45 protein-coding genes and 1 pseudogene (1 of these 46 running past the window's edge) are annotated in these 57,671 nt (G+C 63.6%); 21 read left to right on the forward strand and 25 right to left on the reverse strand.

Features of this window, described 5'->3' with window-relative positions:
* The first annotated feature begins 18 nt into the window (after positions 1-18).
* Positions 19-4,365, forward strand: a complete 4,347-nt coding sequence (locus tag P3W85_RS33605; RefSeq protein WP_276267925.1) for an autotransporter outer membrane beta-barrel domain-containing protein — start codon at positions 19-21, stop codon at positions 4,363-4,365.
* Here P3W85_RS33605 and P3W85_RS33610 read toward each other — a convergent pair.
* From P3W85_RS33610 to P3W85_RS33645, 6 genes are all read right to left on the reverse strand, one after another.
* Positions 4,329-4,760 (reverse strand): transposase, encoded by a 432-nt coding sequence (locus P3W85_RS33610; protein ID WP_276267926.1) that lies wholly within the window; start codon positions 4,758-4,760, stop codon positions 4,329-4,331. The genes P3W85_RS33605 and P3W85_RS33610 overlap by 37 nt on opposite strands.
* Before the next feature lie 312 nt (positions 4,761-5,072).
* Positions 5,073-6,980: a serine hydrolase domain-containing protein gene (locus P3W85_RS33615; RefSeq protein ID WP_276267927.1), complete on the reverse strand. Its 1,908-nt coding sequence runs from the start codon at positions 6,978-6,980 to the stop codon at positions 5,073-5,075.
* 165 nt (positions 6,981-7,145) lie between these two features.
* Positions 7,146-7,403 carry a hypothetical protein gene (locus P3W85_RS33620; RefSeq protein ID WP_276267928.1) on the reverse strand — a complete coding sequence of 86 codons (258 nt, stop codon included), beginning with the start codon at positions 7,401-7,403 and terminating at the stop codon, positions 7,146-7,148.
* Between the two features lie 346 nt (positions 7,404-7,749).
* Positions 7,750-7,986, reverse strand: coding sequence for a hypothetical protein (locus P3W85_RS33625; protein ID WP_276267969.1), 237 nt, complete (start codon positions 7,984-7,986; stop codon positions 7,750-7,752).
* Between the two features lie 370 nt (positions 7,987-8,356).
* Entirely contained in the window at positions 8,357-8,800 is a 444-nt protein-coding gene (locus tag P3W85_RS33635) for a GNAT family N-acetyltransferase (protein WP_276267929.1), read from the reverse strand.
* 773 nt (positions 8,801-9,573) lie between these two features.
* Positions 9,574-10,821 carry an efflux RND transporter periplasmic adaptor subunit gene (locus P3W85_RS33645; protein ID WP_276267930.1) on the reverse strand — a complete coding sequence of 416 codons (1,248 nt, stop codon included), beginning with the start codon at positions 10,819-10,821 and terminating at the stop codon, positions 9,574-9,576.
* A 117-nt stretch (positions 10,822-10,938) separates the two neighbouring features.
* Here P3W85_RS33645 and P3W85_RS33650 point away from each other — a divergent pair, with 117 nt between their 5' ends.
* Both P3W85_RS33650 and P3W85_RS33655 read left to right on the forward strand, forming a co-directional pair.
* On the forward strand, positions 10,939-11,622 hold the full coding sequence (locus P3W85_RS33650; RefSeq protein WP_276267931.1) for a response regulator transcription factor: 684 nt from the start codon (positions 10,939-10,941) through the stop codon (positions 11,620-11,622).
* A gap of 11 nt (positions 11,623-11,633) precedes the next feature.
* A complete protein-coding gene (locus tag P3W85_RS33655; protein WP_276267932.1) occupies positions 11,634-13,001 on the forward strand; it encodes a sensor histidine kinase in 1,368 nt (455 codons plus the stop codon).
* Positions 13,002-13,042: 41 nt separating this feature from the next.
* Here P3W85_RS33655 and P3W85_RS33660 read toward each other — a convergent pair whose 3' ends face one another.
* Positions 13,043-13,234: a hypothetical protein gene (locus P3W85_RS33660; RefSeq protein ID WP_276267933.1), complete on the reverse strand. Its 192-nt coding sequence runs from the start codon at positions 13,232-13,234 to the stop codon at positions 13,043-13,045.
* Between the two features lie 357 nt (positions 13,235-13,591).
* Between P3W85_RS33660 and P3W85_RS33665 the strand changes: the two genes are divergently transcribed.
* A complete protein-coding gene (locus P3W85_RS33665; RefSeq protein ID WP_276267934.1) occupies positions 13,592-13,993 on the forward strand; it encodes a hypothetical protein in 402 nt (133 codons plus the stop codon).
* 534 nt (positions 13,994-14,527) lie between these two features.
* Here P3W85_RS33665 and P3W85_RS33670 read toward each other — a convergent pair.
* The 4 genes from P3W85_RS33670 to P3W85_RS33685 all read right to left on the reverse strand — a co-directional run bounded on the left by P3W85_RS33670 (position 14,528) and on the right by P3W85_RS33685 (position 18,280).
* Positions 14,528-15,145 (reverse strand): nitroreductase family protein, encoded by a 618-nt coding sequence (locus tag P3W85_RS33670; protein WP_276267935.1) that lies wholly within the window; start codon positions 15,143-15,145, stop codon positions 14,528-14,530.
* A gap of 332 nt (positions 15,146-15,477) precedes the next feature.
* Positions 15,478-16,608 (reverse strand): MFS transporter, encoded by a 1,131-nt coding sequence (locus P3W85_RS33675; RefSeq protein WP_276267936.1) that lies wholly within the window; start codon positions 16,606-16,608, stop codon positions 15,478-15,480.
* A 109-nt stretch (positions 16,609-16,717) separates the two neighbouring features.
* A complete protein-coding gene (locus P3W85_RS33680) occupies positions 16,718-17,581 on the reverse strand; it encodes an NAD(P)-dependent oxidoreductase (RefSeq protein ID WP_276267937.1) in 864 nt (287 codons plus the stop codon).
* 117 nt (positions 17,582-17,698) lie between these two features.
* On the reverse strand, positions 17,699-18,280 hold the full coding sequence (locus P3W85_RS33685; protein ID WP_276267938.1) for a TetR/AcrR family transcriptional regulator: 582 nt from the start codon (positions 18,278-18,280) through the stop codon (positions 17,699-17,701).
* Positions 18,281-18,395: 115 nt separating this feature from the next.
* Here P3W85_RS33685 and P3W85_RS33690 point away from each other — a divergent pair, with 115 nt between their 5' ends.
* Positions 18,396-19,205 (forward strand): hypothetical protein, encoded by an 810-nt coding sequence (locus tag P3W85_RS33690; RefSeq protein WP_276267939.1) that lies wholly within the window; start codon positions 18,396-18,398, stop codon positions 19,203-19,205.
* Positions 19,206-19,312: 107 nt separating this feature from the next.
* On the opposite strand, the gene P3W85_RS33695 is transcribed toward P3W85_RS33690, so the two are convergent.
* A complete protein-coding gene (locus P3W85_RS33695; protein ID WP_276267940.1) occupies positions 19,313-20,266 on the reverse strand; it encodes an AraC family transcriptional regulator in 954 nt (317 codons plus the stop codon).
* A gap of 126 nt (positions 20,267-20,392) precedes the next feature.
* Positions 20,393-20,782: pseudogene (locus tag P3W85_RS33700) on the reverse strand (transposase); the annotation flags it as partial.
* A 101-nt stretch (positions 20,783-20,883) separates the two neighbouring features.
* Between P3W85_RS33700 and P3W85_RS33705 the strand changes: the two are divergent.
* From P3W85_RS33705 to P3W85_RS33725, 5 genes are all read left to right on the forward strand, one after another.
* Positions 20,884-21,597: a fumarylacetoacetate hydrolase family protein gene (locus P3W85_RS33705; protein WP_276267941.1), complete on the forward strand. Its 714-nt coding sequence runs from the start codon at positions 20,884-20,886 to the stop codon at positions 21,595-21,597.
* Positions 21,598-21,623: 26 nt separating this feature from the next.
* Positions 21,624-22,502, forward strand: a complete 879-nt coding sequence (locus P3W85_RS33710; protein ID WP_276267942.1) for a polysaccharide deacetylase family protein — start codon at positions 21,624-21,626, stop codon at positions 22,500-22,502.
* Positions 22,503-22,572: 70 nt separating this feature from the next.
* On the forward strand, positions 22,573-23,823 hold the full coding sequence (locus tag P3W85_RS33715; protein WP_276267943.1) for an MFS transporter: 1,251 nt from the start codon (positions 22,573-22,575) through the stop codon (positions 23,821-23,823).
* Between the two features lie 2 nt (positions 23,824-23,825).
* Complete coding sequence (locus P3W85_RS33720; RefSeq protein WP_276267968.1) at positions 23,826-24,575, forward strand: sulfite exporter TauE/SafE family protein; 750 nt, start codon at positions 23,826-23,828, stop codon at positions 24,573-24,575.
* 55 nt (positions 24,576-24,630) lie between these two features.
* The gene (locus tag P3W85_RS33725) at positions 24,631-26,094 is read left to right on the forward strand and encodes an amidohydrolase family protein (protein ID WP_276267944.1); all 1,464 of its coding nucleotides are present in this window, start codon (positions 24,631-24,633) and stop codon (positions 26,092-26,094) included.
* Between the two features lie 1,050 nt (positions 26,095-27,144).
* Here the strand turns inward: P3W85_RS33725 and P3W85_RS33730 are convergent.
* The 8 genes from P3W85_RS33730 to P3W85_RS33765 form a co-directional block, all read right to left on the reverse strand.
* A complete protein-coding gene (locus tag P3W85_RS33730; protein ID WP_276267945.1) occupies positions 27,145-29,481 on the reverse strand; it encodes a molybdopterin guanine dinucleotide-containing S/N-oxide reductase in 2,337 nt (778 codons plus the stop codon).
* A gap of 83 nt (positions 29,482-29,564) precedes the next feature.
* Positions 29,565-30,677 carry an NAD(P)/FAD-dependent oxidoreductase gene (locus P3W85_RS33735; RefSeq protein ID WP_276267946.1) on the reverse strand — a complete coding sequence of 371 codons (1,113 nt, stop codon included), beginning with the start codon at positions 30,675-30,677 and terminating at the stop codon, positions 29,565-29,567.
* Positions 30,678-30,684: 7 nt separating this feature from the next.
* Positions 30,685-31,689, reverse strand: a complete 1,005-nt coding sequence (locus P3W85_RS33740; protein ID WP_276267947.1) for a Bug family tripartite tricarboxylate transporter substrate binding protein — start codon at positions 31,687-31,689, stop codon at positions 30,685-30,687.
* A 153-nt stretch (positions 31,690-31,842) separates the two neighbouring features.
* Positions 31,843-32,715, reverse strand: a complete 873-nt coding sequence (locus P3W85_RS33745; RefSeq protein ID WP_430869672.1) for a sulfurtransferase — start codon at positions 32,713-32,715, stop codon at positions 31,843-31,845.
* Positions 32,716-32,724: 9 nt separating this feature from the next.
* Positions 32,725-33,066 (reverse strand): carboxymuconolactone decarboxylase family protein, encoded by a 342-nt coding sequence (locus tag P3W85_RS33750; protein ID WP_035815155.1) that lies wholly within the window; start codon positions 33,064-33,066, stop codon positions 32,725-32,727.
* A 55-nt stretch (positions 33,067-33,121) separates the two neighbouring features.
* The gene (locus tag P3W85_RS33755; protein WP_276267949.1) at positions 33,122-34,114 is read right to left on the reverse strand and encodes a Bug family tripartite tricarboxylate transporter substrate binding protein; all 993 of its coding nucleotides are present in this window, start codon (positions 34,112-34,114) and stop codon (positions 33,122-33,124) included.
* A 45-nt stretch (positions 34,115-34,159) separates the two neighbouring features.
* Positions 34,160-35,524: an adenylosuccinate lyase gene (purB, locus tag P3W85_RS33760; protein ID WP_276267950.1), complete on the reverse strand. Its 1,365-nt coding sequence runs from the start codon at positions 35,522-35,524 to the stop codon at positions 34,160-34,162.
* An 8-nt stretch (positions 35,525-35,532) separates the two neighbouring features.
* Positions 35,533-36,996: an FAD-binding oxidoreductase gene (locus P3W85_RS33765; RefSeq protein ID WP_276267951.1), complete on the reverse strand. Its 1,464-nt coding sequence runs from the start codon at positions 36,994-36,996 to the stop codon at positions 35,533-35,535.
* 243 nt (positions 36,997-37,239) lie between these two features.
* Here P3W85_RS33765 and P3W85_RS33770 point away from each other — a divergent pair, with 243 nt between their 5' ends.
* Positions 37,240-38,043: an IclR family transcriptional regulator gene (locus P3W85_RS33770; protein ID WP_276267952.1), complete on the forward strand. Its 804-nt coding sequence runs from the start codon at positions 37,240-37,242 to the stop codon at positions 38,041-38,043.
* 5 nt (positions 38,044-38,048) lie between these two features.
* On the opposite strand, the gene P3W85_RS33775 is transcribed toward P3W85_RS33770, so the two are convergent.
* Both P3W85_RS33775 and P3W85_RS33780 read right to left on the reverse strand, forming a co-directional pair.
* Positions 38,049-39,431, reverse strand: coding sequence for an MmgE/PrpD family protein (locus P3W85_RS33775; protein ID WP_276267953.1), 1,383 nt, complete (start codon positions 39,429-39,431; stop codon positions 38,049-38,051).
* Between the two features lie 251 nt (positions 39,432-39,682).
* The gene (locus P3W85_RS33780) at positions 39,683-39,811 is read right to left on the reverse strand and encodes a hypothetical protein (protein WP_276267954.1); all 129 of its coding nucleotides are present in this window, start codon (positions 39,809-39,811) and stop codon (positions 39,683-39,685) included.
* Positions 39,812-40,027: 216 nt separating this feature from the next.
* Between P3W85_RS33780 and P3W85_RS33785 the strand changes: the two genes are divergently transcribed.
* Positions 40,028-40,447 (forward strand): hypothetical protein, encoded by a 420-nt coding sequence (locus tag P3W85_RS33785; RefSeq protein ID WP_276267955.1) that lies wholly within the window; start codon positions 40,028-40,030, stop codon positions 40,445-40,447.
* A gap of 286 nt (positions 40,448-40,733) precedes the next feature.
* Here P3W85_RS33785 and acs read toward each other — a convergent pair whose 3' ends face one another.
* Positions 40,734-42,791 carry an acetate--CoA ligase gene (acs, locus tag P3W85_RS33790; protein WP_276267956.1) on the reverse strand — a complete coding sequence of 686 codons (2,058 nt, stop codon included), beginning with the start codon at positions 42,789-42,791 and terminating at the stop codon, positions 40,734-40,736.
* Between the two features lie 206 nt (positions 42,792-42,997).
* Between acs and P3W85_RS33795 the strand changes: the two genes are divergently transcribed.
* From P3W85_RS33795 to P3W85_RS33815, 5 genes are all read left to right on the forward strand, one after another.
* Positions 42,998-43,426 (forward strand): ACT domain-containing protein, encoded by a 429-nt coding sequence (locus P3W85_RS33795; RefSeq protein WP_276267957.1) that lies wholly within the window; start codon positions 42,998-43,000, stop codon positions 43,424-43,426.
* 3 nt (positions 43,427-43,429) lie between these two features.
* Positions 43,430-43,765, forward strand: coding sequence for a hypothetical protein (locus P3W85_RS33800; RefSeq protein ID WP_276267958.1), 336 nt, complete (start codon positions 43,430-43,432; stop codon positions 43,763-43,765).
* Between the two features lie 21 nt (positions 43,766-43,786).
* Positions 43,787-44,056, forward strand: coding sequence for a hypothetical protein (locus P3W85_RS33805; RefSeq protein ID WP_430869673.1), 270 nt, complete (start codon positions 43,787-43,789; stop codon positions 44,054-44,056).
* Positions 44,057-45,494: 1,438 nt separating this feature from the next.
* Positions 45,495-45,932 (forward strand): universal stress protein, encoded by a 438-nt coding sequence (locus tag P3W85_RS33810; RefSeq protein ID WP_276267960.1) that lies wholly within the window; start codon positions 45,495-45,497, stop codon positions 45,930-45,932.
* Between the two features lie 786 nt (positions 45,933-46,718).
* Positions 46,719-46,943, forward strand: a complete 225-nt coding sequence (locus P3W85_RS33815; protein WP_276267961.1) for a hypothetical protein — start codon at positions 46,719-46,721, stop codon at positions 46,941-46,943.
* Between the two features lie 353 nt (positions 46,944-47,296).
* Here the strand turns inward: P3W85_RS33815 and P3W85_RS33820 are convergent, their stop codons facing one another.
* Positions 47,297-47,728 (reverse strand): hypothetical protein, encoded by a 432-nt coding sequence (locus tag P3W85_RS33820; RefSeq protein WP_276267962.1) that lies wholly within the window; start codon positions 47,726-47,728, stop codon positions 47,297-47,299.
* Positions 47,729-48,179: 451 nt separating this feature from the next.
* Here P3W85_RS33820 and P3W85_RS45670 point away from each other — a divergent pair, with 451 nt between their 5' ends.
* From P3W85_RS45670 to P3W85_RS33835, 4 genes are all read left to right on the forward strand, one after another.
* Positions 48,180-48,803: a TonB family protein gene (locus P3W85_RS45670; protein ID WP_430869674.1), complete on the forward strand. Its 624-nt coding sequence runs from the start codon at positions 48,180-48,182 to the stop codon at positions 48,801-48,803.
* A gap of 2 nt (positions 48,804-48,805) precedes the next feature.
* Complete coding sequence (locus P3W85_RS33825) at positions 48,806-49,315, forward strand: RNA polymerase sigma factor (RefSeq protein WP_276267963.1); 510 nt, start codon at positions 48,806-48,808, stop codon at positions 49,313-49,315.
* Positions 49,316-49,413: 98 nt separating this feature from the next.
* Positions 49,414-50,415 (forward strand): FecR family protein, encoded by a 1,002-nt coding sequence (locus P3W85_RS33830; RefSeq protein WP_276267964.1) that lies wholly within the window; start codon positions 49,414-49,416, stop codon positions 50,413-50,415.
* Positions 50,416-50,791: 376 nt separating this feature from the next.
* Positions 50,792-57,671: the 5' portion of a filamentous haemagglutinin family protein gene (locus P3W85_RS33835; protein WP_276267965.1), read on the forward strand. Its footprint extends 5,345 nt past the window's final position; 6,880 of the gene's 12,225 nt are visible here — the first part of the coding sequence; its start codon is at positions 50,792-50,794; its stop codon lies beyond the right edge, outside the window.

Below are 57,671 nucleotides of genomic sequence, written 5' to 3' on the forward strand. Positions count from 1 at the left end.
GGCGACAACGCCAACGCGATGATCGCCCAGAGCATCGGCGGTGGCGGTGGCGTTGGCGGCAATGCCTTCGCTCAAGTCGGCATGATTCAGGTGATTCCGCCGCCCGAGGGTTTTCTGCCGGTTACGCTCGGCGGCAGCGTCGCGGTAGGCGGCCGAGGCGGCTTCGGCGGCATCGGCGGCGCTGTTTCGGTCGAAAGCGACGGACCATTGCTGACAACGGGAATTAGCTCGATTGGCATTCTCGCGCAGAGCATCGGCGGCGGTGGCGGCGCCGGCGGCAATGCGCAGGGTATGACGACTTCGACCGGCAATGGAACACTCAGTCTCAACATCGGCGGCCACGGCGGCAGCGGCAATCACGGCGGAACCGTTAGTGTTACGAACACCGACGATATCAAGACTCTGGGCGAACACTCCTACGCCATCCATGCGCAGAGTATCGGCGGCGGCGGTGGCAATGGCGGCAGTGCATCGCGTCTTACGGGCAACCTTTTCTCTGCAGGGCTTGGCGACACCAACGCACTGATCAGCCTGGTGAGGACTCTCCGTACATTGAATGCCGGCGACTGGACGCCAGGCAAGTTCACGCCTTCATTTCAGGCGACCGCGACCATCGGGGGCAGCGGGGGGGCGGCCGGCGACGGCAATGCCGTAACCGTCACCAACGGCGATTCGGCCACTATCGAGACAACTGGCGCCAGCGCGCACGCGATCGTCGCACAAAGTATCGGGGGCGGCGGCGGCAATGGAGGCAACGTTAGCTCCAGTTCGAACGCCAATCTGGCGACCACCATCATGGGCGCGCTGCAGACGGCAGCAGGCGCTGGCGCGAACTGGCGCCAGTTCCCCGAGACATTCGGTGGGAATTTTGCGGTTGGTGGGCAAGGCGGCAGCTCCGGCAAGGGCGGGCTTGTCACGGTGCTCAGCAAAGGCGCCATCTCGACGAACGGGCAGAACGCCGCCGGCGTCTTCGCCCAGAGCATCGGCGGCGGCGGCGGCAATGGCGGTAGCGTTGGCCGGTCAGTAGAAGAGATCGTCAAGGATTTGTTCTCTGACCCGAAAGTGGGCGGCACAATCCTTTCGATCATCGAAGGCGCCGTTCCGCTCCTCCGGCTCCAGGGTGGCGGCAGCCTCTCGTTCAATATCGGCGGCCAGGGAGGCAGCTCCGGCGAAGCCGGAGGCGTGTCCGTGACCAATGACGGAAGTATCACGACGACAGGCGCGCATTCGCCGGGCGTCTTCGCGCAGGCGGTCGGTGGCGGCGGCGGCAACGCCGGGAGTTCCAATCAGCTCTTCGGCGGGCAGACGTTCAATTTCGACATCAATATCGGTCGCGGCGGCGGCGGCGGAGGCAATGGTGGCAGTGGCGTTCGCCGGCCCAACGACTCAACAGACTATGCTGTCGTAATTGACCATCAAGGTTCGATCATCACCGGCGGCGTTGACTCCGCTGGCGTCTTCGCGCAAAGCATCGGTGGCGGCGGCGGTAAGAGCGCCGCGCATTTCGGCGGCGGATTCAGCGGCAGCTTTGAACCTTATCCACTGAGCGGCCAAACGAAGCTGGGTGCTGACGGCGCGTCGGGCCATGGCGGCAATGTCTCGGCGACCAGCGCCGGGACAATCAAGACATCGGGCGCGCTGTCGCATGCGATCATGGCGCAAAGCGTCGGCGGCGGCGGTGGAGCGGCAAGTCTGCTGTTCACCGAATTGACGTCGCCCAATCAGATCAACGTATCGAACGATATTAGGCTGGGCGCGACCGCGACCAGCAGCCCCAGCGATGGCGGCGGCGTGACAGTCGATGTCAATAATGCAATTCAGACATCGGGCACGCTCGCATTCGGCGTGCTGGCTCAAAGCGTCGGCGCTGGCGGCGGTTATGTCGCATCGGCAAGCGATACAGGCCCTCTCTCATCGCCAGTGAAGCTGACGCTCAACGCGGCCGGCACTTCCACGGGCCACGGCGCTGCCGTCGGCGTGAAGCTCGACAGCAATGGCGGCATCGCCACATCCGGGCAAAACGCTTTCGGCATTTTCGCGCAAAGCGTCGGCGCCGGGGGAGGCGTCGCGGGGCTGACGACTACAGCGGGACTGATCACGCTGGCAGATACCTCCAGTCGTGGCTACAACGGCTATGGCGACGGCGGGAAGGTGACTATCGCTGTTGACGGCCGCGTCAGGACCACGGGCGATGGCGCGGCTGGCGTCGTGGCGCAGAGCATCGGCGGCGGGGGCGGTATCGCCGGAAACATGGCTGCGGTGAGCTATGACCTGAATCTCATCAAGGATGCGGGCATAACCGGCGGCGCGGGTCAGGGCGGCCATGTCATCGTCAATGTGCTTGGCGGCGATACATACCAAGCCGATAAGCCTGGCATTGTGACGCGTGGGGCCAATGCGCCAGCGATTCTCGCGATGAGCCTTGGCAGTGGTGCGATTCTTACAGACGCAGGTCTTTTGCTGAAGCGCCCCGGGGAAACCCCGGGAAATTCTGGCGGAGCGATCGACATCACCGTCGGCAAGAACGCTTTGGTGTCCGCGCAGGGAAAGAATTCTCCAGCGATCTACGCTGTCAGCGTTGGTAATTCCGGGGCAGGCGCCGCAGGCATTCATAGGGGCGGCGATATTTCGCTCACAATTGGACAAAGCGCGCAGGTCACGGGAGGAAACGGAAGCCTTGGAGCGGCGATCGCAACCAACACAACCGGTATGACGACGATAGTGAACAATGGCGGCCGTATTTCTTCGCTGGGCGGTAATGCAATCACCACATCCGGCAGCGCCATACTGACCAATACATCCGGCAGAATCGCGGGAAATATCGTGCTCGGCGGGAATGCGAGCGCCATCAGCAACGCAGATGAACTCCACCCGGGCGCGATTGTTACGATCGGAGGCAATGGCCTACTGACTAACACCAACGTTCTTGGCCTGGGCATGCAGACTCGGTACACGACGACCTTGATGACTGGACGATTCCATCAGACCTCGGACGGGATGCTTCTGGTCAATCTCGACTATGCGAATAACAAAAGCGATCGTCTATCAGTTAGTGGTGAGTCAAATTTTGGCGGAATGGTCCTACCGGACGTAGCGAACCCGCTCAAAGGCAAGAATTTGACGATTGCCCATTTCGACACGGCGTTGGGTCCGATGGCCTTCACCGCTGGGGCATCCGACGACGGAGCCACAATTATCAGTCACGCGTTGCAATTGAGCGCAGATCGCAAGGACGTTACGATTACGCCGCGCGCCAATTTCACCAAGGCGAGCGCGGCGCTCAAATCCGATCAATCGCGCATCGCAAGCCACCTGCAGGCTCTGTGGGATTCCGGCTATGAAGGCGCCGCGTCAATCTTCACGCCCTTCACCAAGCTCCCCAGCCTGACCGCTTATCGCAATGCGCTCGGAAATCTCGCCAGCGACGTCGCGCATAGCCGCGTGGTTTCGCAGGTTCATCAATCCTATTCGTTCTTCAACGGGTTGATGAGCTGCCCCACGTTCATCGATGGCGGAACGCGCCTGCGCGAAGGGGAATGCAGCTGGGGTCGCATCACCGGTAATCTCGTCAATCGCAGCGCCTCGGGCGACGATAGCGGCTATCGGACGAAGCAGGCGACCTATCAATTCGGTCTGCAAAAGGAGATTGCCCGTGACTGGTTCCTTGGAGGCTCTCTCAGCTATTCGTCAGCAACTACGACAGCGGACCAGAACGCGGTGGACGTCTCGAGTAACACCATCAGCGCCGGCCTGGCGATCAAGCGTCAGATCGGTCCCTGGCTGTTCGCCGCGGCCGTCAGGGGCGGCTATGAAGCATCGGAAATGACGCGTGCGGTCAGCCTGCCGAGTTTCAACGCGCGGGCGAAGAGCAGCCCAGACGCCTACCATCTCGGCGGTCGGTTGCGCGCATCTTATGAGATTGGATTTCGGAACTGGTATCTGAGGCCCTATACGGATATCGACATCAACTATGCCTATCAGCCCGGCTATCGTGAAACTGGCGCTGGTGTGTTTGATCTCGCGGCGCAGCGCGCCAGCCGAGTGAGCGTCATGACGACGCCAAGCTTGGAGATCGGCGGCCGCGTTGATCTCGGGAATATGACGATTCGCCCCTATGCTACCGCCGGCGTAAGTTTCTTGAGCAACGGAGGCTGGACCGCGCAGATGCAATTTGCCAGTCTGGCGGGCAGTGGCGTTGCGCCGTTTCAGATCGAGACCGGTGCGCCTAGGACATACGGCAATTTGACCGTCGGTCTGGACCTCGTCACAAAGAAGGGCTTCGAGCTGAAAGCCGAGTATGGCCTGCGCGCTGCTAACAATTATGTCGATCAGAGCGCGAGGCTGCGCGCTGCACTTCGTTTCTGAAGATGGGCGCTTCGCCCTTGATCCATGCGCGCCATCGTCAACACCACCCGGCCCGCTGGATTGATGGCGAGGTCGCGTCCGGGGAGGAGATGGACCATGCACCCGGTGTGCCGCCTCGAATAGCCGTGTTTGCGCATCCCCCATTTGCCTTCGCCGCACAGCTTCCGGCCGGTGCTGTCCACCGGCAGGTGCATTGACGCGCCGGTGTACATGGTGGGCAACTTCACTGCGAGCTCCGGTGCGCAGCGGCTCAACATCGAGGAATTGGGTGCCGGCAGATCGGGGAATGCGAGCTTGCGCGGGCCACACACGAAGCCCTGAAGAGGCTGGGTGAGCGATCGCGGCACGCTGTGCGGGTCAGATCCTCTTGGCCACGCTCTTACCTGTTTTGCCATCAACCCATGCTCACCTGCGCGATCGATAGAAGTGGTCCGCTACGAGGTCATCCGGAACCCATACAACTACACCCCCGCCTGGGTGCACGCCATTTGAGTGAACGGAACCGTGCCGGAAGGGGGGCGATCCGGGCGGGGATGGCGTTGCTTAACCCATCGCATCGCTGTTCTGAACGTGCGAGGCCGCCGATCCAGGCGGATGGGAAGCCCATCCGCTCCCATTTACCCGCGCAGAGGCTGGCCGGCAAGCGGCGCGTGTCCCGGTCTCCGGTCAGTGAGGCGGCACTCGCGCTGCGCTACGCCGTTCCAGTATCACGCCGGCGCGTAGACCGAGCTGTCGATCGTCAGTGTTTCCATGCCATTGACCGTGGCGAAGCGGATCTCATTGAGGTCACGCCCGTGGTTGACCGGCACCTTCACCGACATGCCACCGCGGTCGTCGGCGAGCGGGACGAGCAGTTGGTAACCCACGCTGCCACCCCCGAACAGGATGTAGCCCGGCAGCTCGACCAAGCTGCCGATGGTGACCGACGGATTGTCCGATAGCTTCCACGAGACGGATTCGGGCGACTCGTTGGTCACCGTCCATCGCGATCCCATGCGAGACCGCCACGCAGCGGAAAGCAGAGGCCGGGGAGCCAGCTGCTGGGCGATCGGCAGCGTGATCCGTCCATAACCGGCGCCAGGGGTAACGCGCTCCATCAGGTACCGGTAACGGTAGGCGTTGCCGGCCTCATCGGTTCCCGACGCCTCGGCGAAGCGAAAGCTCGGAAGCGCGCCGTTGTCGCTCCACCACCAGCCGTCGCTTCGGTACCGGTACCGCGACACGCCGCTGTGAAGCGGGGCCCATGCACTGCCGCTCCATTCGTTGAGTGCCAGGCTGCCGTCCTCGCCGACAACCACCTGCAACGGCGCCTTGTAGTTGCCATAGATTCCCGCGGCATCCGTCGTGTCGGGAGGCGTTGCCAGCGGCGGCACGGTATTGACGATCGTGGCGGGTAGCGCGCCGAGGCTACCGTCCTCCTGCAGCGCACGCATCAGGATGCCTTCCGCAATCGCGAGCGCATCGCCCCCGTAGCCCGAGTTGCCGGTCAGCATCAGCGCCATTTGCGCGTCCGGCAGAACAAAGAACTCGCTGGCAAAGAAGGCGGTGCCGCCGTTCTTTTCCCACGCGGTGACATTTGCATTCGCCAGGCCCGGCTGCCGGACACTGTCCCAGCCCAGGCCCCAACGCCATTCCGGCGACGGGTTGATCTGCAGGCCCGTAGTCTGATCCGTCGCCATGGCGGAAATGCCAGCGGGAGACACGATATGCCTGCCCTGGAACATCCCGCCCGCGAGGAACATCTGTGCGAGGTTCATCATGTCGGAGGGCGTCGTACTCAGTCCACCTGTGGCGAACGCATTGACGAACTCCTGCGGATACTGCTTCTCGCGAAAGTAGGGGTAGGCGAACTCGCCGGCCGGTTGCGGGCTCCGCGGGTAGCCGGAATTCGTCATGTTCAGCGGCGCGAGAATGTTTGTCTCGACGAAGTCTGGAAAGGTCTGTCTGGTGACAGCGAGCACAATCTGTTCGAACAGTGTGAAGCCATCGTTGCAGTACACCGCGAGCTGTCCCGGGACATGCTTGAGATGAGTGTCCAACAGTTCGGTCTCGGTGTCGGCCGAGTAGCCGGGCACCGGCGCGAAGGTAAAGATGTTGCGGCCATTCGTTCCTGGCAAGCCGGAGGCGTGCGACAGCAAGTGCCTCGACGTGATGCGCGCGTACGCCGGCGACAGCATCCTGAACGCGGGAAGGTAGCGGACAATCGGGGTGTCCAGATCGATCAGCCCCCGATCCTGGAGGATCACGCCGGCGAGGCCGGCCAGCACCTTGCTGACGGAGCCGATGTTGAAGCGGGTCTGGATCGTGGCCGGCTTATTGTCGTCAACGGACGCCTTCCCGAATGCCCGCCGCCACACGATGTTGTTGCGCTTGAGAAGCGCCACCGAGATGGCGGCCGCATCCCGCTGTTCGCTCATTACCCGCGCGATCGCTCGCTCGCCCCAATCTATGGTCTGGCTGTAGGAGGGGGTGGCGCTGTCGGAACTGCCGCCGCAGCCCGGCAGGCTGGTCGCCAGTATTCCCGCTCCGGCAACTTCAAGAAACTGCCGACGGGTGACGTAGGCCGGACCGAGGTTGGGAATCGTGTGGGTCGGGGTGCGTGTGGATCGAGTCATTGCGGCTGTCCTGAAATACTTATTCTCGTATGGCTGGCGTTCGGACGAGGCAGTCGCTGCTGCCGTGGGATCCTGCGGCAGTAGCCGCAGCCCCGGTGTCCGGCATCCTTGCGCAGCAAAGGCCGCGCCGACACTGGAAATATGCGGGAATTCACTCCGTTGATGTTAGTCAGCCAATTCCAAGGTTTGGTCATTCCGTCCGGAGTGTGCTCTGGCAACAGCAATCCGTGCGCCAAGAGACGGCGCAATCGAGGTGGCCGGATGACAGCGCAGGAAGGGATGCCAGATGAGAGGCGCCGGCTTCGCGGCATCGATATAGAGATCGAATGCGCCGGCCTTCAGCCCATCGGTGAAGACATTGAACGTCTCCTTTGCGAGCGCCGGGGTTGACAAGACAGAAGACAGGATGGCGGCGGCGACCAAAGCGATACTCTAGCTCATGGTGTGCTCCTCCGGGAATGGTTGTCTGGGCGGGCGGTGCTAGCTGGGGGAGGGTGGCCCAGGCCTGCTACGGAACAAAGACGCCAAGCACCGGCTCAGCTTGGCGCTTCAAAGGGAAGCCGTAGGAGGGGGCAAAGCTTCAACGGAGCCGATTCTAGCCTTGGCATTTTTCGGTGGCAGTGATGATGGTCACTCGCATTCGTCTTGTCACCTGTCGCAGCGCGGAAAAAGCTGCCGAGAATTTCGGGAATATTCTGTTGCGTGCATTATAGTATCGCAGGCAGGTGATCACGCGGACCGCGACGGTGGATCTGTGGCGGCGCCGAAACTAGAATGGCATGGCGTCGAAGATGGGCTTAGGTGGTGCAAGCTTGATGGTCTTTGGCCAGAGCTTCAGATTCTTGATCTCTTCGAACGCGGCTAGATCGTGCTCAAGAGCGCGAATGTTTAGCCTGAGGTCCACCGCGCCGCGATACGCGACGCGCGCGACGACATGACGCGTCTGATCAACCTCTATACGTGCCGCCGGGCGCGCGGACTGTTGACCCGCTTCATGCGCGAACAAGACCCCATGAATGCAGCGGCGCCGGCATTCCCGCTGGCAACCGGCGCAGTGGATCCGTTGCGTGCGGCCTTCGAGAAGGCTGGCAGCGGATTTTCTTCCTTCTGTGGTCCAGCGAAGCAGCGGCCCTGGCGCGCGAAGCGGATGCGACGCAGTTCACGCAGCAGATCTGGTCGGCTGCACGGCAATGCGCAGCGGGTCTCGGCCCGGCCTTGGACAGCCATGCATCAAGTGAATGTGTCAATTCGCACGTCAGTGGGAGCCCTTACGGATTCTCCGATCGGCGCCCGTAGGGGATCGATGCAAAGGCCACTCATTTCAGAGAGGCCTTTTTCATCAGGCTCGTCGACCTATACGGCGCTGCGGCGAAGGCTCAAGTGAGCTCGCGCCGCATGCAGAGAGCAGATGCCAGTGCTGCACGCTGAAATGCAGCCGATGTTCTGATTCCCATGGGGACCTGATCGGCAGGGAACAGAGAGAATCCCCAACGAGCAAAGTAGGCCGGGGCCGCGGTGGACAACAGGTAGGCCTCGCGCACTTCCGTCCCGCGAGCCTGTATCAATAGCGTGTCGACCAGTTGGCTGGCGATGCCCCTGTCACGAAATGTCAGCTCGACCGCTACCGAGCGGATAAGGATCGCTTCACAGTGCCTTTCTGCTGCCGCGCAACCGATCACCCGACTATCTGCCAGAGCAATTTGGAACGAATCGATGATGTCGGAGACATCCTCCGTAGGCAGTCCGCAGCATTCAAGCAGTTCGGAGATTTGCTGGTAATCGGTTTGAGTGGCCGCGCGCAAACGAACGTTGGTCAACATTTCGACTAAGTCTCCAGGTTGCGCCGCCCCCGGCGGGGAGAGATCGGCGGCACTCGATCATCGATGACGGCATCTGCCCGCCTTTTTCGTCATGTTCCGTTGGCCTAGCCCGACTGAACGGGGGTTGCAGTGTCGTTCGCGCGCGCGACCAACATAGCCGGAACCCTACCACACTGATTGGCCCCCCCCAATCGTTGCACCTTTCCGTTTTCCCAAAACCTGATGCCTATGCGTCTCATGTCTCTTGAGATTGAGCGCACCGCAGCCATGGTGTGGGTCCGAGTACAGATGGTCAGCCACGGCCTCACCTTGACCGACCTGCAGGCAGCCGGCTGCTTTGCCGAGAAGGCGTCTCCGCCGCCGGCACCCGAGCCGAGGCGCACCTACCGCAACGCCGAAGGCCGGAAAAAAATGGGACAGGAAGGGCGAGATGCTGGCCTGGTTGCAGAGGGGCGTCAACGCGGGGCGGTCGGCAGCGCAATGTTGCCGCGATAGCGCGCGTAGCGTAGAAAAGACCGCAGCGCAGTGGTCATGAGCTTCGCCAGCTTCAAATGAAGACGTGGCACCGGTCGCCGCACAAATCTCCCAACATCGCTGGTACACAGGCGAGAGAGCGTAATGCGCCCTCTCCGAACCGTATTCAAAATTGCCGCAACCCGAGGACCCGACGATGGCCACCATCTCGCCGGCTTGGATGCGCAAAGACACATTCTTCAGTGCGGCAGCCGTCTGCTCTCCCGCGGTGATTTCACGCCAGACGGCATCAAGCTGAATCACCGGCGTGGGCATGTTTTGAGGCTACCAGGTATCGCATTGGCGGCATCCCCGATCACCACCCGTTCGCCTGCCTGAAGGCCAGAGACGACCTGAACCCGAACGCCATTGTTCAGTCCCACGTTCACCGGGCGAGCAGTCACCTTTCCCTTGTCATCGACGACTCGTACGGTTCGGCTGCCGTCGGGCTGCCTGTCACCCAAGGCGATCACTGGGATGGTCACGACATCACGGGCTTCGTCCAGCACGATGTGGACCTGTGCCGTCATCATGGGGCGCAGTTCGCCGTCTGGGTTGGGTATTTCGAACAGCCCGTTGTAATATACGGTGGTCTTGGTCGCAGCTGATTGCTGCGCCGCCCCGGCTATGCTTTGCTCGGTCCAAGAAGTGATTGAAGCCGGCGCAGGCTCTACCGACCGCAGTTTGGCGTGGTAGCGTTTCTCCGGCTCGCCGAGCACTGTGAAGTAGACCTTCTGACCTGGCTTGGCCCGCGTCACTTCTGCTTCCGATATCTTGGCCTTGACCTTCATTACGCTCAGGTCGGCGAGCACCACGATAGTCGGGGCGGACTGGTTGGCGTTGACCATGCGGCCCTCCTCGGTAACCACCGCGACGACCACACCGCTCATAGGCGCGGCGATGCGGGTGTAGCTGAGGTTGGTTCGCGCGATTTGCACGGCTGCACCCGCTTGATTGATCTGGGCATCACGCGACGCGATATCCGTCACCAGGGCGTCGCGTGCGGTCAGAATTGAGTCGTAACTGTCAAGGAACGTCGTGGCGTCAAGCCGCAGTAAATTGCGCTGGCGTGTGAGTACAAGCTCGGCCTGACGGAGATTGGCCAGAAGCGCTATGCGCTGCGCCTTCACGTTCTCCAGCGCGGCCTCGGCCTTGTTCAAGGCGTTACGTTGCGGCTGCGAGTCGATGTCCGCGATCGGCTGGCCGACCTTCACAGTATCGCCGATCTTGACGTGCAGCTTCATGACCTGGCCGGAAGCGCGAGCGCCCACGCTCACCAGCTTGATCGGCTCCAGCACGCCGCTGGCCAGTACCGTGCGTTCGATCGGCTGCACCGTGGCTTCGGCGGTGATAAACTCGGATGTCTGCTTTGCGGCACTTCCGTAAGCCGCCGCGGCGATGGCCAGGATGCCCGCAATGGCAACGCCTATGGCGCCCGACAATGGTTTTCTCATTGGCAAATCACGCAGGAGCGCCTGTAAGAACTGATTGCTATATTTGATCCGCAAGGAGAGGATCGTAGGGGCAGGAAAGCGAAAACGTTTTGTAAGGATTTCGTAAAGGCTTCCTATGCGGGGGCCCTGACATACTATTATTTCGTCGTCGCTATTTGAGGAGCTCTGGCCTTGCGCTTACTGTTGGTCGATGATGATGGAGACCTGTGCAAAATGCTCACGGCCTATCTCAGCGCTGAGGGATTCGTCACGACTGCCGTTAGCGACGGCAGGGCAGGGGTGACGGCTGCGTTGTCCGGAAATCATGATGCGGTCATCCTGGACATCATGCTGCCAACGTTGAGCGGCATCGATGCGTTGCGCGAGATCCGCCGGCGCAGTGATGTGCCCATCATCATGTTGACCGCGCGGGGCGACAAACTGGACCGGGTGGTAGGCCTGGAAATGGGGGCCGATGATTACGTACCCAAACCTTACGATCCGCGCGAGCTGGTCGCGCGCGTGCGTGCGGTTCTGCGCCGGCGGCCATTGAACAGAGCTGCGGCCCTGCCTGAAAAATTCTCGATTCTGGGCTTGGTGCTTTCGCCGAGCACGAGGACTGTCTTCTGGAGTGATCGGTCAATCGAATTGACCGTATCGGAATTCAACGTGCTGGAAGCACTGATGCGGGCCGACGGTGCAGTGAAATCAAAAGACGATCTCTCGCTGGAGGCGCTGGGGCGGCGACGCGAACCCTATGACCGCAGCCTGGACGTGCACATCAGCAATATTCGCCATAAACTGCTGACCAAAGGCGCTCGCGATATTGAGATTGAAACTGTGCGTGGAGTCGGCTATCGGATAAAGGCGGAATAGTGAGATCACGCTTGTTTTGGAAAATTCTCCTTGGTTTCTGGATTACCAACCTCTTTATTTTCCACGCCGTCGCGATAGCCTATGCTGTGCGGTGGGGGGACGGCAAACGGATGGATCGGGAGGTCGCTAAGGTCGTCGCTCCTTACCAGTTGTCCGCGGCGCAGCTGGCAATCGAATCAGACGGAATGGCAAAGTTCAGGGAGGTCTCGCAAAGCTGGAAGGCACAGAATTCGAACTGGCCCGGCGGCCACGAGCAATGGAACCTGTTGTCGGTCGTTGAAGCGAAGCGCGTGGCCAAACCTGAGGAGGCTCCCCAGGAACGCAGCGAAATCCTGGTCAAGCATGCGGTCGACCCCGAGTCTAGGGAATGGGAGCTCCGCTACACGCTGCCGCCGGAGTCAGGCTCTTGGAGCATCAGGGACTTCCTCAGGTTCTACCTGGAGGTGGAGTGGGCGATTCCGGCCGTGCTGGGCGGCCTGCTTTTCAGCGCGATCCTGGCCTGGTACCTGAGCCGGCCGATCCAGCGTTTGCGCAAAGGGTTTCGCAAGCTGGCCGATGGCCAGCTCACTACCCGGCTGCAGCCCTCAATGGGCCGGCGCCGCGACGAGATCGCTGATCTCGCGGACGACTTTGACCGCATGGCCGAACAACTGCAGCAACTGTTGCTAGCACGTGATCAGCTACTGCACGACGTCAGCCATGAACTGCGTTCGCCGCTGGCCAGGTTGAATCTCGCCGTGGCGCTGGCGGGCCAGGATGCGGGTGCCCCCGGGGAGCCACTGCGGCGCATCGAATCGGAAGTGGGGCGACTGGACGACCTGGTCGGCGAACTGCTGTCTCTGTCCCGGGGTGAAAGTGGCGAATCGGAACTCGATGCGTATTTCGATATGCGGGCCTTGGTTGATGCTGTCGTTGCCGATGCAAGCTTCGAAGCCCGGGCCAAGGGCGTCGCGATGGTGTCACGGATCGAAACGAAACAGCAAATGCTGATGCAAGGCAGCGCGAAACTGATCCGCCGCGCGATCGAGAACATTGTCCGCAACGCCACCCAGTTCTCCGTGCAAGGCGATACCGTCGAGGTCACCCTGTCGGTGGACGACGACCTGCACCGGGCGGTGCTGTGGATTGCGGACCGTGGCCCGGGTGTGCCGGAGGTCGATTTGCGTCGGATGCAAGATCCGTTCGTTCGACTTCAAAATGGACTGAGCCGGCAGGGCTACGGATTGGGATTGGCGATTGCCAGCCGTGCCGTGCGCAGCCACAGAGGAACCCTCGTTGCCGCTAACCGCCCCGACGGGGGGCTGGTCGTCACGGTGACGCTGCCGCTGGCGAATATGGTGTCGCACATGGTGGATCACAACTTCGAGAACGAAAGCTGAAGAAGGAGGGGCGTGGGCTGTCTTTGTACGCTCCAGTCTGATCAGGGCCGGATCAGGGTAATAGTGTCGCCGCCTGGTTCGAACGGCAAGGGTATATCCGTTGCGCTCCGGTCGTTGACCTTGGCGCGGTTGCTGACGTAGACGGCGCCGCTGTCCGGATCAATTGCGATGGTGTACTGATGCGTGCCTCCGGGCAGATGTGCATTGACATGATATGACTTGCCATCGATCATACTGACTCGCGAGATCTGAAATCGTAAGGGGCGAGACTGCGGGCCCCGCCAAAGCTCGGGGGTAAATGCGTCAGGCGCGATATCACCACGACGATTGGACTGGCTACGATGCCTAAATTCTTACGGATTTATGACGTATCGGAATTAATACTATTCAAGTGAATATGAATAAATATCCATGGAACTCTCTTGAGGACAATTCGTCGGTCAACAGCATGGGGGCAACGCACAGTTGTCATTTCAGGATTGGTTGACTCCTTTTAACTTCCATGTTGCCTCCAGCTGGGGATGAGTACTTCCTGGGAGTCGTGGATGACGCATCGGGGTTGAATGCTCCCCCAATAGGGATCGAAGATCATGAAGTCAATAGAGTTACATCGAGTTCTGCTGCCTGCAGTTGTGCTGGCATCCCTCCTCTCTGGGCCCTCCACGGCACTGGCTTTCAGTGTAACAGGGGCCAACAGTCGTTCGACGTTCAATGCGATCACGCAGTGGGCAGCGGAGGTTGACTATGGGGTCATCTGGGAACCGCGCACGGGTGCCGGCATGATCGATTTCGCTGCGCCGACACGCTACGTCCACGACGATTTCCGCGTGGCTGTGGAGGCGCTGGTCAGCGGGGAGGTATATGGACGCCGCAACGTGTATTGCATCTCGCCGTCGGAGTTCCAGGCTGAGGCGATTATCGATGATCGCATGCGCCTAGTCTACGTGATCGGCCGCCCTACCGGGCGGCGGTGCGTAGTCACGTATCCATAGGCATAGGGCGCTGCTGGAGGCGGGATACGTGGAGTCAGCGTGTAGCTTCGGGTTACCTGCGTGCTCGGGAGAAGACGCGTGTCGATGCTCAAGGCAACCAGGTTAAGGCATCCTGGCCACGGTTAGTGCCTGTTGGGGGTTGGCCTCGGTGTTATCGCTCTATCGCCATCTACACTGGTCTCATCTGACCATGAGAGGGAATATCCCGACCGCACTGGCGCCGAGGCAGGGCTGGCTACCACCACGCTGTATCGCCAGCTCAAGCGCTTTCTCCAGGCCGGCGCGAGCGAACTGACTATCGTGAATGCGCGCGGGCCCACGCGCTGGACAGACGGTCGGTCTGTGGCCAGCAGCCCCAAATGTCTTCATCAAATCGTTTTCCGAAACGCGATCGGGCGCGTCTGGAGCGTAGTCTTTGCATGCTGCAGGCGGCTATGCCAGTCGCATGCCTTAGGATTCACAGAACAGACAGTCCGTGTGGGCGCATGTATAAGGGGTCAGTGGTTTTCGTCGACTTTGTCCATCTCCGAATCCTCAAACGATGTTGAGGACTTCGGACAATGGCTTGCGCGGCTTCTGCGGCCAGTTGCCAGCCGCCGGATAGCCGACCGTCACGATGACGACGGGAAGTTCGGTGGCATCGAGATTGAATTCCCGGCTTACTTCTGCTGCATCGAAGCCCACCATCGCGCATGAGCCTAACGCCATACCTTGCGCAGCCAACATCAATGTCATCGCCGCCAGCGAAGCCGAGCGGATGGCTTCATCGCGCTGCAAAACGGGATCGCGCTCATGTGAAGCACTGGCTTGGACCACCCATCCATCGACCATGTGTTGTGCCATGATGCCTGCATCCACGCTGGGCTGGAGCGCGGCAGCCAGTTGTGTATGTGCGGCCAGCGATCCACAAACGATGAATGCGACGGAAGCATCCACCACCTTCTGCTGCCCGTAGGCCGCCGATGTCAAGCGGATCTTGGCGTCCTCCGATCGCACTGCGATGAATCGCCAGTTCTGCATGTTGTAGGCAGAAGGTGCCTGAGTTGCCTGGGCGACCAATGACGCGATGACCTCATCGCTCAGGGGGCGGCCGAGTTGATAGTGATTGACGGACGTGCGAGATTCGATGGCACGTTGAATGGGATTGGTCATGAAAATACCTTTTGAAATAGAATGACGTCGAATGAAATAGGGCTTTCACTGTCGGGTCCGCGCAATCGTCCACTGCACGGCGAAGACACTCGCCAGCTGCCTGAAAGAAGTGCGCCCAGTACCAGCAGGCGCAGCCAATCTTGAAGGGCTGGCACCTAGCGCGTGCGCAGCAAGCTGGCGGAGCACGGATGAGCGCTGCCGTGAAGGGCTGATCCGGCGGCAACCCTTCCGAAGGCACCAGATTGGTTGATCCTCAGATCGCCGGCGAGAGAGCGATCAGCGCCACATCGCGCCACGTGTTCATTGCGGTCGTCGCCATGGAATGCACTCGATCAAGATGCCGCGACGCGACCGCCTGGCCGGAAGCCGTGCACACTGGCCGACCAGACCACCGACAGGCCCAGCAGCGCCAGTACCGCCATCGTCCACGGGAATGACGCCGGTCCCAGGCGTTCGAGCAGCACACCGCCCACGACACCACCACCGGCCACTGCGAGGTTGAAGATCGTTACCAGCATGGATTGCGCCACGTCGGCGCCATCGCCCGCTGTATCGGCCAGTGCGGTTTGCAGCAGCGTCGGTGCGCCGCCAAACGTCAGCCCCCACGTCGCAATGCCCAGCAGCACAGCCAGCGCCGAACCGCCGGAGAAAACGAGCACCAGCGCTGCCGCGGTAAACACGCCCAAGCTGAACAGAGTCAGCATGCGCAGCCAGCGATCCACCAGCAGGCCGGTGATCCATATCCCCACGATGGACGTCACACCGAACAGCAGCAGTACGGCATCCACGCGATGCCCTAGCCCCACGGACGCCAAGAAGGGCGCGATGTAGGTGTAGAGAATGTTGTGCGCCAATATCCAGGCGAACAGCGCTAGCAGTACCGGGCGGATACCGGGCATCAGGAAGATGCGCCGGATCGGCAGGCGCTGTCTCGCGGATTGGCCCGCGAAATCCGGCACCACCAGCCGCACCCAGACGAACAGCAGCAGCGAAAGCGCCGACATGATCCAGAACACGCCGCGCCAGTCGAACATAGTGCCCAGCCACGTTCCCAACGGCACGCCGATGGACAAGGCGATGGGCTGGCCGACACCGGCCACCGCCAACGCGCGCCCCTGCAGATGCGGGGGCACCATGCGCCGCGCATAGCCGGCCAGCAGCCCCCACACCACACCGGCAGCCATGCCCGCGACGAAGCGCGCGGCCAAGGTCAGCCCGTAGTGGGCAGACAAGGCCGTGATGGAGTTGAACACCATCAGGCCGCCGATGGCCAGCAGGAACAATGGCCTGCGGTTCCAGCTGCGCGTGGCGGCGATGACCGGGATCGCCGCCAGCACCGACCCAAGCGCATAGAGCGTTACCAACTGGCCTGCCAGGGCTTCGGTAACGCCCAGGCCCTGGCCGATCTGCGGCAGTAGGCCCGCCGGCATGGTCTCAGTCATGATGGCGAGGAAGCCTGCCATCGTGAACGCCAGCAGGTTCCAGACGGGTAGCCCCTCAGCGGTTGCAGCAGGTGTTGCTGTGAACGTTTCATGATTTTGGATGCGCATGCTGTTGTCGTTCCCGTGCAGGTCAGGCGAGATAGGACGCCGCCATGTCCTTGTCACCGTGCCCGGCTTCCAGCGCACGCTCGAAGCGCTGTAGACCGGCCTGCGCCGCATCGACCTGCACGCGGGCCTGGGCGGCGGCATCGACCACCAGTCGAGCGTCCTTCACCGCATTGACGATGGAGAAACTGGTGGTGTAGTTCTCGGCCAGGATGGCGGCGGCCTTGGCCTGGAAATAGCCGCTGTCCATCGGCCCGCCCGTGATCACATCCACCACCAGCGCCGGATCGACGCCCAGCCCCTTGGCAAGCGCCAGGCTCTCAGCAAGGCCGTGCGTCAGCGCAAAGGCCCAGTTGTTGAGCGCGAGCTTCAGGCGGCTGCTGGCACCCGTTTGCTCCGATACCCACAGCGTGCGCTTGCCGATGGCGTCGAAGACGGGCTGCGCGGCCGCACGCTGCTCGAGCGGACCGGACGCCAGAATGATGAGTTGCGCCAATTCGGCCGGCTGGCGGGTGCCTTGCACGGGGGCGTCATAGAACACCAGCCCATGCTGTTCGGCCAATGCCGACAGGGTTTCGATGCTCTCGATGCCAACCGTGCTCAGTTGCAGCCAGATGACTCCCTTGTTCAAGGCCGGTGCGGCGGCCTGCAGGGCTTCCTGGATGCTGGGGCCGTCCTTGAGCACGGTCATGATGATGTCGGCACCGCGTAGCGCATCGGCCGGGCTGTCGAATGCCAGGATGCCATCGGCCACCAAAGCCTTTGCCTTGGCGGCAGTGCGATTCCAGGCATGCACTCTGAACCCCTGCTTGTGCAGGTTGCGCGCAACGGGGGCGCCGATCAGGCCGGTGCCGAGGACAGCGATGGTGATGCTTTGGTTGGTGCTCATGTGAACTCCTTTTGATGGTGGATGAAGAACTTCTAATTGGAACGATCATTCCAATTTTGGCCAAACAAAAACCCGGCATCCAGGCGCGCACCGATGTGCCGGGATGCCAGGTGGGGGCTACAGCGTGTCGAGCGCCACGTCGATCACATCCAGTAGGCAATGGCGACGTTGCTGCGCGGGACTGCCTTTGCTCAATACCCGCAGCCCCTGCATGGTGTTGACGAAGAAACGGGCCAGCGCACGCGGGCTCTTCTCGGCGGCGACCTCGCCTGATTGCTGCCCCCGGACGATCAGCTTTTCCAGTGCCTTCTGCAGACGCTGGAAATTGTGTGCCACCAGTTCGGCGACTGCCTCATCATGGCCTGCCAGTTCTAGTGTCGCATTGGCAACGAGGCAGCCCCGCCGCTGCGGATCGCCCAACTCATCCTCCAAGATGCGCATCAGCAACTGCCGGACCAAATCCCTGACGGAGCCAGGACCAGCCAACAACTCCACGTTGGCCGTGGTCACGGCCTGGTAGCGGCGCAGTGCCTGCTGATAGAGCCCTTGTTTGTTCTCGAAGGTGCTGTAAATGCTGCTGCGAGACAGACCGGTGCCTTCGACAAGATCCTGCATCGAGGTTGCGGCATAACCACGCTCCCAGAACACGCGCATGGCGGCATCGGCGATTTCATCAGGTTCGAATTCTTTGGTACGCATGGCAAACCGTCATACTGGAATGATCATTCCAGATAATGTACGATGTCGGCTCTGGAGCGTCAAGAACAATTGGATCGCTCATCATCGAGTTGTGGAAGGCGTCACAGAGACAGAGATGACGATGCTGGCATCAATTTTTTCCCAAATCCCGCTTGAAGCACTGGCAGTAAGAATGGTCGCCACGGCGGTCGTGGTGATTGCTGTCTCTTGGGCGGTGGGCGTATTCGGGCCGCTTGTCGGGGGCGCCTTGGCCGGGCTGCCTGTCATTCTCGGGCCGGGCTTCTACTTCCTGGCTGCGCAAGCATCCGAGGCATTCGTCGCGCAGGCAGCGTCGTATGCGTTGCTCTCGCTGTGTGCCACGCAGTTCTTTCTGCTGGCCTACATCGTTGTAGCAGGCAGAGCGTCGCCCTGGATCGCCCTCGGCTTTGCCATGGCCACGTGGTTGTTGGCCGCATTCTCGTTTCAGCTCTTTCCGGCGCGGCCATTGATTGGCGTCATTCTGTTCATTGCTGCTACCGGCGTCTGCTTTCGCCTCGGAGCGAAGTTCGCTACGCATCAGGCACCGCTGAAGAGGAAGGCAGGAATTGCGCTGTTCGCAATGCGAGGTATGTTCGCCGGCGTGCTCGTCGCGCTCATAACGACTGCAGCCGGCTGGCTTGGGGCAGTAGGAGCTGGCCTTCTGCTTGCATTCCCCATTGGTTACGCCTTGGTGGCTTTGACTGTGCATCAGAAGTATGGCGCGGCCAGTGTCACTGCACTGTTGCACTCAGCAATACTCGGCACAGTGAGTCTCGCTGGATTCTGCTCGGCATTGGCGCTTACGGCCTCCTACTTGCCATCAAGCGTTGCCCTTGGAATAGCGATGACCACTTCAGTTCTTGTCACCTTCGGGCTAGTCTCGGGTGTCCAATTTCGGCGCCCCTGACATTTCTCCTTCGCTATGCCTGCCCTTTGATCATCACAGACGATTGAACTTCGATCTCGATGCATCGAGAAAAGGCTGCGTTGTGAAGTGCGGAGTGAAACCCTAGGCTACTCGACCCAAGTCTGCATACCCTCCTGCTGGAATCGCCGCCGATAGGCTGTAGGTGTCGACCCCACGATCTGTCGAAAACGACGTGCGAAATGCGCTGGTTCACCGAACCCTGTGCTTTCCCCGATTTCAGCAGCCGAGTCAGAAGTGAAAACCAAAAGAGTCTTTGCTTGCTCTATCCTCCGTTCAGTCACGAGTTCCAGGAAGGTCTTGCCAGTCTCGTTCTTCAGCAGGTGAGCCAAGTGCGTGGCCGACACATGGCTGGCCTGCGCCGCATCACCTAGGATCAACTCCTGCGAGAGGTTCTGGGTGATGTAGCGGATGCAGCGCAGCACGGCCGGCTTATACGACTGCAGGACCTTTCCCTGCGACTCGCAGAGGCGGAACTCGTCGCCGTAGCTGCGCCACACCATGCCGATGAGATTCAGTAGATGGCTGCGGATCAGAAGGTGGCTGGCAGTGTCTTCTCCCGACGGCTGCTGGGCCTCCTGCGCCATGCGCTCGCACAGTTCGTGCAGGTATTGGGTCTCGGTCTCGTCAAAGCGGAAGTCCAGGCAATGCTGGAAGCGGAAGGGCGCGAGTTCCGGCGCGCGCGCGAGCGGCACTTCCGACAGTTCGAAGACGTCGAGATCCAGCGACGGCAGCAGGTAGTCCTTGCTGATGTTGATCACGTGGAACACGCCGTCGGCGGTATTCGGGATGTAGTGGACCAGGAAGGGCAGAACGAAGCTCAGCGTGCCGGGGCCGATAGGGCGCTGGGCGCCGCCGATGTAATGCATGGTTTCGCCCCGGGTGTTGACGTAGATCTGGAAGTACTCGTGGCGGTGCGGCACAGGGTTCGGCAGGCAGTTGCTCTGGTTGTGGATGCCGAAGTAGGCGCGCTGCGCCCGGGCCGCCATCGTGTAGTTGATGATGGCAGCACGCGTCGCACCAGCGCGGCGCGTGAGCGGCACTGTTAGCGGATCGTCGAAAGGGGGCGCTGGTTGCATGGCGGGGTGGACACGGGGGCGTCTGGGTATTTGTGTGCAAGGCTAATAGGCTTGCCGGGCAGTCAGCCCGGCATATCGTTATATCCTATCTCAGCGATGGGGTTGTGTGAAGCGATCCTCGTAGAGGATCTCGAACTGGTTCATGGCGGCTTTCCGGTCGTGCGTGGCGCTGCCCCACTTGCAGGTGATGTTGCGCAAGACTAGCCACAGGAGCTTAGTGGCCCCTTCATTGCTCGGGGGGTGTCTGCGGGTCTTGATGATCTTGCGCAGTTGCGCGTTGATGCTCTCGATGGCATTCGTGATGTAGATGATCTTGCGGATGGCCGGTGGGAACGCAAAGAATGGAATCACGCGGTCCCAGTCGCGATGCCAGGAGGTTGTAATCGGTAGGTAGCGTTTGCTCCAGTCGTTTTGCTCGAAGGCCAACAGCGCCGCCTGGGCGGCCTCAACCGTTGCAACCGCGTAGACAGGCAAGATCGCAAGGATTGCACATCTTTGCGCAAGCCTGTGCGTTGAGGCCGGGCGGGCCCGTTTGTAGACTCTAACCACTCCTTTTCAAACCTTTCGGAGAGACAAATCCCATGCCACGCAACAGTACGGCCAGCACGGCCTTGGCGGCAGAAGCCCTGCAGGTCACCCCTGTCTTCATCGACATCGTCGGCAGCGGCCGACAGTTTCCGGTGCGGCGCGTCTATTGTGTGGGGCGTAACTACCTCGCCCACATCCGCGAGATGAAGGAGGGCGATGAGCGCGATCCGCCGTTCTTCTTCCAGAAGCCGACCGACGCCGTGATGACCGACAGCCGCGTGCCCTATCCGACGCTGACGGACGACTTCCAGTTCGAGTTCGAACTCGTCGTGGCCATCGGCAGCGAGGCGTCGGCCGTGTCACCGGACACGGCACTGGACCATGTCTTCGGCTACGCCGCCGGGCTCGACATGACGCGCCGCGACCGCCAGCGCGAGTGCAACAAGCGTGGCCTGCCGTGGGAGCAGGGCAAGTCCTTCGATCACTCGGCACCCTGCGGCCCGATCCATCCCGTGGCGAAGGTCGGGCACATCCGGTCGGGGGCGCTCAATCTCTCAGTGAACGGCGCTGTGCGGCAGGACTCGGTACTCGAAAAGATGATCTGGAATGTCCACGAGATCGTCAGCGAGTTGTCGAAGCAGTACCGTCTGCTGCCCGGTGACCTGATTTTCACCGGCACGCCCGAAGGGGTCGGCCCGGTGCAACGCGGCGACAGGCTCGTCGGGCGCATCGAAGGACTCGCCCCCCTGCAGGTCGAGATCGTCTGAGCCCCGCAAAGCACACAGGAGACACCATGAAACCACTCGAACGCATCTCGTACTCGGCCATCGCGGACCGTCCCGCACTCAAGCTGCCTGCCGGAAAACGCCTGGGCGTCTGGGTCATCGTCAATGTCGAGGAATGGGACATCAACGAGACTATGCCCCGCACCGTGCTCACGCCACCGGCGGGAGGTTCGCCGATGCCAGACATCCCGAACTGGGCCTGGCACGAGTACGGCAACCGGGTCGGCTTCTGGCGCATGCTGGAGGTGATCGACGCGCTCGGCATCGGCGCGACGCTCGCCATCAACGGCTCGGCCATCGCGGCCTACGAGCCTATCGCCAAGGCGGCGAAGGCGCGCCAGTGGGAGTTTATCGGCCACGGCTTTGGCCAACGCAACATGCAGAAGGTTTCAGACGAGGCCGAGGACATCGCCAAGACCACCGAGGCGATCCGCGCCTACACCGGCAAGCGACCGCGCGGCTGGCTGGGCCCGGGCCTCACCGAGACTTGGCACACACCCGACATCCTGGCGGAGCAGGGCTACGAGTACGTCTGCGACTGGGTGCTCGACGACCAGCCGGTTCGGCTGAAGACGCGCGACGGCGGGTCGATCGTGAACGTGCCCTACACCCAGGAATGCAACGACGTGGCGATGATGCTGATCCAGCACCACAAGGCCAGCGAGTATCGCGACCGCGCCATCGACCAGTTCGAACAGCTCTATGCCGACGCGAAGGATTCGGCCAGAGTCATGGCGCTGGTGGTGCACCCGTACATCATGGGCGCGCCGCACCGCCTGCGTTACTTCCGCGAGGCGCTGGCGCACATCCACGCACGCGACGACGTCGCCTTCTTCACTGGCGAGCAGATCCTCGACTGGTACGGCGCGGCAGGTACTGCCGCATGACGTCCCCCGGGCGCAACGCCGGGGAAAGAACTTCAGAACAATTTCTCGCTCGACGAGAAGGAGACACATCGTGCATTCCTCAACCTCGGCTATTCCCCTGGCCGGCGATGCGCGCTGCGAGGCGCCCATTACCGCGCTGGAGATTGGGATGTTCCTGGTGCTGCTCGGATCCTATGCGCTCAACGCGATGGACCGGCAGATCTTTCCGCTGATCGCCGCGGACGTGCGCAAGGAGTTTGGCTTCGGCCTGGCCGAAACCGGCTTGCTGTCGACCATATTCACGCTTGGCATGGCGGTGGCTGGTGTGCCCACCGGCTACCTGCTGGCGCGGCTGTCACGCAAGACGGTGCTGCAGATCGGCATCGCGATCTTCTCGCTGGGAACCTTGCTCACGGCCTACTCGCACAGCTTCGCCGACATGATCGCCTACCGCGCCGCCACGGGCATCGGCGAGGCGATGCAGCTCACGGTGGTGATCGCGGTCGCGGCGAGCTACTTCGCACGCTACCGCTCGACCGCGGTGGGGGCCATCAACTTCTCCTTCGGTATCGGCTCGATCGTGGGGCCGCTGCTCGGTGGGCACCTGATCGGCGCGCAGCGCGACTGGCGCATGCCCCTGGTGGTGTTCGGGGTGGCTGGCTTCGCGGCCATGGCGCTGATCGCCATCACCTTGAGCAAGCGAATGACCGAGAATGCGTCGGCTGCGGATGCGCGCAACGACCAGCGCGGCGCGACCACCATGTGGAACCGCAATACCGTGCTGCTGACCGCGATGAGCGTGATCGGCGGGCTTTGCATCTATGGCTACCTCGGCATGTACCCAACCTTCCTGCGTGAGCACTTGCACTACACGCCCTCGGACGCGGGCCGCGTCATGAGCATCTTCGGCTTCGGCGTGTTCGCCTCCATCTTCGGCGGCTGGCTGGGCGACCGCTTCCATCCCAAGCTGGTGCTTTCGCTGAGCTTCGCGGGTACCGGGCTGCTGGGCTTCCTGCTGTTCTCGGGGCCCACCGGAATTCTGGTGCAGTCCGCCCTGTCCTTCGCGTGGGGCCTGGTGGTGAGTGGCGTGTTGTACGTGAACCTGGCCGGCTATCACATCAAGGCGGTGCGCGCCTCGCTCACGAACCGCGCCACAGGCGTGTTCGTCACCACGCTGTACGGCGCGGGCGCCTTCGCGGGCTACATCATCGGTGGCATCGCCGCGCGCTTTGGCTGGAACATCGCCGGATTGGCGCAGATCACGCTGCTTGCGACCATCGGCGTGGTGCTCACGATGCTGCTGCGCATCGAACGCATGTCGCTACCGGTGCGCAAGCCGTGACGCTGCTCGACTGGGCGTTGCTCGGCGGCGCCGCGGCATTGGCTGGCGCGCTCAATTCCGTGGCGGGCGGCGGCAGCTTCTTGACCCTGCCGGCGCTGGCGCTGATGGGCGTGCCGCTGGTATCGGCCAACGCCACTGGGACCGCTGCGCTGCTGCCGGGTTACCTGGCCGGCACCTGGGCACTGCGCCGAGAACTGTCGGAGCCGATGTCGCCGTCGCTCGTCCGGCTGGGCGTGCTCTCGGTGCTAGGCGGTGCGGCCGGCGCAGCGTTGCTGCTATCGACCTCCAACCAGGTCTTCGGCCGCATCGTGCCGTGGCTGCTGCTGGCCGCGACGCAACTCTTCGTGATCGGACCGAAGCTGGTACGCCGCCGGGCCGACACGGCGAAACAGCGGCGCCTGTGGATCGCGGACCTGGGCATCGTCGCGGTGGCGATCTACGGCGGCTACTTCAACGGCGGCCTCGGCATCCTGCTGCTGGCGGTCCTCGGCACGCTGGGGCAAACGGACATGGGCCGCATGAACGGCATCAAGAACTTCGTCTCCGCGATCCTGACGCTGATCGCCGTCGCCATTTACGCGGCCAGCGGCGCGATCGTCTGGACGCATGCGCTGTGGATGGCGGTCGGCGCCACGCTCGGCGGCTATGTCGGCGGCACCGCAGCGCGGCGGTTGAAGCCGGGCATGGTGCGCGGCTTCGTCGTGCTGACGGGGCTCGCGATGACCGGCGCCTTCTTTCTCAACGCGCGCTGACCGGGCATTCCTTCGTTCCTTTCCTTCCTTCAACCTCCTGCACATGGGCCAAGACATGAAAACAACCAAGAGAGACTTCATCCGGTTCCTCGGAGCCATGATGGTCGCCGCCACCGGTGCGCCGGCGCTCGTCGGCTCGGCTTCCGTGTCGGCCGGCTCGGCACATCCGGTCGGATCGCCCGGTGCACGCCGGCGCACCTACCTGATCCGCAACGGCGCTGTCATCACGGTCGACCGCGCCACGGGCGTGCTACCGCGCGCGGACGTGCTGGTGCGCAACGGCGTGATCGAGAAGATCGGCCGTGGGTTGAGCACCTCCGGCGCCGAGGTCATCGATGCCACGGATCGCATCGTCATGCCAGGCTTCGTTAATTCCCACTATCACATGTGGAGCGCGCTCGGCCGCAGCTTCACCGCCCTTGATGGCGGCTTCTCCTACTACCCCGCCAAGATCGCGACCTCGGGCCTGTACACGCCCGAGGACTTCTACAACAGCGTGCTGCTGGGCTGCGCCGAACTGGCGAACGGCGGGACTACCACCGTGCACAACTGGTCGCACAACACGCGCTCGCCTGCACACGCCGACGCCGAACTGCGCGCGCACCAACATTCGCTGCTGCGGGCGCGCTACTCCTACGGCCACGTCGACAAGCTGTCTGTCGACGAGGTCAACCGCTACGAAGACCTGGCGCGCGTGCGGCGCGAATGGTTCGGCGAGCGCTCGCCCTTCGACGGGCTGGTGCACCTGGGGCTGAACCTGCGGGGTCCGCAGCAGAGCACCGACGTGGTCTTCCACGAGGAGATGAAGTTCGCCAAGGCAATCGGGCTGCCTGTTGCGATCCATGCGCCGCAGGAGGCGCCAAACAACGTCGATGCCGTCGACTACGAGCGGCGCGGCTATCTGGGACCGGATTTCATGATCGCCCACTACGTGCCCGCCAGCGCGGCCGACCTGGGAGCGATGGCACGCACGAAGACGCCACTGTCCTTTGCCACGCACTCCGAGCTACGCCTCAGCAGCACCGGCGATGCGCGTGCCGCCCTCTTCGCGATGCGCAGTGCAGGCCTGACCATCTCGCTGTCGAGCGATGCGACCTCCATCGCACCGCCGGACATGTTCGAAGCGATGCGCTTCACCTGGAATCTCGGCGTGCCCTGGGCCGGAACGCCGAGCGAGCGATCGAAGGCAGTCAGCGTGCCGGAGGTGATCGAGATGGCAACGATCAACGGCGCCGTCGCCATGGGGCTCGGCGACGTCACCGGCTCGATCACTGAAGGCAAGCGCGCCGACATCATCCTGGTGCGCACCCAGGACCTGAACATGGGACCGATCGGCAACATCGAGACGGCGATCGTGCAGAGCGGCAGTGCCGCCAACGTCGACACCGTGATGGTCGACGGGCGCATCGTGAAGCGCAACGGGAGGCTGGAGGCCTACGACACGCGCGACATCATGCGCCGCGCCCGGCAATCGGCTGACCGGATCCGCATCGCGGCAGGTGAGACCTTGAAGTTCTGAGTCTCCCAATTCCATGGATGCGCCCGGCGTTCGCGAAGGAACGGTTCTGCACTATAAAGGGAACGGCAGCGCCGCAATGACCGGCCCGTCATCGGTGTGAGCCCGCTTCTGAGCCTGGTCCGGGAATCGTCGGTGACCGTGGTGGGCGGCGTGAGCCGCATCCTGTTTGAGATATCGAGTCGAATTCGACGCTTCCCATGGCGCTTCCGTTCACTAACGATGGTGGAGCAAGCTATGGCCATGCGCAAGCGAGACGACGAGGTATTCCCACACGCGGCGGGGATCGCATGGCACGAGCGCCGATTTCTGTTCGCTGGGCTGGTCACAGTCACAGCTTTGGCGGCGGGAGCCACGGCCGGCCGGGCGGCCTTGGCGCAGGGCCCAGTGAGCTGTGTCGGCGCTTGAGGCGAGTGAGCGTCCAGTGCTCATGGACCGCGTCTCCCAGGGCCTCGGTCAATAGGTCAGCGCCACCACCACGGTGGGCGGCAGCTGGCTGCTGCCTCAGGTTCTGGCGCTCCGGAGTGATGGCCTGGTGGTGGCGATGACCGGCGATGAAGTAAACGCTGCCCCAGCCTTGAAGGGCGCCGATGTCTGTTCATGAGGCCCACCAACGGCGGTGAAGCGTTGGTGGTGATCGCTGCCATCCGTTTCGCGTTGACGTTCCCGCTCAAAGGCCTTCGAGCCGGCTGAGCGCTGCATCATGAACCGCCGTCCCCGGTTGCAAGAGGCGGCCTTACTGTCGGATATGTTTGTCTGGCACGTGATGAGCGTGTCGGTTCTCATGATGACGGGCGCACTGGGCTTCCCCTGTCATCGAGTGCGGGGCCTTCGAATCCACACTGACCCAACGCATCGGGAATCACGACGTAGTTTCCGGAAACCCGCGCGCTTTGCCGCTAGGTCTGTATTTTGATGTTCCTTCGCTTCCGCAAACTTGTTCACCTAACCCATGGCGATTGAATGCACGCGAGCTATCACTTGGACCGCACCTGAGCCTGCCCGCGCGGCCTTACCCGGGTCCATCTGCAGGTCGCTGTAGCCCCCATCACCTCAGCTAACCTCTGGCGGCTCAAAGGCGCGCATCGGCGGTGGCGTTTCATTCAAGCGCTCCACCTGGATAGCAGTGAGCTGTCCGGTACAGCCTTGCGCCAGGGGCGACGTGCCTTTGTCGCGTGTCAGCACATTAGGGTTGCCATGCGTGCATATTTGGCGTCCGCTCGCATCGATTGCCGGATCATACCAGGCGCCAGTCGGTAACTGGACCACGCCCGGCATCACGGAATCGGAGAGCGCGGCACTTGCCAGACATGCGCCGCGACCGTTATATAGCCGCACGAAATCGCCGTCGGCGATGCCGCGCGCGGCGGCATCGGCTGAGTTTATGGTGCAAACCTCACGTCCGTCGCGTTTCTGGCTGGCGCTGTATGCGCCGAAGTCCAGTTGGCTGTGCAGCCGCGTGGCGGGCTGATTGGAGATCAATGTGAGGGGATGCGACGTGGTGGGACCATCCTCTGGGGGCAGCCATGCCGGATGGCCGGGGCAGTCGGCATAGCCGAAGCCGGCGATAGTAGGGGAGGATATCTGCACCTTGCCACTCGGAGTAGGTAGGGGATGGCGAGACGGATCCTCGCGGAAGGCGCGCAGGATGCCGCCATCGTCCGCCTGCTGCGGCAGCAACATCTCGCCGCGCTCCCAGAACGTATCGAAATCCGGCGCTTCCAGTTCCTGTGCGGCCAGCGCGGTACGGGTGCGCTCGTAAAGGTGGCGTAGCCACTGCCCACTGGTGCGGCCTTCGGTGAACGCCTCGCGTGTGCCCAGGCGTTCGGCAAGATCGGCGAAGATGTCGTAGTCATCGCGCGCGAGTCCATGCGGCTCGGCGATGCGGTGCATGGCAACCATTAGCGGATCGGTCGGCGCCGCACCGATATCCTCTCGCTCCAGTGTCAGCGTACAGGGCAGCACGATATCGGCATGCCGCGCTGTCGCGGTCCAGGCGATCTCATGGACGACGAAGGTATCGAGCCGGCGGAAAGCTTCGCGCAGCCGGTTCAGGTCCTGGTGATGGTGGAAAGGATTGCCGCCGGCCCAATAGGCCATCCGGATGTGCGGGTAGATGCGGCGCTGCCCGTTGTAGTCGAACGCCTCGCCAGGGTGCAGCAGCATGTCTGCGATGCGCGCGACCGGGATAAAGTCCTTCACGCCGTTGGTGCCTTGCGGCAGTGCGGCTACTGGCACGGCATTGGTCCGCTTGCCGTAGTGCGCCAGCGTACCCAGCGCGTAGTTGTAGCCACCGCCAGGCAGGCCAAGCTGGCCGAGTGCCGCGGCCAGTACGGCGGCCATCCATACCGGTTGCTCGCCGTGCTCGGCGCGTTGCAGCGAGTGCGCCACCACCACCAGCACGCGCTTGCCGGGCAAAGCCGCCGCCAGTTCGGCGATGGCGCGCCCGGGTAGGCCGCAAATGCTGGCGGCCCAGGCGGCGGTTTTCGGCGTGCCGTCGGCGCGGCCCATCAGGTAGTCCTCGAATTCCGGCCAGCCTTCGCAATAGCGGGCGAGGAAGTCGCGGTCGTGCAGGCCGCTGCTCACCAGTTCGTGCAGCAGGCCCAGCATCAGTGCCGTATCGGTGCCGGGCTTGGCCGCGAGCCAATCGGCCTTGGCTTCGGGCGGAAAATCGGTGCGCAGCGGGCTGACCGAGACGAAGCGGCAGCCGCGCGCCGTGGCCGCGCGCATCGAGTCCCGCTCGATATGCCGGCTGATGCCGCCGCTCGCCACGCGCGAATTCTTCAGCGCCATGCCGCCGAAGGCCAGCACCACGTCGGTATGCTCGACGATCTGTTCCCAGGTCACGTTGCGCCGGGCCACGTCGTCCATGCTACCGAGGATATGCGGCAGAATCACCGCGGAGGCGCCAGCGCTGTAGCTGTTCACCGAGCGCACGTAGCCGCCCAGCGAGGTATTGAGGAAGCGGTGCACCTGGCTCTGCGCATGATGAAAGCGGCCGGCGCTGGACCAGCCGTAGGAGCCGCCGAACACCGCCTGGGCGCCATGGCGCTGCTTGACGCGCTGCAGTTCGGCGGCGAGCCGGTCCAGCACTTCGTCCCACTGCATCGGCACGAAGGTGTCCAGGCCGCGCAGGGGATCGGGCCCGGGGCCGCGCTCCAGCCAGCCTCGCCTTACCATCGGCGTGGTCACCCGCGCCGGATGGCGCAACGCATTGGTGAAGTTGCCGATCAGCGGATTGGGATCGGGGTCGTCCGGATGCGGCCGTACCACCAGGGCGCCATCCTGCCAGCCCGCGGAGAAGACGCCCCAATGCGCGCTGTGCGGGCGCATGGCGGGGCGGGCTTCGGATCCGGACGCGATGCTGGAAGCGGAAAGAGATGCGGACATAGGTTTTAGGCTCATGCGGTGGCGGAATAGCAGCGGAATAACAGCGGATGACAGGGGATAAGAAGATTCAGCGTACGGCTTACTCAGGCAACCAGCGAAGCCACATACTCGCCGATCGCGAGCGACGAGGTCAGCCCCGGCGACTCGATGCCGAACAAGTTGACGAGGCCGCGTACGCCGTGGACGGCCTCGCCCTGGAAGACGAAGTCCGCAGCCGCGGTGGTCAGCGGCGCATCGGGGCCGGCGATGCGCGGTCGGATGCCGGTATAGCCGGGCACCAGCGCGCCATCGGGGAGCGACGGCCAATAGCGTCGGATACCGCGATAGAAGGCCTTCGCACGGCGTTCGTCGAATCGATAGTCCTTGCTGTCGATCCACGCATGGTCGGGGCCGAAGCGGCAGGCGCCGGCGAGATCCAGCGTGGCATGCACTCGTGCCGACGCGTCGCGCGAGACCGGATAGACCAGATGGCGGAAAGGCGAGGCACCACTAAGCGTGAAGTAGTGGCCGATCGCGTAGTGCAGCGGCGGCACCAGGGCGCCCGGCATGCCTTCGAGCCGGTGCGCGAATTGCTGCGCGCCGAGTCCCGCGGCATTGACCACGGTGCCGCACAGCAACTCGGCAGGGCTGTCGCCGCCGACGCGCAGCACGATGCCATCCCCGGTGGCGATGCCGCCATCGACCGGCGAGCGCAGCGCCAGCACGGCACCGTGGGCCTCGGCATCGCCGAGGTAGGACAGCATCAGCGCATGGCTGTCGACGATCCCGGTGGAGGGCGACCACAGCCCGGCAATGGCGCGCACCGCAGGCTCGCGCTGCCTGACCCCATCCGCGCTGAGCCGCTGCAGGTCGGTCACACCGGCTGCCGCGCCGAGCTTCTCGTACTTCTCCAGCCCCGGCAGTTCCTCCTCGTCCACAGCGACGATCAGCTTGCCGATGCGGCGATGGCCGATGCCGCGCGCTTCGGCATAGCGGTATAGCAGCGCGCGCCCGCGCACGCAGAGCCGGGCCTTGTGCGAGCCGGCCGGATAGCCCAGGCCGGCGTGGATGACTTCGGAATTGCGCGAGCTGGTCTCGGTGCCGATCGCGCCCTGGCTTTCCACGATCACCACTTCGCGGCCTGCGATCGCCAGCGCCCGCGCCACCGCCAGGCCCACCACCCCCGCGCCGACGACTGCGCAATCGACCCGGTCCATGGGCGTCCTACTCCGCCGTCAGGTGGCCACGTTCGACCGCGCGGCGGTACCTGGCGATGTCGCCCACGACGAACTTGCGGAACGCGTCGCCGCTGAGCGTGGACTCCTGTGCGCCGTCGGCGCGGTAGACGCGCAGCAGGTCCGGCTGCTGGAGCGCGGTCTTGACATGGCGCGCCAGCGTGTCGACCACCTCCTTGGGCGTGCCCGCGGGCGCGGCCAGGCCGTACCACTGCGTCATCGTCACGTCGATGCCGGACTCCTTGAGCGTCGGCACATCCGGCATCGCGGGAATGCGCTTGGCCGCGCTGATCGCCAGCAGGCGCAGCTTGCCGGCGGAGACCTGGCCCATCAGCGGGGTATAGGGTGCGAACAGGCTGTCGACCTGACCACCGATCAGGTCGGTCACAGCCGGCCCCGAGCCTTTGTACGGGATATGCAGGATGTCGAGATTGGCCTGCTGCTTGACCATTTCCATGGTGATCTGCGCCGCGCCGCCGGTACCGGTGGAGGCATAGGTGGTCTTGCCCTTGCGCGCCTGCGCCACATAGTCCTGGATCGTCTTGAACCTGGAATTGGCGCTCACCAGCAGGCCGAACGGCGTTTCCACCAGTTGGCTGATCAGCACGAAATCCTCTGGCACACGGTAAGGCAGGTTGGCGCGGATGGCCGGCGCGCTGCCCAGGTTGCCGCTCATCGCCAGCAGCAGCGTGTAGCCGTCGGGCTTGGCACGCGCCACGCTTTCGGCGGCGATATTGCCGCCGGCGCCGGGCTTGTTGTCCACCACTACCGTCTGGCCGATCTGGCGGGACAGTTCGTTGGCCAGCGTGCGGCCGTACAGGTCGCCACCGCCGCCGGGCGGAAAGCCGATCACCAGGCGGATCGGCTGGTCGGGATACGCGGCCAGTGCGCTGCCGGCGCCAAGGGTGCCCAGCACGGCGGCCACGGCGCAGCACGCTGCCAAGCTCGCGGCATGACGGCTGACGCGGCGAAACAGGGAATCAGGGCAATGCATCTCGGGTTGTCTCCTCACGATGTCTGTCTTGTCTGGCGACATCCGGCCGGTGCGATCTATCGTCGGTAAGCGGGTCCGGATGCGGAATTCAGCGGCGCGCGGCCGGCTCGGCTATCGGCAGAGTCATGCCTGCCGCGCACAGGGCCGTTCGCCTCAGGTGGCCGCGCCTGTGGCGATACGCGCGCCGGGCTGGGCGCACCATTCACTCCACGAGCCGGGGTACAGCACGGCGCCGGGCAAGCCTGCGATCTCCAGCGCCAGCAGGTTGTGGCAAGCGGTCACGCCCGAACCGCACTGGCTGACGAGTTCGGCGGGCTGGCGTCCGTCCACCAGCGCCAGGAATTCCTCGCGCAGCCGGGCGGCGGGCTTGAAGTTGCCGCTGGCGTCGAGGTTGTCGCGGAACAGGCGGTTGCGCGCGCCGGGAATATGGCCGCCGACGGGATCCATGGTCTCGTTCTCGCCGCGGAAGCGGTCCGGCGCGCGCGCGTCGAGCACCAGCCGTTCGCCGCTGTCCAGGTTGGCGCACAGCGTCCCGTAGGAGACCGTGCCGGCCAGTGGCGCACGCAGGCTCAGGGTGCCGGCCACTGGCGGCGGCGGCGCTTCGCCGGCGAGGGGCAGGCCCGCCGCATTCCAGGCGGCCAGGCCGCCATCCAGGACGGCCACGGTGCCGTGGCCGATCCAGCGCAACATCCACCACAGGCGCGCAGCGTACATGCCGCCGGCGTTGTCGTAGGCCACCACCTGGGTATGGTCGCCGGCGCCGAGGGCTGCCAGCGCGCGCACGAAGGCTTCTGGCGCGGGAAGCGGATGGCGGCCGTTGCGGCCGTTCTTTGGCGCACTCAGCGTGTCTTCCAGGTGCACGTAGCGGGCCCCTGGAATATGACCGGCGTCGTAGGCGCGCCGGCCAGCCTGCGCATCGGTCAACTCGAAGCTGCAGTCGAGCACCAGCAGGGAGCCCGGCTGCGCGCCGTCGAGCTCGCGCGCCAGTGCATTGGCGGAAATCAGGGTCTGGTAGGTCATGGGCATGTGCTCTGCTTATTCCTTGAAAGTATCCAGCGCGTCCATCGCGCGCAGGGAGTAGACGTAGGCGGCGCCCGCGTTCAGCGCGATGGCGGTGCCCAGCGCCTCGGCCAATTCCGCCTCTGTGACGCCGGCCTTGCGCGCCGCCGCCGCGTGAGCGGCTATGCAGCCGTCGCAGCGGGTGGTGACGGCGACCGCCAGCGCGATCAGTTCGCGGGTCTTGGCGTCCAGCGTGCCGGTAGCGCCCTGCGCTTCGTTCAGTGCGCGGAAGGCGGTCAGCATCTGCGGGTTGTGCGCCGCCAGCTGGCCGGCGGCCTTGCGGTTGTTGGAGAGCGTTTCAGTCCAGTTCTGCAGCATGGTGGCATCCTTTATCGACATCCATTTTCGAGACAGGCAGGGGATCTGCGATCCGTTATTGCGCGATCTGCGTGAGCAGTTCAGGCGTGGCGGCGCTCTTGTAGCGCGCGATGTCTTCGACGATGTAGCGGCGGAAAGCATCCAGCGGCAGCTTGCGTTCCATGGCCGCGTCCTTGCGGATGGCCTGCTGCACGTCCGGCTGCTCCAGCGCTCGGGAAAGATGCTCGGACAGCGTCTTCACCACGGCCTGCGGCGTGCCCGCCGGCGCGGCCAGGCCGTACCACTGCGTCACCACCACGTCGACGCCGAGCTCCTTGAAGGTGGGCACCTCGGGCAGCGCGGGGCTGCGCTGCGCGCCGGTCAGCGCGAGCACGCGCAACTGGCCCTGCCTGACCTGTCCCATCAGCGGCGACGCCGTGGCGAAGAACATGTCTACCTGGCCGCCGATCAGGTCCGTGATGGCGGGGCCGGAGCCCTTGTAGGGCACGTGCAGCATGTCGACGCCGGCGCGCTGCTTGACCATCTCCATGCCGATATGCGCGGCGGCGCCGGTGCCGGTGGAGGCAAAGCTGAGCGTGCGCTTCCTCGCGGTGGCCAGCACCGTCCTGGCATCGGGGAACTTCGAATTGCCGGCCACGAACAGGCCGTGCGGCGCCTCGAGGATCAGCCCGATCGGCGTGAAGTCGTCGGGCACCTTGTACGGCAGCGTGGACGGCTTCAGCGCGGGGGATACGGCCAGGTTGCCGCTCATCGCCAGCAGGATGGTGTAGCCGTCCGGCCTGGACTTGGCGACCACGTCGGCGGCGATGTTGCCGCCCGCGCCGGCCCGGTTCTCCACCACCACGGTCTGCCCCAGCGACTTGCTCATGGCGTTGGCGATCAGGCGGCCGTAGAGATCGCCGCCACCGCCCGGCGGAAAGCCGACCACCAGCTTGATGGGCTGGTCGGGATACACGGCCTGCGCGGTTTGCGCGAAGCCCGCTGCGCCGAGCAGCAGGGCCAGCGCCGCGCGGCACAGCCCGCGCGCGCCAGGAAAAGAACTTGCCATGGTGTCTGTCGCCTCCGCCTGTTATGGGATGCGTGCCGTGCCGGCTCAGTGGCCGAGCCAGCCGCTTTGCTGCTGCGCGATCACGCGGTCAACCGAGGCAGCGCACTGCCCCAGGTAGCCGGCGGGGTCGGTCAGGCGTACGATTTCCGCTTCGCCGAGCACTTCGGCCAGGTGCTTGTGGCCGCGCATGGCCTCGGCAAAGTCGAGCTTGTGGCTGATGCCATGCATCGACGCTTCGTAGATCCACTCGTGCGCGGTCTGCTTGCCCACGCGGGCGCCAAGCTCGATCATGACGTGCTCGGACAGCAGGTAGCCGCGCATGCGGTCGAGGTTGGTGGCCATGCTGGGGGCATCCACGCGCAGGCCGGCCAGCAGGTTCCTGGCCTGGAACAGCATGGCGCCGGCGATCATGCAGCACTCCGGCAGCGCCTTCCACTCCATCTTCCAGGCGATGCCGTCGCGCTCGCCTTCCTGCACCATGCCTTCGAGCATCATGGCGGCGCTGTAGCGCAGCGGCCGCGACAGGCCCGCCAGGTTCTCGGCCGAGGTGGGGTTGCGCTTGTGCGGCATGGTGGAGGAACCCAGCTTGCCATCGGAGAAGGCCTCTTCCACTTCGGAGAATTCGTTGCGCTGCATATTGAACAGCTCGTTGCCGATCTTCGACAGCGTGGAGCCGATCATGGCCAGCAGCAGCGCGTATTCGGTGAAACGGTCGCGCGCCGGGGCCCAGCTGATCGCCGGCGTGCCGAGGCCGAGCTTGGCTAGCGTGCGGCGTTCGACTTCTGCCGCCTGCTCGCCGAGCGACGCCTGGCTGCCAACCGCGCCAGCCACCATGCCGACCAGCACGCGCGCTTCGCATTCCTTCAGGCGCTGGTGGTGGCGCCCGAGTTCGTCGAGCCAGATCGCGCACTTGTGGCCAAAGGTGATCGGCAGCGCCTGCACGCCATGGGTGCGGCCTGCCATGGGCGTGTCGCGGTGGGCGCCGGCCAGACGCGACAGTTCGGTGCCGACTGCCTTCATGTCGCGCATCACCACCGCATGGAACTCCTTGAGCTGCAGCGCCACGCCCGTGTCGACCACGTCCTGCGTGGTGGCGCCGAAGTGCACCCACTCGCCATTCTCGCGCGAGCAGCGCGCCTGCAGCTGCTTGAGCGCAGGCACCAGCGAATGCTTGATGCGGCGGATCTCAGCGGACATCTGCGCCAGGTCGATATTCTCGATCTTTGCCTGCGCGGCGATATCCCTGGCCGCCGTCTCCGGGATGATGCCAAGCTCCGCCTGCGCGGCGGCCAGCGCGGCCTCGAAGTCCAGCCACTTCTGCACGCGGTTGTCCTCGGAGAAGATGGCGCGCAGTTCCTCGGTGCCCCACAGATGCTGGAGCGATTGCATATCGAATACGGAAACGGGCATGGGGAGTCCTAGCGGTGAGAGGAAGACGTGGCCAGGGACACGCGCTCGCGCGGCAGCACGCGCCCGGGGTTGAAGGTGTTCAGGGGATCCAGCGCGGTCTTGACGCGCGCCATCAGGTCGAGCGCCACCGGCGACTTGTACCGCAGCAGCGCGGCTTGCTTGAGGCGGCCGATGCCGTGCTCGGCGGAAATCGAGCCATGCAAGCGCGCAACCACGGCGTGGACCAACTCGTGCACCTCGTCCTCGCGCGCACGGAAGGCATCGTCGGCCATGCCGGCGGGCTTGCTCTGGTTGTAGTGCAGGTTGCCGTCGCCCACATGGCCGAAGCACACCGGGCGGATGCCGGGCATCGCCTGCTCCAGCGCGGCGCCGGCTTCGGCAATAAAGACGGGAATCAGCGAGGTTGCCACGCAGATGTCGTGCTTGATCGACGGACCGCACAGGCGTTGGGCTTCGGGCACGTGGTCGCGCAGCGCCCACAGTTCGTGGGCCTGCCGCTCGGACGCGGCGATCACGGCGTCGGCAACCAGGCCGTCTTCCATGGCCTCGCCCAGTACGTCTTCCACCGCCGGGCGCGGATCGAGCCGCGGCGAGGTCTCGGACACATCGAACAGCACCGCCCAGGCACAGTTGTCCGGCAGCGGGTCGCGCATGCCCGCCAGCGGGTGCGCGAGCACCTGGGACAGCGCCTCGCGGCCGATCAGCTCGAAGGCGGTGACCCGCTCGCCCACGGCGCCGGTCAGGCGGCTCAGCATCTCCACTGCGGCTTGCGGATCGCGCACCGCCATCCAGGCGGTGATGACAGTACGGGGCGGCGGGAACAGCTTGAAGGTGACGGCCGTCACCACGCCCAGCGTGCCCTCGCTGCCGATGAAGAGCTGCTTGAGGTCGTAGCCGGTATTGTCCTTGCGCAGGCCCGCCAAGCTGTCGAGCACCTGGCCGTCTGCCAGCACCACTTCAACGCCAAGGGTCAGTTCGCGCGTATTGCCATAGCGCAGCACCTGCTCGCCGCCGGCATTGGTCGACAAAACGCCGCCCACGGTGGCGCTGCCTTCCGAGGCCAGCGACAACGGGAACAGCCGGCCCTGCGCGGCGGCGGCTTCCTGCGCCGCCAGCACGGTGCAGCCAGCTTCCAGCGTCATGGTGTTGTTGAGCGGATCGACGCCGCGCACTGCGGTCATGCGGCCAAGGCTCAAGACCACTTCCGTGCGCGAAGCATCGGGCGTGGAACCGCCGACCAGCCCGGTATTGCCGCCCTGCGGCACCAGCGGCACGCCGTGCAAGCCGCACGCCGCCACCACACGGACGACCTCGCTGGTGCTAGCTGGCCGTACCACGGCGCGCGCGGCACCCGGATAGTTGCGGCGCCAGTCTGAGACATAGCGCGCCATATCTACATCCCGCGTGAGGACGTTGGCTGTGCCGACGATGCCGGACAGCAAAGCGAGAAAGGAATCACTCCCGGATTGCATGGACTGGAAGCCTCAGGTAAATGTCGCTGCGCCTGCCAGGGGAGCGGCTTGCGATCAGCGACAATAGTCTGCAGCGGAGGTAAGGCTCCTTGCTGTCCGACATGCCTGAAACGCTCGGGCCAACGCCTTGCCTGGTCGCCGCTTATTGTTTCATTGAATGAAATGTGTTTTAATGAACAAAACTATAGAGAGTCAGGAAACCCGTGTCAAGCGCGGATTTCGTGGCCAACATGCGCCGAAAACATGAAGACTTCACACACCAAAACGTCCGCGGGCGCCAAGGCCAAGGCATTGGCTGCCACTGAGTCAGTCGACGTTACCGAAAGCGAACAAGACGGCGGCGTTGCAGACACGCCCAAGCCGCCGGCCGGCGTGCTGGAGCGCGGCATCGCCATCCTCGAATGCTTCAGCGAGGAGCGCTTGCGCCTGTCGCTGCGGGAGCTCGCCGAATGCACAGGGCTGGACAAGGCCACGCTGCTGCGCCTGCTCGGCGTGCTGACGCGCGCGCGCATGGTGCACCGTTTCGACAGCGGCAGCTATGCGCCAGGACCGGCCCTGCTGCATATGGGCATGCTCTACCGCAGCACCTTCGATCTCGGCACGCGCATGCAGCCGGTGTTGCACAACACCATGCGGGAAACCGGCGAAACGGTGGCCTTCTATGTGCGCAGCGGCAACGAGCGCGTCTGCCTATTCCGCGAAAACACGTCGAAGGAAGTGCGACATCATGTGGAGGTCGGCACGCGTATCCGCCTGGCCGACGGCGGGTCCTCGGCGCACGTGCTTAATGCTTTCACCGGCGGCGACACACCGCAGGCGAAAGCCATCCACGAGAAGGGCTATGCGATGACGCGTTCCGAGCGCGTGGCCGAGATGGCCTCGGTGGCGCTGCCGGTATTTGAGAGCGACGGCACTTTCCTGGGCGCGCTGGTGGTGATCGGGCTTGCCTCGCGCCATAGCGAGGAAGCCCAGTTGAAGGCCGTAGACATAGTGCGCCGCGAACTGGCGCTGCAGGGTTTCAACACCAGGCCTTCCGCCGGCCACTGAGCGACTCAGCGCTGCACGGCCGCTCCAAATAGCGCTGGCGCCACTGTGCAGGATGCTTGGTCCCTACCCGCATCGGCAAAACCGGCGCACCAGCCGGCGATGCGGGAAGCCGTGGCATCGTCCATGGCGGGCGCGAAGGCGCGCATGCGGCTCTGCAGCGCGGCCCAGTCGAAGGGGTCTTCCGGATCGCCGCGCCGCAACTCGCGCAGCGCGCTAACGCGCCGGCCATCGCGCAGCGCGATGGTGACGCGGGCGGGACGCTTGTGCGGGAACGCAAGCTGGAAATCGTCGTTGGTCGTGACCTGGATCCTGTTCGCCAGCGCGAGCAGCGTCGGCGATCCCAACTCCGGGGTTTCCATCTCCTCGATGCCCACGTTGCCCTTGAGCAATAGCGTGGCAAGCAAGTAGCGCAGGCTAAAGCAGGTCTCGGCGGGCTTGGTGGGCCAGATCACTCCGGCGATCTTGAGTGCGTGGGGAAAGATCGCCACCTCGACCGAGGTGATATCCTCCGGCATGAACGCGTGCGCGTCCATCAGCGCCCGGGTGGCATCCATCGGCGTAAAGAGCTGCGCGCAGCATGGCCACGCCTTAATGGTCGCCGTGTTGATGCGTTCGGGCGCGTCCAGGTCCCCGTCCAGCGCCTCCAGCGGCCCATCGCCGGCCAGTAGCGCGTAGAGCCCACGCGTGCCTGTCATGAAGGCCCGCGCACCGGGCAGCCCGGCGCGCGCAGCAAACGCGGCATGGATACCGTTGCGCACCGCGAAGGCCGGGTGGAGCGACTTTGACTCGTGGGCGTCGTCATCGACCAATTGCCAGAGGCCGGCCGCCTGCGTGGCGCCGATGCCCATGGCGTGGTGCAACTGTTTCGTCGTCAAACCTAGCGCCACGCCGGCCGCTGCCGCGGCACCCACCGCGCCGGCGGTGGCGGTGGCGTGGAAGCTGGCCGCATGCCGGGGGCCAAGCGCTTCGCCTACACGCAGCGATACCTCATAGCCGGCCACGATGGCGTCGGCCACGCGGCGTTGGCTCAGGCCACGCCCGGCAGCCAGCGCCAGCACCGGCGAAATGGCGATAACACCCGGATGCAACATGGCCGCCCGATGGGCATCGTCGATTTCGCGAAGATGCGCGATTGCGGCGTTGGCGAACGCCGCGCCGGGCGCCGCCATGCCGCACCCGCCGAACACCGCGGCATGCCCCTCGCCAGGCGTGCAATCCTGGGCCAGCGTGCGCATGGTCGCCGCCAGTGGCATCGGGCTCGCCGACCAGCCGGCCGTGAACCAGTCGAGCAAGGCTTGAGCGAGGCGGTCCCGGGTGGTCTGCGCAAGGGGGGCGAGTTGCAGGGCGGTAACATGCGCCGCCAGTTTCGTCTCCGCAAGATTCTCCATACAATGATTTCGCTCAATGAAATAGATTTCATTATACAAAACCAAAAGCGGTTGCCATGACTATTTTTGTGCGGCCATTTTCGTTCGGGGACTGTTCCGGTCTCCCGGGCAAACCAGGCCGCGATTTTTGCCAGTATCATTTTTCTCCACCTCGAGCTGTTTGACGTTGCGGCGCACCCGCGTCTGTTCCTCGCGCTCGACCGTGGTGATGCCATTGTGACGCTTGCCGCATCGCGATCTGCTTGCGCGACTCAGTTGTAAATGGTCTGCGCGGCGGGTTCAAGTTTCTTGGCCAGGTCTTCCGGCGTATGGTCGGCCTGGACGAGGTCAATCATCTGTTGCCGGAACGCCGCGGCATACGGCATTCGATGCAGGTGCATGGTGGGCACCTCCTTCGGTTCAAGATAGGGGGTGTCCAGGAAAACGGGTCAACTCCATGGAGTCGGTTTGGGCGCCCAGTCGAGGGGCGCTCAATTCGCGCGCCCAATCGTACGCTGGCGGCGTGTTGGCGGACCTGTACCGCTGCCTCACCGATAAGTAGTGCTATTCAGTACTCCCTGGCAGGGCATCCACGAGTTGAAGAGCGCCCCGGCACCATGGCGCGGATCGAGGGCTGGTGGCCAGAAGTGGTGGCCAAGGGCAACAAGCTGCGCCACGTGCCGGTGCCGCCGGCGGTGATCGCGCGGCTGAGGGCGTACTTGGCCGCTTGCGGCCACCCGGCCGATCCGGGCGCCAACTGGGTCTCGGGCGGCGTGGCGCTGCTCGGGCATGCCGCTTACCTGGGCGCCTCGCCGACCCGCGCGGTGCGGCGCGGCTGGCGGCGGCCAGCACGCACTGGCCACGCTCACGCCCGCACGCCGGTGGTCGCCAACCAGGTACCGCTGCCCGCCGCACAGGCGCTGCTCGGCCATGCCTCGGTGCAGACCACAGCGGCATACGCGAAAACTGATCTGGGCCAATTGCGCTACTTCGTCGAGCAGACCTTCACCGATCCTACGCCACCGCCCGATCAATAACTCGGAACTTGCGTTGCTGCGGCCTCTGTCCAGCTATTTGGGAACGGCCTTGCCTCAGCAAGCGAGCCACGCATACGATAAGAAAAATTGGGGCCTCGGTTTGCGCCGTGGCCTCGATAAGGGGGAAGATGGATGACGACCACGCGCGCCTAGATTGCGGGATCTCCAGCATGGCTGCGCCCATCAAGTTTGCAACACTATTACGATAATCTTCTTCAGAGTTCCATCTTACGCGACCGAGCCTGCAACCTGACAACGCTGTCAGACATTGACTGCCGTAGCCGTCCTATGTCGCCAGCGCCCTGATCCTCTCGACGACCTCTGGATTGGCAAGCGTGGACACGTCGCCAGGCTCCTGCCGGTTGGAGATCGCCGCCAGCACGCGGCGCATGATCTTGCCCGAGCGTGTCTTGGGCATGTCGGGAACAATCACGACCCGATGCGGACGCGCAATCGCGCCAATCTGGGATACCACGGCGGCCGAGACCTTGTTCGCGATCTTCGTGGATGGCAACAGTCCCGGCTTGAGTGACACATAGAGATCAGGCACCTTGCCCTTGACCTCGTCGGCCACCGGCACCACCGCTGCCTCGGCGACCTCGGACACCAGCAGTGCTGCCGATTCGATCTCCTTGGTGCCGAGGCGATGGCCGGAAACGTTGATCACGTCGTCGATGCGGCCAAGGATGCGAAAGTAGCCGTCCGCCGCCTGCATTGCGCCATCGCCCGCCATATACGGCCAGTCGCGCCAGTCCTTGCTGTCGGGATTCTTGCAATAGCGCGCATAGTACTGGCGCACGTAGCGGTCCGGATCCTTCCAGACGGTCTGGAATATGCCCGGCCAGGGATTGCGGATGCAGATATTGCCCGCTTTGCCCGAGCCGGCCGGGATCTCCTTGCCTTCCTCGTCAAAGATCACCGGATGAATGCCCGGAATTCCCGGGCCCGTGCTGCCGGGCTTCATCGGATGGATGCCCGGCAGCGTGCTGCAGAGGAAGCCGCCATTCTCCGTTTGCCACCAGGTGTCCACGATGACCGCCTCGCCCTTGCCTACTTCACGGTGGTACCACTTCCAGACTTCGGGCTCGATCGGCTCGCCGACCGTGGTCATGTGCTTGAAATGGTAGTTGTACTTCGCCGGCTCGTCGGGCCCGTTGCGTCGCAGCGCGCGGATTGCGGTGGGCGAAGTGTGGAAGATATTGACGCCAAGGCTTTCTGCAATACGCCAGGGCCGGCCTGCGTCGGGCCAGGTCGGCACGCCCTCGTAGACGACAGACGAGGCGGCGAGCGCGAGCGGGCCATAGACGATGTAGGAATGCCCGGTGATCCAGCCAATATCGGCCATGCACCAGTAGACGTCCTCGGGGTGGATATCCTGGATGTACTTCGAGGTCCACGCCACGTAGGAGAGATAGCCGCCCGTGGAATGCTGGCAGCCCTTGGGCCGGCCCGTGGTGCCGCTCGTGTACATCAGGAACAGCGGTGCCTCCGCCGGCATCGGCTCGGGCTCGACACGCCTGCCGCGGAACCCGGCGAGCACGTCATTGAGAATGACATCGCGGCCCTTTACCAGTCTGGCGGCACTGGAATACTTGCCCGGGTAGCGTTGCCAGATCAGGACCTTCTCTACCTGCTGGCCGGCGCTGGCGGCCTCTGCCACGGCAATGTCGGCCTTTTCCTTGTGATCGAGCAATTCACCGCTGCGGTGATAGGCGTCCATGGTGATCAGCAGCCGGCTCTCGGAGTCCGCGATGCGCTCGGCGCAGGCCGTTCCACTGAAGCCGCTGAATACCTGCGAATGAATCACGCCAATGCGCGCGCATGCGAGCATGGTGATGGGCAGTTCGGCCACCATGGGCATATGCAGCGTGACGCGGTCGCCGGCCTTCAGGTCGCAGAACTCGCGCAGCAGGGCGGCCAGCTCATTGACGCGAACAAAGAGCTCCTGGTAGGTGAGGTGATGCACCGCCTCATGCTCCGGCTCCGGCACAAAATGAATCGCGGTCTTGTTCCTGTACGCGGCGAGGTGGCGATCCACGCAGTTGTGGCAGGCGTTGATCCTGCCGCCGACGAACCAGCGCCAGAACGGCGGGGCGCTGGTATCCACGGTCGTTTCCCAGTATTTGTACCAGTCCAGCAGGTCTGCGAACTCCTTGAAGCACTCGGGGAAACGATCAAGGGAGAAGCGTTCGAAAACGCCCGGGTTGGTCAGATAGGCCTGCGCAATGAACTGGCCGGCCGGCAGGACGTAGTCCTCCTCGGGCCAATGGACCGCAATTTCGGCCTCGGACACATCGGCCGATTCCTGCTCTGCAGCATGGCGTGGCGATTTGCCTTCAGACATGACGATTCCCCTTCACTTTCCATGGCATCCGTCCGGGTAGTGTCGGTACCACTATCCTGCGATAACTGCCTGAAACGACTACTCCATATTAAGTTCGGGCACGGGGAGTTGCCAGGAAATCGGCCTGCCGCTGTCCACCGAGCCCAGAGCTTGCCTGTCGGCCGCCATGCGCTAGATTCGTAGTGGTGACCTTTGGAGAATGAGCAATGACCAACGATCTTCTCGTGGAACGCGTGGACGTGTGGGCGGCAACCATACCGGACCGGCCCGGCGGCCTTGCGGAGGTACTGGAGACCTTGCGCGATGCCGGCGCGGACCTGCAGTTCGCGATTGCGCGCCGCACGCCGGAGGACCCCGGCAAGGGTGTCGTGTTCGTGACACCGCTGCAGAACGACAGGGAAATCCGTGCAGCTGCCCAGGCCGGGTTTAATGTCACGCACAGCCTGCATTCGGTGCGTATCATGGGCGGGGACCGGCCCGGCATTGTGGCGGAGCTGACCCGCCAGCTTGCGAAAGGCGAAATCAATCTACGCGGATTCTCTGCCTCCGTCATTGGGGCGCAGTTTGTCGCGTACGTGTCGGTGGACTCGCTCGACGATGCGAACAAGGCAATGACGATCCTGAGCAAGGGCTGAAGCTTGCCGCGGGGCAACGGCGGAGCAGCCGCGGGAGCGAGCCAGGTCCACAAACATCTGCAATTTGTGCTGCTGTTCGCCGAGAGTTGCCTGGCGCTGCCGATCGGCCTCTTGCTGGAGTCGGCGCGGATCGCCGGGCGCCGTCCCCGACTTGGCATTTGCGCTTGCGTTGGCGCCACTGGTTCTGTTTGCGGCGCTCGTGCACGAGATGGCGTGCACGCCGCGCAAGCGCTACCGCGCACTGCTCGATGCGGTTGGCGTGCGGGCGGTCGATGTCGACCGCGGACTACGCCAGTCTGCGCCGTACAACCTGCTGGTCATGTCCGCAGGGCTGCTTGATCCAGGGAATGCGTTGAAGGTATTTCGGTCAATGCCCTGGGGTTCGCTGGCTCGTTGTTTGTCCGGGATGAGGCGCAGATACGGGCCATTGAGAGCCTTGGTCCGATGAATCTCCTCCGGCGAGGTGCGGCTGCCGCAGGGCAGAGCGGGACGGCCCGCCGCAGCCCGTGGCCGGCAGCATCCGTTATCCGTGTGAGCATGTGTGTGCGCTCGCGACTGGCTGTCTGCCCATGGGGCACCGCTGCTGACGTGAGATTCAGTCATGCCGCGCCAACCGGAGCTTCTACCTGACTTTGCTTCACAGCGCTGTTATGCCGACACTCGGCCGAACAGGCCGCATTCGAGATCGCTCTCGAATTCCACGATCAAGGGCGAAGACTCGCTATCTTCATAGACACTGTGAGAGCCAGTCGCCACGGGTCTCACCGTGACTTGCTGCGCGCCCGGTGACCACCATTTGATCGTTGTAGACAGAAGCAGAGGGAGATTGGAATGTCGGACCAGTTCTTGGCGACGCTGCGAAGCAGCAATTGAAGCGTACCGCGACGGCCGTGTGTGCCATTACCAGTAAACCGGCGCCTTCCTCTTGAGCAGCTTGTTCAACAACTGTGGATATGTCGCCCGTGGCAACCGGTTCGTCAAGCGTGTGAGGCTCGCATGGGATCTGCTGCGCCTGCATTTGAGCGCATGCGGCTCGAAGAGCTCCGGCCTTTTTCAATGCTGCACCGATTTCGGGGCCGGATCTGGAGCGGGTACTGGGGCCGCGCACAAAGCCGGCGCAGTCTACACGTACTACATCGGTGCGATTGTCCTGGGAAGTGCGCCCGCTCTTTGAAGTGTATTTGCAGGCGCATTCCCAGATAGGCCGAGTGCGTAACGAACCGTGTACGCGAGAAGCGCGGCGGCAAGGACTACGATGCCAGCTTTTCCGGGCGCCCGCCGAGAGGCCCGCGGGCTACGGACGATACGCAAGGCTCCCTGTTTTGAGCAGGAGGCGTGGTCAACTGGTCGCCGATCATTCTGCTTGCCAGATCCAGTGCGGCTTTTGCGTTCACAGGGGGAAGTCCCGAGGACAGCGCCAGCCTGACTGCGATGGCCGCCAGGCGTCCTTCTTCATAGGTAGGCATGTCGATCTGTGCTCCTTTGCGTCCCCGGGGTCATGGCCGGGCCGCGCTTGCAGCCGCCGCGGGTCGGCGGCCCACTCACAGTATGGGCGATTTGCGCGTGGGCGGCCTCCCTGATTGCAGCTGACTCGTGTGAGCGCAAGTGACACCGGGGTAGGAATTTGACGAAAAGGCCGGTGTCGCGTCGGCGGTGGTCCGAAGCGTGCCTTGACGAAGGCCCGGTTCTTTGCCGGTACTGATTCACTTCGCCATGATTACCCTGAACAGCGCTCAGCTGCGATCGAAGCGCCAAATCGGGTATGACGCCTGCACAAGGCCACGTCAATCAGCTTCGGCCTGTTCCACCACCTGGACCGTCGTGCGCAGGTCGAGCGTGATGTCCGACGTCAGCGGCAATGTCGTCTTGGCGACATCCCCGATCGCCTTCGGGCTTGTGACCGATTATGTGCCGCCCCCTCAGTTGACGTGAGGCTTTCGGCACCTATACTCCAATTAGATGATGGGTATTTGATATCCATCAAGAATGCCTTGGCGCCTGTTAGGCGCCTTGTGCACAGGGCGGCGAATGGGCACCAAGCGTGAGCGTACAGAGCAAGGAGGGCAAAATGTTCAAGCATCTTCTGCTGGCGGTTGATGGATCTGCGTTGGCCGAAGCGGCTTTCCACAAGGCACTCGTATTGGCGCGCGACATGAATGCCCGCGCCACCGCAGTACGAGTCTGTCCGGATTACCACGTGCTGACCTATCAGGTGGAAATGCTGACCGACACCCGCGAGGAATATGTCAATGCGGCGTGGGAAGAAGCGACGCGATACCTGAAGGGCATTGCACGGGAGGCCGGCGCCGCCGGTGTACCTTGCGAGACGACCTATGTAGTCAACGATCACCCATACGAGGCCATCATCAAAGCGGCCGAAGACAAAGGCTGCGACCTGATCGTGATGGCGTCGCATGGACGGCGCGGCGTACAAGGCTTGCTGATCGGCAGCGAGACGCTGAAGGTGCTGACCCATAGCAAGATCCCCGTGCTGGTCTACCACTAAAGCCATGGCATCAAGGCACGTCCGCCGTTCGCCGTAAGAAGACGGCTTCTCGTTGAGCACTCATCCAATGGACGGTGCGCCACGGCAGGATACTGAGCCGATATGGGGAGCGGCCTCTTGCACCGAACAAGTTGAGCAAGGAGAAACGACGATGGAACTGCTCGTGGATCAAGCGGAAGTCTGAGTTGCGAGCATTCCGGACAAGCAGGGCGGCCTGGCCGGGGCCCCAAAGCCTTCTGGGCATCAATGTTGTCGGGGAGATCGCTAGGGTCGATTGGCACGCGGGCGCAGTGGATTCGCAGTCAGGCGCGGAGGAAGCGGTTCCGGGCGACACCACTGTGTACAAGGCCGGCTGGAACAAATGGCTGGGCGTCGCCTCCTACTGACCAATGGACGCGATCAGAACATCGACGTATTGCCGCGCCCAGAGAATTGCATGATCCTGTGCACCCTGACTTGTTGCATAGCTACCGAGGTCCGCGGACTCCGCAGAAAAATACGGACCAGGTTGGTGCCCATTTCGCACGAACCCCCTGGACTCGTACTTGCCATCGCCTGCGGGATTCGCGAGGCCTTCAATCACGTAACCCCGATACATCTCGATCGACATTGTGCTGCTCCCATCTTCTTTCGTCTGGAACAGATGCACAGGCTCAGGGGCTGCCCGTGCGCTCACGATAACTATGCTAGTCGCCGATCGGAGAAGCGGGCAAGCCCAGATTGCCGCACGTGGACGGGATCCCACATCACCCGGCACCACGGTCCCTTCTGTCGAGGGGTACAACCATGACCGGCAACATCATGTGCCAGATTGAAGGCGATGACCTTGTCATCATCGATACTGCGAAGGTTCGGCTTGCTGAATGCAAGACTGACGACGATTGTGGTCGCGTGTACCATCAGGTGCGGGAACGTTTCAAGACCTTTTCGCTTGGCCAGCAGAGACGGGACATCGCGTTGCGAAACGATGAGTTGTCGAAGGCTGACCAGAGCGTGCATGGTCGACTCTGATGGGAAAAGCAACGATGACGATGCGCACACTCTCGTACACCCTTCGCCGTGACCGCCACGAAAAGCCGTTGGCTGTTCTGGAGTCCCCATTGGGCAACGGACAAGAGCTACATCCGGAAGCGCTACGCAGGTTGGCGGCGCAGCTCCTACGCATCGCAGACGAGGCCGCTGCATTAGGCCCGGGGCGGCGGTTCCCGCTTCCGCACAAGTCCTCCGTTGAGTATTGAACGGAAAGGCGCTGCCTTTGAGTGCCTCGCCGATGGTACGGGGATCCCGCCCGCATTTCGATCACAATGGTGTGGCTGGGGAACCGGCGTGAGATCTACCGCTGAGGGGGGCGTCGTCGTGCCGGTTTAGAACAGGGGCGCAAGCAGGTCGCCTTGCCCGGAAGCGTTGGCAGCGGGCTTGCGTTTGCGCTTGGGTTCAGGAAAGCCTGCCCGGTTCAGGGCACGGGAGACTTCGTTCAGGTTGTGCCAGATCGCGGCCGCCTCGTCTGGAGAGAGACGCTCGGCGGCAGCATCGATGGCCTTGACGAGCTCGGCCAAACGGCGATGCGCGGAGTCGAGCACGAGGTGGTGCTGCGCTTGTTCTTGCCGATCGTTCTTGGCGGAGAGCCAACGCGCCAAGGCAGACTGCTCGTCCTCGTCGAGCAGGGCAAGCAGCGCCTTGGTGGGGCCGCCACTGTGCCGGAACGTCCCGACGACGGTCTGCTGTGCCCGGCGCGAGCTGAGGTCACGTCCGGTGCGTATCAGCTTGACGAGATTGCCTTGTTCGCGGATCAGCATCTAGCGGTCCCTGAGTCATGGGTGAGAGCAAGCATACCGCATCAAGCAGGCCGCCCCCGGCCTGAGTGATCGGCGCTGGGCGAGTGGCCCGACCAGTTCCTTCCCTGCCGCCCCAGTCGGGACATCACACATGATTGCAATCGAAGCTCTCCCAGTCGGCTAGACTGGGCGGACTCGTGCGCACGTAGGTGCGCGCCTTGATCCGGACCCGGCGTGGGTGCCTGGCTGATTGTGTGTCGCGTCACGAATATGTAACCTTTGGTGTGTAACCTCTTCCTTATTTTCTGATAGTTTGCTTCGTCCTATTCATCCAAAAATCAGACGATTTCACTAGAAAATGACAAGCAACTCGGCATCGGTCAGTGTGCTTGCGCTGGCGGGATACCTGATTTGCTTGGGCCTTCTGACTGCGTCCGGAGCGGTGCGTGCGCAGTTGGCGGGATCGTCGCCCATGCGACCTGTCGCCCCCGGGGTCGGCGAACCTGTCCAGCTTTTCAACTTTGATATTCCGGCGCAACCGCTTGATTCGGCGCTGGACCAGTTCTCCGCCACTTCAGGCCGATCGGCACTCGTTAGCAGCCTATTGGTGGCTGGCCGGACAGCCTCTCCAGTGCGGGGACGCTACACCTCTGTGGCAGCCTTGCGCCTTCTGATTGAAGACACAGGCCTGGAGGCGGAGGAGGTTAGTGCGGGCTCGGTTGTCGCCTTGGTCTTGAAGCCCGCCGGCCCGCAGGCATTGGCCGCTGCAGCCGCAGCGCGCTCCAGCAAGGAGCGCTTGGCCAGTTACGACGGTCTGGTACAGGCCAGCATCTGGCGCGCAATCTGCGCCAATCCGCGTACGGGGGCCAGTGGCTACCGCGCACTACTGCAGTTTCAAGTCGACCCGGGTGGGCGAATCCGCAGTGCTCGGGTGCTGTCTACAAGCGGAAACAAGGGGCGGGACACCACTTTGCTCGAAGTCCTGCACCGAGTGCGGATCAGTCAGCCACCCCCGATGGACTTGCCTCAGCCGCTGCTCATGCTCATTCTGCCCGGCCAGATAGACGGGCCGGCCTGTGACCCGGGGGCGACGTAGCCATGTCCGAGGAAGTCCGCCTTATCCTCTTGGATTACTTGTCTAAGCGCTACGGCGATCTCAAGCGTCACCTGACGCGTGCTTTGCGGAATTCCGATCTGGCGGAGGACGCGCTGCACGACACCTGGCTGCGTGTGCGGCGCTTGGAAGACCAGGAAACCGTGCTAAATCCGCACGGTTTCCTGCTGCGCATGGCTGCCAACATTGCGATCAACAACCTGCGCAGTCAGAGCAACGCTGCGCAGCGCAGTGAGGTGGAAGCGCTGTTGGAAGTGCCCGACCCGGCCCCCGGTCCGGAGCAGAGCGCTGCTGCCCGCTCCGAGATGGAAAGCCTACTCGAGATCGTGAGGCGCATGCCCCAGCGGCGCCGCGATATTCTGCTGCTGGTGCGCTGGGAGGGGATGGCGCAGAAGGATGTGGCCAAGCGCTTAGGAGTTTCTCTCAGCACCGTCGAGCACGAATTGAAGCGGGCACATGATTACTGCGTGGCCCGCATGGCCGACAAAAAATAGTTGGAGGATTTGGGCTGTGCCAGTTGTCTTTAAGAGGAATAGGACTGCCGTGGCCGCTTGTGCTTGCTCGGACCATCATCGTCGGTTGACGTGACACCATGAAGACACCCGTGCCTCTTGTGATTGACTATCCCGTGCCGCCCGATGTGCTCCGAGAGGAAGCACGCATCTGGCTGAGCCGGCTCGTCGTCGCCGAGGTCAAGCAGGTAGACCTGCAGGCGTTCAAGCGTTGGCAGCGTACCAGTCCGGCCCACGCCGAGGCTTTCGAGGAAGCCAAGCGCCAGTGGCAGGCGATGAAGCCCGTGCTTGGCGAGTTGCTACGATCCGAACCAAAGATCGCTGCTCGGCACGAACGCATGGTGAACGGGCAGAGTCTCGGGCGCCGGGCCTTTCTGGGCGCGGCCGTCAGCGTCGTCGCTGCAGCCGGCATAGCGGTGGCTTATCCTCCTCTTGGCATGTGGCCGTCACCGGACGAATGGAATGCGGAATACCGCACCGCCACCGGCGAGCAGCGTGATGTTGCGCTGGGCGAGAGGGTGAGCGTCATATTGAACACGCAGACCAGCATCCGGCGCCAGGTGGCGGACGGAGAGATCGTCGGAATGGAGCTGATCGCGGGAGAAGTGGCCGTCGACCTGGTGGCTGCGCGCAGCGCATTTGCCGTCGTTGCTGGCACAGGCCGCAGCTTGGCAGATTCCGGGCGCTTTGAGGTGCGGCGCCTGGAGGGCAAGGTCTGCGTGACCTGCATCGAGGGAGCGGTGCGCGTGGAGCATCCTGCAGGCGTACGGATGCTGCAGGCGCGCCAACAGACGGTCTATAGCGCCAGCGCGGTCAGCGGTGTGACCAACATTGACGTAGCGAACGTGTCGGCGTGGCGAAAGGGTGAGTTGGTATTCAGGCAAACTCCGCTCGCGCGTGTACTCGACGAGATCAATCGCTACCGGCCCGGGCGCGTGGTTCTGATGGCGAAATCCCGGCGCGAAAGCCCCGTCAGCGGGCGTTTCCCCATCGCCGTTCTGGACGAGGCCCTGTTGCAGATCGAAAGAACGTTCGGCCTCGGCGCCCGGTCGTTTCCGGGTGGTCTGCTGGTTCTAAGCTGAATTCCCTCGTGCCTTCTTAGCGAGCGCACACACTACATGATCGATGGATGATGGCACGCTGGGCGTGTCATCGGCGTTGTCGTGTTCGCGAGGTACCCTGGATCTTTGCGCGCGGGTTTTAATTGGGCGAGTTGCGGGTCAAAAAATAGTTGGTGGTTTTTGAGGGGCTGCTGTGTCTTTAGGGAAGACGGATCTGTTTGTCGCCGGCGCAGTGCGCTGGCGTTGCAGAGACTGCTCTTGACATGGCCGACCGCGCGAAGTGGGAAGCCGTTGGCATCGACTTATCTTCGGGCGGGAATTTCCCATGAGCACACGCGGACACAGGGGCGCAACGACGGTATCCAGGTATCAAATGCAAGAAGGGCGCGAGTTTCGCATGGCGCCGATCGCACGTGTCGTCGCGATGACGCTTGCGGTCAGTGGCGCAATTGCCGATGCTCATGCTCAGCAAGCCTTCAGTGGTGCGTGGTTTGCAGCCAAGGGCGCGATGCGGAACACGGTGGAGCAAACGGGCAAGCTGCCTAACGGCCAACCGGTCTCTACACTGACCAATCCCTCGGCGCAACAGCGACAGGCCAACGCGCAGTTACAGCGCTCAATTAACAACCTGGGGGTGGCGGCGCAGTCCATCGCTGCGCAGCAGGTCGCGCAGGCTGCAGCTCGCAAGGCGGCCTTGAATGATCCTTCGTTGCCCGATGGCCTCGCCGAAGGCGGCCTGAAGGTCGACACCAACAGCCTCACAGCAGGCTGGCTCAACGCTAGCGCACCGACGCAGACCGTGGCCGATGGCAGAACCACGGTGGGGATCCAGCAAACCGCCGACAAGGCGATCCTGAACTGGGAGACCTTCAACGTCGGCAAGAACACCACGGTGGCCTTCCACCAGCAGCAGGACTGGGCCGTCCTGAACCGTGTCAACGATCCAAGCGCCCGCCCCAGCCGGATTCTGGGACAGATCAAGGGCGATGGCACGGTGATGATCGTGAACCGCAACGGCATCGTCTTCAGTGGCAGCAGCCAGATCGACACGCGCAATCTCCTCGTAGCTGCAGCCAACATCACTGACAGTCAATTCAAGTCCAGCGGCATTTACGGCCCCGATGCCGCAACACCCACCTTCACCGAAGCCCTCGGCAAGGTCGAGGTAAAGGCTGGGGCGCAGATCACCACCAAGGAACCGACCTCGGCGACCCAGGGCGGCGGCTATGTGCTGCTTGTCGGCGGTGAAGTTGCCAACGCTGGCGAAATCATTACACGCAAAGGCCAAATCCAACTGGCCGCTGGCGACAGCTTCATCATCCGCAAGGGGGCAGGCACCGAAGGCAACACTGCCTCCACCACGAAAGGTAATGAAGTCGCTCCGCAGTTAAACATTGTCAGCACAGCCGGCAAGGTGAGCAACACCGGCCTCATTCTTGCCAGAGAGGGTGACATCACCCTGGCAGGGCGCGATGTGCAGCAAAACGGCGTGGCCGTTGCTACCACCACTGTCAACACACGTGGGACGGTCCACTTGCTGAACTCGGCCAGTGACACCCTGGGCAAAGTGACGCTTGGTCAGCATGCGGTGACTGCCATCGTGCCCGAAGACGACGGCAAGACCACCGCGCTTGACAGCCAGCGCGATGCACTGATCAAGGACTCGGCGGCGCAGGACCTCTTGCGGTCAACCAGCAGTACAGGCGCCTTCGACAACCTCTCGCTCCTGTCCGACCGGCGCGATCAGTCCCGCATCGAGGTCACGAGCGGTGGCAACGTGGTCTTCGATGGCGACTCCCTGACGCTGGCCACGGGCGGTCAGATTGCGGTCAGCGCAATGAAGCGCAGCTTTGTGGCCGACCGGGCGCAGCTCGATGTGTCCGGTGCGGTGGGCGTGAACCTGGCGATGGAGAGTAACAACGTCAAGGTCAACGTGCAGGGCAACGAACAGCGCGATGCGCCCGTGAACCGTGAAGGTGGCAAGCTGCTCAACGCCAATGTCTGGATCGACCGGCGCAGGCTGGTCTATGTGCCTGCTGGCACGGGTGGGTACGAGAGCGATCGCTGGTACACCGCGGGCGGCCTGCTGGAAGTCGGCGGCTATCTCAGCAACCAAGGCCACCGCATCGACGAGTGGTTGGCGCAAGGCGGCACGATCGTGCTCGGCGGCAGCGAGGTCGTCACGCAAGCCGGCTCGGCCATCAACCTCTCGGGCGGCAGCGTGAACGTGCAGACGGGCTACCTAAACCAGACGTGGCTCAAGGGCAACGACGGGCGGTTGTACAACGTCAATAGCGCGCCTGCGGACATTGCCTACACGGGCGTGTACAGGGGCTTCGAGGACGAGCACAAGCGCTGGGGCACGAGCACGACGGGGTACTACTACAACCCGTTGATCGGCCCGCAACGACTCCTGGAGAACGGTTACACGGTGGGGCGTGATGCAGGGCGGCTGATCATCGGCGCCCCTACGGCGGTGATCGAAGGTGACATCGTCGCTGATGTGTTCAATGGCGCGCAGCAGGCCCAAGCTCGTGCGGCAAGCATCACCGATGGCTACAAGCAGGCGCAGGCCGCCGTGGCGCTGCCTGGCGCGCTGTTGTTGGGTCAATACGGGGCGACCGACCAGTATGCGGGGCGTGTCGGTGTCTTTGAAAGCGATGTCCGCATTGGCGACATCGCCTCTATCACCGCCGACTTGGCCGCAGGCGACGTGCTCGCCAGCGATCGCATCGGCACGGTCTGGCTCGATGCGAGCCGCCTGAACGCCCAGCACTTGGGAGGTCTCGACCTTGCCACGGCCAGGAAGGTCGTCGTCGAGGCGCCCCTGGTGCTGGCCGATGGCGGCCGCCTCTCGCTGACGGCGCCGGTCGTGGGCTTCAACGCCGACGTCACGGCACGCGGCGGCACCGTGAGTGTCAACAACAGCTTCCGCGTCGACAACGCGCCTGGCAACGCGCCGAACCTTGGAGGCCGCACGCTGCTGCTGGACGGCGCCGCGGCCATCACCGTGGACCAAGGCGTGACGCTGGATCTGCGCGGGCTGTGGGTGAATACGGCATTAAACCCCGAAACCGCAAGCGGGCTTGCGTACTTGAACGGCGGCCTGGTCACGCTGGCGTCGACGAAGGATGTGTCGATGGCGGCGGGTAGCCTGATCGATGTGTCTTCGGGTGGTGCGGTGTTGCCCAAGCTTGCCACCAAGGGCGGCAAGGGTGGCAGCGTGGCGTTGTCGGCGGACGCGCAAGGAGGTGGCACGGGCGTTCTGACGCTGGATGGTGATGTCCGCGGGTTTGGCGTCAATGGCGGCGGCACGCTGGCCCTGTCGACATCCGGCGTCATTGTGATCGGCGACGCGAGCTACCAGATCGGCTCGACGCTGTCCGCCGGAAGCGTCGCGCCGGCGGATGTGAGGCTAGCGAAGGAACTCCTGATTTCCGCCGGTATGCCTCTGCCGGTTGCGTACAGCCGAATCTTTACCTCGGTATCTACCGGTGTACCGTTGCCGTCCACTGTTAGCCTGCCGTCCGCTGGTCTGACTTTGGCTGCTGACTGGGTGGTGCCCGACGGTGCTGTGAACATCGGGTACAACTACAACGGTCAATACAAGCTGGCCAACCCCGGTGTAACGATTCCTCAATCTGCTTTCCTGTTTGGCGCAAACTATTGGAATATCCGGACGCTGCCGGCGGGTTATGTTCTGCCGCCGGCCGTTTTCTCCTCAGGATTCAGCCTGAACACGCCGATCAGTGTGACGTATGTGGCGGGAACTCCCGCCCCCGTGGACGTTACAGTGGCGGCGGGAACGATCCTCCGCTCTGGCACGTTCCTGGCGCGGGGCGCCCAGATCGAAGAGATTCCGACGCTGCACCTTCCCAACGATGCATTCAGCAACGGCTTCTCGAAGTACACGCTCAACGGCGAGCGCGGCTTGATCGTTGCCGACGGTACTGCCGTCGCAGCCATCATGCCCGTGATGCGCTTCACCAAGGTCGGCCTGCAACTGGCTTCGGGTGCCGACCCGCTCGGTGGGTTGGAGCGCTACCTGGCGCCGGTCTATACTGAAGACGCGCTCGAAAGCCGATTGACCCAGCGGCGCGGCGCCGATTTGGAACTGCGCTCTGGCCCCATCGTGGATCCTGCGACAAGCTTGCTAACTGGCGGCAGTGTCATGATTGGCGAGGGCGCGCATATCGCCGTTGACCCCGGCCGCAGCGTGCGGATTGCCAGTGGCGGCCAGGTCACCATCGAGGGGGCCATCGAGGCGCCTGGTGGCAACATCACCATCGTCAACGAGCGCACATTCACGAGCGCCGACCCAGCGGCATTGTCCGTCTGGATCGGTAGTCATGCCGTGCTGGATGCGGCGGCACGTGCCTACACCGCGATGGATGTCGGAGGTCGTACCTACGGTGTAGTGCCCAATGGCGGCAGCATCGTGCTCGGCAGCGAAGGTGCCCTGAACGCAGCGACCAAGAGCAGCAATTCCGCCGACGCCTTCGTGGTAGTGCGGCCAGGCGCGATGCTCGACGCATCCGGAGCGCAGGCCCGTTTTTTCTCATACCCTGTCAACGCGATCGGGCAGCGTAGTGTGGATACCGCAGCCCGGTCCATCGCCAGCGATGGCGGCGCCATCACCCTGCGCTCCTACAACGGCATCTACAACGAAGGCAGCCTGCGCGCGACCTCAGGCGGTGCGGGTGCATCAGGCGGCTCGCTGTCCATCGAACTGGAGTCGCCAATCTATCACTACAAGAATTCGCCTGACGAAGTTGCGGCCAATCTAAAGGTTGGCCGCGTGATGACGATCAGCCAAGACGCAGTCCCGTATGTCTTGTCCGAAGTGCTCAAGCCTGGGCAACGCGACGTCAGCCTGACAGTCGGTCGCGCCGGTGTCAGTGCGGCACAGATCGCCACAGGAGGCTTCGACGACGTATCATTGTTGGGCGGCAATGCCGTAGTTTTCGACGGCGAGGTCCGCCTTTCCGTAGGGCGCAGCCTGGCACTGCGCAAGGGCTCGCTGTACAACAGCGAGTCTGGTGGGCATGCCGAACTGTCGGCGCCTTATGTTCTGTTAGATGGTCAGACTTCCAACAATGAACTCGGGCTTCGTCCGACGACACTGCCGACGTTTCCGACCGATGGTGCGCTGAGCATTAATGCCAGCCTGATCGACGTACGCAATCGCGTCAACGCAATGTTCGCCGACACCCGGCTCGCCAGCCAAAGCGACTTGCGGTTCCTGACCACGACCGATGTTGGAGGGAGTATCGGCGTTCCAGCCACCATCCTGGCTGCGATCGGCAATCTCGACTTGGTGGCGGGGCAGGTCTATCCGGCGAGTGGCTCGCTGGTGAAGGTCTATGCCGGTTTCACCGTCGACCAGAACGGGGTTCCCACGTTCAACCGCGACGCGACGCTCTCTATTGCGCGCCCGGAAGGCGTCGCTGTTTCACCAAAGCCTTACTCGGTCTTCGGTGACATCAGCTTGTCTGCCAGCGAGATACGCCAGGGGGGCACACTCATTGCGCCCCTGGGGGCTATCGACCTGTATGCGTCGCGTTCCAGCGGCAGCAGTTTGCAGACAGCGGGACGCCTCGAAATGCTGCCGGGCAGCCTGACCTCGGTCAGCGCGGCTGGTTTGGTGATCCCCTTCGGGGGAACGGTCGACGGCGTCGCCTACACTGTGAACGGCGGCGCTCCCGCTACTGCCAACCTGCTCACCGGCCAACTGGGGGTGCGGGAGGATGCGTCGGTACAGGGCATCTCCCTGCGCGGAATCAACATCGCCAGCGACCGCGGCGCGGTGGTCGATCTCTCTGGCGGTGGAACCCTGGCGGGCGCAGCCTTCACCGTCGGCCGCGGCGGTTCTGTTGACACACTGCTCAATTCGCTGGCGACCGGCGGCAAGGTCTACGCGATCCTGCCAGGCGTCGTTACCGCCCCCGTGGCCGGTGGCTACAACACTGCCTGGGCCGGTGCCGTGCCCGGCATCGGCCAGCAGATCACCCTCCCGGCCGGTGTGCCCGGCCTGCCGGCCGGCACCTACACGCTGCTGCCGGCCAACTACGCCTTGCTGCCCGGTGCCTACCGTGTTGAACTCGGCGCTCGCACGCTGCCCCAGCCGAAAACAGGCGCCACCGCCATGGCGAACGGCTCCTTTGCTGCGATGGGCACCCAAGGCGTCGCCAATACGTCGATCCGGGATGCGTTGGACACGCGCGTGACAGTCACCCCCGGCGCGACGGTTCGCACGTATTCGAAGTACAACGAACAAAGCTACGACGCCTTTCAGTTGGCCCAAGTCGCGACCTTTGGCACCGCGCGGCCGCTTTTGGCACGCGATGGCAAGTTCCTCTCGCTGACGTTCTCCAACATGGCGCCGAAAGCAACCCCTGGCGGCAGCCCGGCACTGGTGTGGGACGGCATGGCCGACTTCCTTCCGGCCGATGGGGGCTACGGCGGCACGCTGTCCCTCCGACCTGCGAAGGCGGATCTGGCCATCACGGCACCTCACAGCCAGACCCAGCGCAGTGCGACGCTGGTTCCCATCGACGCCGACGTGATCAATCGCATCGGGGCACCCAATCTCTACATTGGCGGCAGGCCCACTCTCGACACCGTGCTGGCGGGAACCATCCAACTCGCGGGTCGCCTCTACACTACGGGTTCCCTGACACTGGAGAAGGACGCCGTCCTGAGCGCTGCGCAAGCGTTTCTCGCGGCCAACAAGGGGATCGAGCTCCAATCCGGCGCGCGCATCGACACACGCGGCTGGGACGTGCCAGTCGCGGACTCGTCCACCGGCTATTTCTTTGGCGGGGGGGAGACCCCGCTGCTGGTTGCATCCAACGGTTCTGTCACACTCACTCTCCCTTTGGTGCCCGGGTCGAGTTCCATCCTGATCGGTGATGGTGCCTCGATCTACGCTAATGGCACTGTGGGGTTCTCCGCAGCCGGGGGCGTGAGCTTCGCGGGGACCCCGCTGATCGGTGCCCACGACCTGGCGCTGGCCCTGCCTTCGATCAATCTTGGTGAGGCTAATGTGCTGGCGGCGGCGCAGGCGGCAGGCGTGCTGCCGATTGGTATGAGCCTGACTCAGGATATCCTGACACAACTGCTCGCCGGCAATCCGTCGGCCGGCATCGCTGCCACGAAGAACCTCATGCTCAGCGCATCCCAGTCGCTGAACTTCTTTGGCTCGATCGATCTCAGCTTGGTGGACCGGGCGTCGGGCAAGCCCTTGCTGTCCCAACTGGTCCTGAGAACGCCTGCGA

It is taken from the genome of Cupriavidus basilensis, from assembly GCF_029335485.1.
Lineage (GTDB): Bacteria > Pseudomonadota > Gammaproteobacteria > Burkholderiales > Burkholderiaceae > Cupriavidus > Cupriavidus basilensis_E.

What these genes read in the sequence shown, in the direction of transcription:
- P3W85_RS33780 (WP_276267954.1), bottom strand. Translation starts at nt 39,811, where the DNA reads ATGCACCTGCATCGAATGCCGTATGCCGCGGCGTTCCGGCAACAGATG.
- P3W85_RS33755 (WP_276267949.1), bottom strand. Translation starts at nt 34,114, where the DNA reads ATGGCAAGTTCTTTTCCTGGCGCGCGCGGGCTGTGCCGCGCGGCGCTG.
- P3W85_RS33815 (WP_276267961.1), top strand. Translation starts at nt 46,719, where the DNA reads ATGACCGGCAACATCATGTGCCAGATTGAAGGCGATGACCTTGTCATC.
- P3W85_RS33705 (WP_276267941.1), top strand. Translation starts at nt 20,884, where the DNA reads ATGCCACGCAACAGTACGGCCAGCACGGCCTTGGCGGCAGAAGCCCTG.
- P3W85_RS33825 (WP_276267963.1), top strand. Translation starts at nt 48,806, where the DNA reads ATGTCCGAGGAAGTCCGCCTTATCCTCTTGGATTACTTGTCTAAGCGC.
- purB (WP_276267950.1), bottom strand. Translation starts at nt 35,524, where the DNA reads ATGCCCGTTTCCGTATTCGATATGCAATCGCTCCAGCATCTGTGGGGC.
- P3W85_RS33635 (WP_276267929.1), bottom strand. Translation starts at nt 8,800, where the DNA reads ATGTTGACCAACGTTCGTTTGCGCGCGGCCACTCAAACCGATTACCAG.
- P3W85_RS33745 (WP_430869672.1), bottom strand. Translation starts at nt 32,715, where the DNA reads ATGCCCATGACCTACCAGACCCTGATTTCCGCCAATGCACTGGCGCGC.
- P3W85_RS33710 (WP_276267942.1), top strand. Translation starts at nt 21,624, where the DNA reads ATGAAACCACTCGAACGCATCTCGTACTCGGCCATCGCGGACCGTCCC.
- P3W85_RS33675 (WP_276267936.1), bottom strand. Translation starts at nt 16,608, where the DNA reads ATGGCAGGCTTCCTCGCCATCATGACTGAGACCATGCCGGCGGGCCTA.
- P3W85_RS33820 (WP_276267962.1), bottom strand. Translation starts at nt 47,728, where the DNA reads ATGCTGATCCGCGAACAAGGCAATCTCGTCAAGCTGATACGCACCGGA.
- P3W85_RS33770 (WP_276267952.1), top strand. Translation starts at nt 37,240, where the DNA reads ATGAAGACTTCACACACCAAAACGTCCGCGGGCGCCAAGGCCAAGGCA.
- P3W85_RS45670 (WP_430869674.1), top strand. Translation starts at nt 48,180, where the DNA reads ATGCGACCTGTCGCCCCCGGGGTCGGCGAACCTGTCCAGCTTTTCAAC.
- P3W85_RS33795 (WP_276267957.1), top strand. Translation starts at nt 42,998, where the DNA reads ATGACCAACGATCTTCTCGTGGAACGCGTGGACGTGTGGGCGGCAACC.
- P3W85_RS33765 (WP_276267951.1), bottom strand. Translation starts at nt 36,996, where the DNA reads ATGCAATCCGGGAGTGATTCCTTTCTCGCTTTGCTGTCCGGCATCGTC.
- P3W85_RS33735 (WP_276267946.1), bottom strand. Translation starts at nt 30,677, where the DNA reads ATGGACCGGGTCGATTGCGCAGTCGTCGGCGCGGGGGTGGTGGGCCTG.
- P3W85_RS33785 (WP_276267955.1), top strand. Translation starts at nt 40,028, where the DNA reads ATGGCGCGGATCGAGGGCTGGTGGCCAGAAGTGGTGGCCAAGGGCAAC.
- P3W85_RS33685 (WP_276267938.1), bottom strand. Translation starts at nt 18,280, where the DNA reads ATGCGTACCAAAGAATTCGAACCTGATGAAATCGCCGATGCCGCCATG.
- P3W85_RS33725 (WP_276267944.1), top strand. Translation starts at nt 24,631, where the DNA reads ATGAAAACAACCAAGAGAGACTTCATCCGGTTCCTCGGAGCCATGATG.
- P3W85_RS33615 (WP_276267927.1), bottom strand. Translation starts at nt 6,980, where the DNA reads ATGACTCGATCCACACGCACCCCGACCCACACGATTCCCAACCTCGGT.
- P3W85_RS33775 (WP_276267953.1), bottom strand. Translation starts at nt 39,431, where the DNA reads ATGGAGAATCTTGCGGAGACGAAACTGGCGGCGCATGTTACCGCCCTG.
- P3W85_RS33810 (WP_276267960.1), top strand. Translation starts at nt 45,495, where the DNA reads ATGTTCAAGCATCTTCTGCTGGCGGTTGATGGATCTGCGTTGGCCGAA.
- P3W85_RS33730 (WP_276267945.1), bottom strand. Translation starts at nt 29,481, where the DNA reads ATGTCCGCATCTCTTTCCGCTTCCAGCATCGCGTCCGGATCCGAAGCC.
- P3W85_RS33670 (WP_276267935.1), bottom strand. Translation starts at nt 15,145, where the DNA reads ATGACCAATCCCATTCAACGTGCCATCGAATCTCGCACGTCCGTCAAT.
- P3W85_RS33740 (WP_276267947.1), bottom strand. Translation starts at nt 31,689, where the DNA reads ATGCATTGCCCTGATTCCCTGTTTCGCCGCGTCAGCCGTCATGCCGCG.
- P3W85_RS33750 (WP_035815155.1), bottom strand. Translation starts at nt 33,066, where the DNA reads ATGCTGCAGAACTGGACTGAAACGCTCTCCAACAACCGCAAGGCCGCC.
- P3W85_RS33665 (WP_276267934.1), top strand. Translation starts at nt 13,592, where the DNA reads ATGAAGTCAATAGAGTTACATCGAGTTCTGCTGCCTGCAGTTGTGCTG.
- P3W85_RS33830 (WP_276267964.1), top strand. Translation starts at nt 49,414, where the DNA reads ATGAAGACACCCGTGCCTCTTGTGATTGACTATCCCGTGCCGCCCGAT.
- P3W85_RS33690 (WP_276267939.1), top strand. Translation starts at nt 18,396, where the DNA reads ATGACGATGCTGGCATCAATTTTTTCCCAAATCCCGCTTGAAGCACTG.
- P3W85_RS33680 (WP_276267937.1), bottom strand. Translation starts at nt 17,581, where the DNA reads ATGAGCACCAACCAAAGCATCACCATCGCTGTCCTCGGCACCGGCCTG.
- P3W85_RS33605 (WP_276267925.1), top strand. Translation starts at nt 19, where the DNA reads ATGATCGCCCAGAGCATCGGCGGTGGCGGTGGCGTTGGCGGCAATGCC.
- P3W85_RS33660 (WP_276267933.1), bottom strand. Translation starts at nt 13,234, where the DNA reads ATGATCGATGGCAAGTCATATCATGTCAATGCACATCTGCCCGGAGGC.
- P3W85_RS33610 (WP_276267926.1), bottom strand. Translation starts at nt 4,760, where the DNA reads ATGGCAAAACAGGTAAGAGCGTGGCCAAGAGGATCTGACCCGCACAGC.
- acs (WP_276267956.1), bottom strand. Translation starts at nt 42,791, where the DNA reads ATGTCTGAAGGCAAATCGCCACGCCATGCTGCAGAGCAGGAATCGGCC.